Annotated in this window: 50 protein-coding genes, 2 pseudogenes and 1 riboswitch; of the genes and pseudogenes, 21 read left to right on the top strand and 31 right to left on the bottom strand. The window is 65.6% G+C overall.

The features are described 5' to 3' along the window. Nucleotides 1-29: 29 nt before the first annotated feature. Both NP3_RS18485 and NP3_RS18480 read right to left on the bottom strand, forming a co-directional pair. Complete coding sequence (locus tag NP3_RS18485; protein WP_063042841.1) at nucleotides 30-4,091, bottom strand: Pls/PosA family non-ribosomal peptide synthetase; 4,062 nt, start codon at nucleotides 4,089-4,091, stop codon at nucleotides 30-32. Between the two features lie 117 nt (nucleotides 4,092-4,208). Beyond that, a complete protein-coding gene (locus tag NP3_RS18480; protein WP_063042840.1) occupies nucleotides 4,209-4,631 on the bottom strand; it encodes a MarR family winged helix-turn-helix transcriptional regulator in 423 nt (140 codons plus the stop codon). An 81-nt stretch (nucleotides 4,632-4,712) separates the two neighbouring features. Between NP3_RS18480 and NP3_RS18475 the strand changes: the two genes are divergently transcribed. Further along, nucleotides 4,713-6,140 (top strand): DHA2 family efflux MFS transporter permease subunit, encoded by a 1,428-nt coding sequence (locus NP3_RS18475; protein ID WP_084508673.1) that lies wholly within the window; start codon nucleotides 4,713-4,715, stop codon nucleotides 6,138-6,140. Nucleotides 6,141-6,184: 44 nt separating this feature from the next. On the opposite strand, the gene NP3_RS18470 is transcribed toward NP3_RS18475, so the two are convergent. Continuing rightward, complete coding sequence (locus tag NP3_RS18470; protein ID WP_063042839.1) at nucleotides 6,185-6,820, bottom strand: LysE family translocator; 636 nt, start codon at nucleotides 6,818-6,820, stop codon at nucleotides 6,185-6,187. Between the two features lie 113 nt (nucleotides 6,821-6,933). Next, nucleotides 6,934-7,047: riboswitch (SAM riboswitch) on the top strand. A 46-nt stretch (nucleotides 7,048-7,093) separates the two neighbouring features. Here NP3_RS18470 and NP3_RS18465 point away from each other — a divergent pair. From NP3_RS18465 to NP3_RS18450, 4 genes are all read left to right on the top strand, one after another. Next, complete coding sequence (locus NP3_RS18465; protein WP_084508672.1) at nucleotides 7,094-8,449, top strand: aminotransferase class V-fold PLP-dependent enzyme; 1,356 nt, start codon at nucleotides 7,094-7,096, stop codon at nucleotides 8,447-8,449. A 263-nt stretch (nucleotides 8,450-8,712) separates the two neighbouring features. Beyond that, the gene (locus NP3_RS18460; protein WP_063042838.1) at nucleotides 8,713-9,225 is read left to right on the top strand and encodes a YbaB/EbfC family nucleoid-associated protein; all 513 of its coding nucleotides are present in this window, start codon (nucleotides 8,713-8,715) and stop codon (nucleotides 9,223-9,225) included. A gap of 3 nt (nucleotides 9,226-9,228) precedes the next feature. Continuing rightward, entirely contained in the window at nucleotides 9,229-9,573 is a 345-nt protein-coding gene (locus tag NP3_RS18455) for a hypothetical protein (protein WP_063042837.1), read from the top strand. Nucleotides 9,574-9,577: 4 nt separating this feature from the next. Then, nucleotides 9,578-10,768: a WXG100-like domain-containing protein gene (locus NP3_RS18450; RefSeq protein ID WP_063042836.1), complete on the top strand. Its 1,191-nt coding sequence runs from the start codon at nucleotides 9,578-9,580 to the stop codon at nucleotides 10,766-10,768. Between the two features lie 33 nt (nucleotides 10,769-10,801). On the opposite strand, the gene NP3_RS18445 is transcribed toward NP3_RS18450, so the two are convergent. Beyond that, nucleotides 10,802-11,353 (bottom strand): flavin reductase family protein, encoded by a 552-nt coding sequence (locus NP3_RS18445; RefSeq protein WP_063042835.1) that lies wholly within the window; start codon nucleotides 11,351-11,353, stop codon nucleotides 10,802-10,804. 33 nt (nucleotides 11,354-11,386) lie between these two features. Further along, complete coding sequence (locus NP3_RS18440; RefSeq protein ID WP_040686103.1) at nucleotides 11,387-11,860, bottom strand: YbaK/EbsC family protein; 474 nt, start codon at nucleotides 11,858-11,860, stop codon at nucleotides 11,387-11,389. Nucleotides 11,861-12,022: 162 nt separating this feature from the next. Here NP3_RS18440 and NP3_RS18435 point away from each other — a divergent pair, with 162 nt between their 5' ends. The 3 genes from NP3_RS18435 to NP3_RS18425 all read left to right on the top strand — a co-directional run bounded on the left by NP3_RS18435 (nucleotide 12,023) and on the right by NP3_RS18425 (nucleotide 15,242). Further along, entirely contained in the window at nucleotides 12,023-12,844 is an 822-nt protein-coding gene (locus tag NP3_RS18435; RefSeq protein ID WP_063042834.1) for a crotonase/enoyl-CoA hydratase family protein, read from the top strand. Between the two features lie 89 nt (nucleotides 12,845-12,933). After that, the gene (locus NP3_RS18430; protein ID WP_063042833.1) at nucleotides 12,934-13,440 is read left to right on the top strand and encodes a MarR family winged helix-turn-helix transcriptional regulator; all 507 of its coding nucleotides are present in this window, start codon (nucleotides 12,934-12,936) and stop codon (nucleotides 13,438-13,440) included. A gap of 59 nt (nucleotides 13,441-13,499) precedes the next feature. Then, nucleotides 13,500-15,242 carry an MDR family MFS transporter gene (locus tag NP3_RS18425; protein WP_084508677.1) on the top strand — a complete coding sequence of 581 codons (1,743 nt, stop codon included), beginning with the start codon at nucleotides 13,500-13,502 and terminating at the stop codon, nucleotides 15,240-15,242. A gap of 110 nt (nucleotides 15,243-15,352) precedes the next feature. Here NP3_RS18425 and NP3_RS18420 read toward each other — a convergent pair whose 3' ends face one another. Further along, a complete protein-coding gene (locus NP3_RS18420) occupies nucleotides 15,353-18,049 on the bottom strand; it encodes a DUF4132 domain-containing protein (RefSeq protein WP_063042832.1) in 2,697 nt (898 codons plus the stop codon). Nucleotides 18,050-18,266: 217 nt separating this feature from the next. Between NP3_RS18420 and NP3_RS18415 the strand changes: the two genes are divergently transcribed. Further along, on the top strand, nucleotides 18,267-18,467 hold the full coding sequence (locus NP3_RS18415) for a hypothetical protein (RefSeq protein WP_063042831.1): 201 nt from the start codon (nucleotides 18,267-18,269) through the stop codon (nucleotides 18,465-18,467). 399 nt (nucleotides 18,468-18,866) lie between these two features. Next, the gene (locus NP3_RS18410) at nucleotides 18,867-19,085 is read left to right on the top strand and encodes a hypothetical protein (RefSeq protein WP_063042830.1); all 219 of its coding nucleotides are present in this window, start codon (nucleotides 18,867-18,869) and stop codon (nucleotides 19,083-19,085) included. 199 nt (nucleotides 19,086-19,284) lie between these two features. Here the strand turns inward: NP3_RS18410 and NP3_RS18405 are convergent, their stop codons facing one another. The 6 genes from NP3_RS18405 to NP3_RS18385 form a co-directional block, all read right to left on the bottom strand. Further along, entirely contained in the window at nucleotides 19,285-20,100 is an 816-nt protein-coding gene (locus NP3_RS18405; protein ID WP_063042829.1) for an ESX secretion-associated protein EspG, read from the bottom strand. Nucleotides 20,101-20,577: 477 nt separating this feature from the next. Then, on the bottom strand, nucleotides 20,578-21,846 hold the full coding sequence (locus NP3_RS18400; protein WP_063042828.1) for a hypothetical protein: 1,269 nt from the start codon (nucleotides 21,844-21,846) through the stop codon (nucleotides 20,578-20,580). Continuing rightward, the gene (locus NP3_RS18395) at nucleotides 21,843-22,220 is read right to left on the bottom strand and encodes a hypothetical protein (protein WP_063042827.1); all 378 of its coding nucleotides are present in this window, start codon (nucleotides 22,218-22,220) and stop codon (nucleotides 21,843-21,845) included. The genes NP3_RS18400 and NP3_RS18395 overlap by 4 nt, the downstream gene beginning before the upstream one ends. A 10-nt stretch (nucleotides 22,221-22,230) precedes the next feature. Continuing rightward, complete coding sequence (locus NP3_RS46795) at nucleotides 22,231-22,824, bottom strand: DUF3558 domain-containing protein (protein ID WP_084508671.1); 594 nt, start codon at nucleotides 22,822-22,824, stop codon at nucleotides 22,231-22,233. Nucleotides 22,825-22,989: 165 nt separating this feature from the next. Next, the gene (locus NP3_RS18390; protein ID WP_063042826.1) at nucleotides 22,990-23,208 is read right to left on the bottom strand and encodes a DUF397 domain-containing protein; all 219 of its coding nucleotides are present in this window, start codon (nucleotides 23,206-23,208) and stop codon (nucleotides 22,990-22,992) included. Beyond that, nucleotides 23,205-24,086, bottom strand: a complete 882-nt coding sequence (locus NP3_RS18385; RefSeq protein WP_063042825.1) for a helix-turn-helix domain-containing protein — start codon at nucleotides 24,084-24,086, stop codon at nucleotides 23,205-23,207. Before NP3_RS18385 ends, NP3_RS18390 begins: the two co-directional genes overlap by 4 nt. A 500-nt stretch (nucleotides 24,087-24,586) precedes the next feature. On the opposite strand from NP3_RS18385, the gene NP3_RS18380 reads away from it, so the two are divergent. Beyond that, nucleotides 24,587-25,012, top strand: a complete 426-nt coding sequence (locus NP3_RS18380; RefSeq protein ID WP_063042824.1) for a DUF4254 domain-containing protein — start codon at nucleotides 24,587-24,589, stop codon at nucleotides 25,010-25,012. A gap of 373 nt (nucleotides 25,013-25,385) precedes the next feature. Here the strand turns inward: NP3_RS18380 and NP3_RS51835 are convergent, their stop codons facing one another. The 6 genes and pseudogenes from NP3_RS51835 to NP3_RS49185 all read right to left on the bottom strand — a co-directional run bounded on the left by NP3_RS51835 (nucleotide 25,386) and on the right by NP3_RS49185 (nucleotide 31,289). Beyond that, on the bottom strand, nucleotides 25,386-25,514 hold the full coding sequence (locus NP3_RS51835; protein WP_444980792.1) for a zinc ribbon domain-containing protein: 129 nt from the start codon (nucleotides 25,512-25,514) through the stop codon (nucleotides 25,386-25,388). Between the two features lie 293 nt (nucleotides 25,515-25,807). Then, complete coding sequence (locus NP3_RS18375; RefSeq protein WP_063042823.1) at nucleotides 25,808-26,071, bottom strand: hypothetical protein; 264 nt, start codon at nucleotides 26,069-26,071, stop codon at nucleotides 25,808-25,810. Between the two features lie 340 nt (nucleotides 26,072-26,411). Beyond that, nucleotides 26,412-26,552 (bottom strand): hypothetical protein, encoded by a 141-nt coding sequence (locus tag NP3_RS48005; RefSeq protein WP_157124379.1) that lies wholly within the window; start codon nucleotides 26,550-26,552, stop codon nucleotides 26,412-26,414. A gap of 44 nt (nucleotides 26,553-26,596) precedes the next feature. Beyond that, nucleotides 26,597-27,244, bottom strand: coding sequence for a hypothetical protein (locus NP3_RS18365; protein WP_063042821.1), 648 nt, complete (start codon nucleotides 27,242-27,244; stop codon nucleotides 26,597-26,599). Between the two features lie 230 nt (nucleotides 27,245-27,474). Beyond that, nucleotides 27,475-30,072 (bottom strand): annotated as a pseudogene (locus tag NP3_RS46785) (ADP-ribosyltransferase); the annotation flags it as partial. Between the two features lie 986 nt (nucleotides 30,073-31,058). Continuing rightward, nucleotides 31,059-31,289, bottom strand: coding sequence for a hypothetical protein (locus NP3_RS49185; protein ID WP_063042817.1), 231 nt, complete (start codon nucleotides 31,287-31,289; stop codon nucleotides 31,059-31,061). Between the two features lie 332 nt (nucleotides 31,290-31,621). Between NP3_RS49185 and NP3_RS49180 the strand changes: the two genes are divergently transcribed. Then, nucleotides 31,622-31,807 (top strand): hypothetical protein, encoded by a 186-nt coding sequence (locus NP3_RS49180; RefSeq protein WP_063042816.1) that lies wholly within the window; start codon nucleotides 31,622-31,624, stop codon nucleotides 31,805-31,807. 1,496 nt (nucleotides 31,808-33,303) lie between these two features. Here the strand turns inward: NP3_RS49180 and NP3_RS51830 are convergent. The 3 genes and pseudogenes from NP3_RS51830 to NP3_RS18320 form a co-directional block, all read right to left on the bottom strand. After that, a pseudogene (locus NP3_RS51830) lies at nucleotides 33,304-33,615 on the bottom strand (WXG100-like domain-containing protein); the annotation flags it as partial. Between the two features lie 88 nt (nucleotides 33,616-33,703). Next, entirely contained in the window at nucleotides 33,704-34,024 is a 321-nt protein-coding gene (locus NP3_RS18325; protein ID WP_063042813.1) for a WXG100 family type VII secretion target, read from the bottom strand. Continuing rightward, nucleotides 34,024-34,527 (bottom strand): YbaB/EbfC family nucleoid-associated protein, encoded by a 504-nt coding sequence (locus NP3_RS18320; RefSeq protein WP_063042812.1) that lies wholly within the window; start codon nucleotides 34,525-34,527, stop codon nucleotides 34,024-34,026. Before NP3_RS18320 ends, NP3_RS18325 begins: the two co-directional genes overlap by 1 nt. Before the next feature lie 188 nt (nucleotides 34,528-34,715). On the opposite strand from NP3_RS18320, the gene NP3_RS18315 reads away from it, so the two are divergent. After that, nucleotides 34,716-34,907: a hypothetical protein gene (locus NP3_RS18315; RefSeq protein WP_063042811.1), complete on the top strand. Its 192-nt coding sequence runs from the start codon at nucleotides 34,716-34,718 to the stop codon at nucleotides 34,905-34,907. 126 nt (nucleotides 34,908-35,033) lie between these two features. Next, nucleotides 35,034-35,297: a hypothetical protein gene (locus NP3_RS18310; protein WP_063042810.1), complete on the top strand. Its 264-nt coding sequence runs from the start codon at nucleotides 35,034-35,036 to the stop codon at nucleotides 35,295-35,297. A gap of 189 nt (nucleotides 35,298-35,486) precedes the next feature. Here the strand turns inward: NP3_RS18310 and NP3_RS18305 are convergent, their stop codons facing one another. Next, nucleotides 35,487-35,978, bottom strand: coding sequence for an inorganic diphosphatase (locus NP3_RS18305; protein ID WP_063042809.1), 492 nt, complete (start codon nucleotides 35,976-35,978; stop codon nucleotides 35,487-35,489). Between the two features lie 213 nt (nucleotides 35,979-36,191). On the opposite strand from NP3_RS18305, the gene dacB reads away from it, so the two are divergent. Then, nucleotides 36,192-37,631 (top strand): D-alanyl-D-alanine carboxypeptidase/D-alanyl-D-alanine endopeptidase, encoded by a 1,440-nt coding sequence (dacB, locus tag NP3_RS18300; RefSeq protein WP_063042845.1) that lies wholly within the window; start codon nucleotides 36,192-36,194, stop codon nucleotides 37,629-37,631. Nucleotides 37,632-37,644: 13 nt separating this feature from the next. Continuing rightward, nucleotides 37,645-38,760 carry an Rv3626c family coenzyme F420 biosynthesis-associated protein gene (locus NP3_RS18295; RefSeq protein ID WP_084508675.1) on the top strand — a complete coding sequence of 372 codons (1,116 nt, stop codon included), beginning with the start codon at nucleotides 37,645-37,647 and terminating at the stop codon, nucleotides 38,758-38,760. Here the strand turns inward: NP3_RS18295 and NP3_RS51510 are convergent. Continuing rightward, nucleotides 38,672-39,364 carry a cytochrome P450 gene (locus NP3_RS51510; protein WP_444980791.1) on the bottom strand — a complete coding sequence of 231 codons (693 nt, stop codon included), beginning with the start codon at nucleotides 39,362-39,364 and terminating at the stop codon, nucleotides 38,672-38,674. The two genes, NP3_RS18295 and NP3_RS51510, sit on opposite strands and share 89 nt — an antisense overlap. Between NP3_RS51510 and NP3_RS49830 the strand changes: the two genes are divergently transcribed. Next, nucleotides 39,356-39,667: a hypothetical protein gene (locus NP3_RS49830; RefSeq protein WP_218024873.1), complete on the top strand. Its 312-nt coding sequence runs from the start codon at nucleotides 39,356-39,358 to the stop codon at nucleotides 39,665-39,667. The genes NP3_RS51510 and NP3_RS49830 overlap by 9 nt on opposite strands. Here the strand turns inward: NP3_RS49830 and NP3_RS49825 are convergent. Beyond that, complete coding sequence (locus NP3_RS49825; RefSeq protein ID WP_218024872.1) at nucleotides 39,664-39,942, bottom strand: cytochrome P450 family protein; 279 nt, start codon at nucleotides 39,940-39,942, stop codon at nucleotides 39,664-39,666. The genes NP3_RS49830 and NP3_RS49825 overlap by 4 nt on opposite strands. Nucleotides 39,943-40,498: 556 nt before the next feature. On the opposite strand from NP3_RS49825, the gene tilS reads away from it, so the two are divergent. Then, nucleotides 40,499-41,515 (top strand): tRNA lysidine(34) synthetase TilS, encoded by a 1,017-nt coding sequence (tilS, locus tag NP3_RS18280; protein WP_063042807.1) that lies wholly within the window; start codon nucleotides 40,499-40,501, stop codon nucleotides 41,513-41,515. Nucleotides 41,516-41,564: 49 nt separating this feature from the next. After that, nucleotides 41,565-42,122: a hypoxanthine phosphoribosyltransferase gene (gene hpt / locus NP3_RS18275; RefSeq protein ID WP_063042806.1), complete on the top strand. Its 558-nt coding sequence runs from the start codon at nucleotides 41,565-41,567 to the stop codon at nucleotides 42,120-42,122. Between the two features lie 70 nt (nucleotides 42,123-42,192). Here the strand turns inward: hpt and NP3_RS18270 are convergent, their stop codons facing one another. Genes NP3_RS18270 through NP3_RS18260 form a run of 3 tightly spaced genes read right to left on the bottom strand, consistent with a single transcriptional unit; the run spans nucleotide 42,193 to nucleotide 47,788 of the window. Next, complete coding sequence (locus NP3_RS18270) at nucleotides 42,193-42,915, bottom strand: cyclase family protein (RefSeq protein WP_063042805.1); 723 nt, start codon at nucleotides 42,913-42,915, stop codon at nucleotides 42,193-42,195. After that, nucleotides 42,912-45,152 carry a serine/threonine-protein kinase gene (locus NP3_RS18265; protein WP_063042804.1) on the bottom strand — a complete coding sequence of 747 codons (2,241 nt, stop codon included), beginning with the start codon at nucleotides 45,150-45,152 and terminating at the stop codon, nucleotides 42,912-42,914. Before NP3_RS18265 ends, NP3_RS18270 begins: the two co-directional genes overlap by 4 nt. Next, on the bottom strand, nucleotides 45,149-47,788 hold the full coding sequence (locus tag NP3_RS18260; RefSeq protein ID WP_084508669.1) for a serine/threonine-protein kinase: 2,640 nt from the start codon (nucleotides 47,786-47,788) through the stop codon (nucleotides 45,149-45,151). The genes NP3_RS18265 and NP3_RS18260 overlap by 4 nt, the downstream gene beginning before the upstream one ends. A 410-nt stretch (nucleotides 47,789-48,198) precedes the next feature. Between NP3_RS18260 and NP3_RS18255 the strand changes: the two genes are divergently transcribed. Then, nucleotides 48,199-49,575, top strand: coding sequence for an amidase (locus NP3_RS18255; protein WP_444980790.1), 1,377 nt, complete (start codon nucleotides 48,199-48,201; stop codon nucleotides 49,573-49,575). A gap of 81 nt (nucleotides 49,576-49,656) precedes the next feature. Here NP3_RS18255 and NP3_RS18250 read toward each other — a convergent pair whose 3' ends face one another. The 3 genes from NP3_RS18250 to NP3_RS18240 all read right to left on the bottom strand — a co-directional run bounded on the left by NP3_RS18250 (nucleotide 49,657) and on the right by NP3_RS18240 (nucleotide 53,461). After that, a complete protein-coding gene (locus tag NP3_RS18250; protein ID WP_063042803.1) occupies nucleotides 49,657-50,547 on the bottom strand; it encodes a LysR family transcriptional regulator in 891 nt (296 codons plus the stop codon). Nucleotides 50,548-50,984: 437 nt separating this feature from the next. Next, nucleotides 50,985-51,857, bottom strand: a complete 873-nt coding sequence (locus tag NP3_RS18245; RefSeq protein ID WP_063042802.1) for an SDR family oxidoreductase — start codon at nucleotides 51,855-51,857, stop codon at nucleotides 50,985-50,987. A 65-nt stretch (nucleotides 51,858-51,922) separates the two neighbouring features. Then, entirely contained in the window at nucleotides 51,923-53,461 is a 1,539-nt protein-coding gene (locus NP3_RS18240; RefSeq protein WP_245720996.1) for an aldehyde dehydrogenase family protein, read from the bottom strand. A 284-nt stretch (nucleotides 53,462-53,745) separates the two neighbouring features. On the opposite strand from NP3_RS18240, the gene NP3_RS18235 reads away from it, so the two are divergent. Further along, a complete protein-coding gene (locus NP3_RS18235) occupies nucleotides 53,746-55,038 on the top strand; it encodes a PucR family transcriptional regulator (RefSeq protein ID WP_063042801.1) in 1,293 nt (430 codons plus the stop codon). A gap of 11 nt (nucleotides 55,039-55,049) precedes the next feature. Here NP3_RS18235 and NP3_RS18230 read toward each other — a convergent pair whose 3' ends face one another. Continuing rightward, nucleotides 55,050-55,301, bottom strand: a complete 252-nt coding sequence (locus NP3_RS18230; protein ID WP_063042800.1) for a DUF2277 domain-containing protein — start codon at nucleotides 55,299-55,301, stop codon at nucleotides 55,050-55,052. Nucleotides 55,302-55,552 lie beyond the last annotated feature (251 nt).

Below are 55,552 nucleotides of genomic sequence, written 5' to 3'. Positions count from 1 at the left end.
GACGGGCTCTTCGTAGTACTTACCCGCCATCAGGAGGTCGCTCCCGCCTCGCTGAGGCTCGGCGCCGCACTCGACCACGGCGCGATCGGATTGCCCCACCAGCGGGTGGACGGCGGCACGGTGTCACCGCGCATGACCAGCGAAGCCGGACCGACGGTCGCGCCCGCTCCGATACCGGCGGCGGGCAGGGCGACGCAGTGCGGTCCGAGGGTGGCGCCCGCGTCGAGGGTCACGGTGTCCATGGCCATGATTCGATCGTGGAAGAGGTGGGTCTGCACCACACAGCCGCGTTCCACGGTCGCGCCGTCGCCGAGTGTCACCAGGTCCGCCTCCGGTAGCCAATAGGACTCGCACCATACCCCGCGTCCGATCTTCGCGCCGAGTCCACGAAGCCACAGATTCAGTACGGGGGTACCGGTCGCGGCGCGCGCGAACCACGGCGCGGCGACGGTTTCGACGAAGGTGTCGGCGACCTCGTTGCGCCACACGAACGAACTCCACAGCGGATGCTCCTCGGCGCGGATTCGCCCGACCAGTAACCACTTCGCGGTGACCGCACTGGCCCCCGCGATGGCACCGGCGGCCATCAGGACAAAACCGCAGAGCAGTCCGGCGATCAGGTATCCGGCCGATTCCGCGATCCAGGCCAGGGTGAACAGCACGCCGAGGCCGATGGCGAAGCTCACGAGCACCGGGACGAGGCGGCAGGTCTCGACTATGCCGCGGAACACCTTCAGCCGCAGCGGCGGATCGAAGGTGCGTTCGGTATCGCCGCTTTCGGAGGCGCGCCGCAGGCGCACCGGTGGGCTGCCGAGCCAGGACGAACCCGCCTTGGCCTTGGACGGTGCGGCCGAAAGCACGGCGACCAGCCCGTTTTTCGGCACCCGTCGACCGGGTGCGGTCATACCGGAGTTGCCGAGGAAGGCGCGCTTGCCGACCTTCGCGTCGCCGATGTGCAGCCAGCCGCCACCGAGTTCGTAGCTGGCGATCATGGTGTCGTCGGCGAGGAACGCGCCGTCGGCGACGGTGGTGAATTTCGGCAGCAACAGCACCGTGGACGCCTCGACGCTCTTACCTACCTTCGCGCCGAGCAGGCGCAGCCACAGCGGAGTCAGCAGGCTTGCGTAGAGCGGGAACAGGAAGGTGCGCGCCGAATCCAGCAGCCGCTCGGTGGCCCAGGCCTGCCAGCCGACCCGGCTGCGCACAGGATGATGGCCCTCGGTGAGTCCGATGCTGAGCAGCCGGACCGCGATGACCGTGGCCACCGCGTACACGGCCAGGCTCAGCAGTGTTGCGGCAGGCAGGATGGCGAAACCCTTGCCGAGCGCACCCGCGAGTGTGCGGGCGTCGCGGATGAACCAGGCGATGAACGCGCCGCCGGTGGCCAGACCGAGAATGGGCATGGCCGCCAATGCCATCGAGGTCACGCCGAAAATCGCGACCCAGTGCGCGGCCCGCGCCGGGGTATGCGACGGCCAGCGATGCTGGGCCTTACCGACTTTCGTGGCAGGCGAGCCTGCCCACTCCTGTTCGGCCTTCACCCTGCCCGATACCGAGGATCCGGCCGCGACCTCGGCATTCTTACCGATTTTGCTGCCGGGCAACAGGATCGAGCGCGCGCCGATCACCGCGCCCGTACCGATGGTGATCGGTCCGATGTGCACCACATCGCCGTCGATCCAATAGCCGGACAGGTCGACCTCGGGCTCCACACTGCAGCCGTCGCCGAGTTCGAGCATGCCGGTGACCGGCGGCAGGGTGTGCAGATCGACGCCCGTGCCGATCTTCGCGCCGAGCGCCCGTGCGAACGGCACCATCCACGGTGCGCCGGACAGACTCTCGGCGCCGCTGGCCTCCGAGAGCCGCACCGCGGCCCACAATCGCAGGTGCTCCGATCCGCCGCGCGCATAACTGCCGGGTCGCACCCCGCGCAACAGAATCCGGGCGCCGGTCGCGCAGATCACCATGCGACCGGGCGGTGAGATGAACAGCAGGAACGCGGCCAGCGTCCACCACCAGGACAGATGCGGCAACCACGGCAGCGAGCCGGACCAGCCCGCGATATTGCCGACAATGGCCAACCAGGTGAGCCACTGCAGTCCGGTGAGGGTCGTCAGCGGGATGGTGGCCAGCACCTGGGTCCACTGGGCGCGCGGCGGCGTCGGGCGCACGATGCGTTCCTCGACGGCTGCGCTCGGCGCGGTTTCGTCGAGCAGTTCGGCCAGTGCGCCGAGGCGAGGATGGTCGTAGAGATCGGCGACGGTGATCCGCGGATAACGTTCGCGCAGTGCGGTGACCAGTTGCGCCGCCGATAGCGAGCCACCGCCGAGGTCGAAGAAGTCGGTATCCGGACCGGTGACCTCGGCGCCGAGAATCGAATCCCATAGTCCGGCAATCCATTGCTCGGTTTCGGTGAGATCGCCGGTCGCGGTGTCGGGTTCGGCGGTGTTCGGCAGCGGCCACGGCAGAGCGTCGCGATCGACCTTGCCCGAGGTGCGGGTGGGCAGGTCGGGGACGATGGCGAGCCGGGGGACCAGCGGGGCCGGAAGTTGTTCGGCGAGCTGGGCTCTGGCGGCCTTGAGGTCGAAATCGGGTGCGGTGCCGGTCAGGTAGCCGACCAGGATCTTATTGCCCGCCTTGGTGGTTCGGATCGCGGCCGCGGCACCGGTGACACCGGGTAGGTGCTGCAGGGCGTTGTCGAGTTCGCCGAGTTCGATGCGGCGGCCGCCGAGTTTGATCTGATCGTCGGCGCGGCCGAGGAAGACCAGACCCGCGCTGTCCTTGCGAACCAGATCGCCGCTGCGGTAGGCGCGCTCCCAGCCGAGTGACGGTAGCGGAGCGTACTTTTCGGCGTCCTTGACCGGATCGAGGTAGCGGGCCAGGCCGACGCCGCCGATCACGAGTTCACCGGATTCGCCCTCGTCCACCGGATTTCCGGCGGCATCGACGACGGCGAGATCCCAGCCGTCCAGCGGTAGTCCGATGCGGACCGGGAAGCCGCCGTCGAGCAGCGCCGCACAGGCGACCACCGTTGCTTCGGTGGGGCCGTAGGTATTCCAGACCTCGCGTTCCGAATCTGTGTCCGATTTGCGGTGTTCTCGGGGCCCTGCGTGCGCGCGTATTCCTTGCCGGGCGCCGCTCTGACGGCCCTCACCGGGTTCCTCCGGGCCCGTCGCTCGCGCCGCGGGTTTTCCGGCAAGGCGTTCGGCGAGTTCGGGCGGCACCGCCTCACCGCCGAAGATCAGCAGCCGGACCGGGTCGAGCGCCTCGGCGGGCCAGGTCGCGGCGAGGGTGGGAACCGTCGAGACGATGCTGATTTCGCGGCGGACCAGCCAGGGACCGAGATCCGCGCCGGTGCGGACCAGGGCGCGCGGCGCGGGCACCAGGCATGCGCCGTTGCGCCAGGCCAGCCACATTTCCTCGCAGGAGGCGTCGAAGGCGACCGAGAGTCCGGCGAGAACCCGGTCGTCCGGACCGATCGGGGCATCCGGCAGGAACAGGCGCGCCTCCGCGTCGACGAAGGCGGCGGCATTGCGGTGGGTCACCGCGACGCCCTTCGGGGTTCCGGTGGATCCGGAGGTGAAGATGATCCACGCGTCGTCGCTGGGGGTGGGGCGAACGGTCGAGGCGTCAGCGGCCTCGGGCCGTTCGACGGCCGTCGGCTCGATGCCTGCCGCGGTCACGATCGCGGTGACGCGTGCCTCACCGAAGACGAGCCGGGCGCGCTCGTCCGGATCGTCGGCGTCCACCGGGACGTACGCCGCACCGGCAAAAAGAATCGCCAGAATAGTGACGTAAAGCTCATGCGTGCCCGACGGCATGCGCACGCCGACGCGGTCGCCGGGGCGCACGCCCGCGGCGGTCAAGCGCACGACTCCGGCGTCGATTTCGGCCAGCAATTCGGTGTAGCTGAGCACCACGCGACCGTCATCGATCGCGGGCGCCTCAGGATGGGCTTGCGCGGTGCTGTTGAGGATGTCGACAAGGGTCCTGGCCTGCGGCGCGAGTGCGGCGCGTAGCAAGGGTTCGGGCGTGCGGAGCCCGTCGGTCGGGTCTGTGCCCGCCGCGGTATCGACCTGCGGCCGCAGCATCACGTCCTGCCCACCTCTCATAGACCTGCCTTGCGCTTCCTCGTTGTTGTTTCACAGCAGGGTTACCAGTGGGCAAACGCCACGGTGACCAACTGTCTACGGTACCTGCGGTATCGGTCAGAGTTCTTCGCCAAGTGCCTTCAGCGCAAGGCGGTGCAGGGTCTGCCGCTCGTCTTCGTCGAGGCGGTGCAGCACCCGCTCGGCGGCCTCTTCGATGAGTTCATCGGTCTTGCGGCGCTCGGCGCGTCCGGTCTGGGTGATGGACAGCCGGTATTTGCGCCGGTCCGTCGAATCGCGGGTGCGGATGACGAAACCGGACTCCTCCAAGCCGTCGATCAGCCGGACCACCTCGCTGCGGTCGATGCCGAGCGCGGTGGAGACCTGCTGCTGGGACAGGTCGTCGAATTCCTCCAGGCAGACCAGCACCCAGTGTTCACGCAATGACGTGCCCATCTCGGCATGTACGGCCTTGTGCAGCTTGCCGAGCGCGTACGTCGGGAAGCGGAGCAGGCCGCGGGGGTGAATGTGGTCAGCGGGCATTCGGTAATTGTATCTATTGTTGAGGAGCTAGATTGTTGATAATCTCCGCAATCTAGGTTGTCTACAAATAGCGGAGGATCCATGTCGGATACTCGAACGGCAGTCGCCGCCACCGCGCCCGCACTCGAACCAATTCCCGCGCGGGTCTGGCGGGTGGCCGGTGTGGTGGTCTTCGGTGCCGTCATGAGCATGTTGGACACGTCGCTGGTGAATATCGGGCTGAACTCCATCGCGACGGATCTCGGTGCGGCACTGGACAGTGCTCAGTGGATCGCGAGCGGGTATCTGCTCGCACTCGCCGTCACGCTGCCGCTGTGCGGTTGGCTCGGACGGCAATTCGGAATGGACCGGGTCTGGTTGACCGCGCTCGCCGGATTCACGGTGACCTCCGGACTTTGTGCGCTGGCACCGAATATCGGCTGGCTCATCGGTTTTCGGATCGCGCAGGGTCTTGCCGCGGGATTATTGGTGCCCGCCGGGCAGACGCTGCTCGGGCAGGTCGCGGGTCCGCAGCGGTTGGGGCGGGTGATGAGTGTCGTCGGCATCGCGGTGGTCGCGGCGCCCGCGGTCGGGCCGACCATCGGCGGCGTCATGCTGGCGAATCTGGACTGGGAGTGGTTGTTCCTGATCAATATCCCGTTCGGGCTGGTGGCCTTCGTCCTGGGGCGCCGGTTGTTACCGCGGGCGCAGGCGTCGGGCAACGGCGGCCGATTCGATGCCACCGGATTCGCATTGATCGCGGTCGGGCTGTCGGCGCTGGTCTACGGGCTGGGCGAATTCGGCAGTCGCGGTAGCGTTTCCGCGCCGACGGTGTGGGTGTCGGTGGTGGCCGCGGTGCTGGCGCTCGGCCTGTTCGTGGTGCGGTCGGTGCGCGGTTGGGGCGGGAGCCTGCTCGATGTCGGACTGTTCCGGCATCCGGTATTCGCGACGGCGAATGTGGCGAACTTCTTCGCCGGTGCGTCGCTGTTCGGGGCAATGCTGTTGCTGCCGTTGTACTTTCAAGTGCTGCACCGCGACGGTCTCATCGCGACGGGCTTGCTGCTCATGTCCTTCGGGATCGGTGGCATCATCGCGTTGCCCATCGGCGGCCGGTTGACCGATCGGTACGGCGGTGGCGTGGTCGCGGTGGTCGGCAGTGCGGTGACTGCCGCGGTCACCGTGCCGTTCGCGCTCGGCGATGCTTCGATGAATCCCGTTGTCGTGCAGGCGCTTCTATTGATCCGCGGCGTGGCGACCGGATTGACCGGGGTGCCGATCATCGCTGCGGCCTACGCCGCGGCACGGCCCGAGCAGCTGCCGGATGCGGCATCGTTGGTGAATATTCTGCAGCGGGTCGGTGGGTCGATCGGAGCGGCATTGCTCGCGGTGGTGCTGTATCGTGCGGCCGCTGCGGGATTGTCGGTGGATGGCGGGTTCCGGCAAGCGTTCTGGTGGCTCACGGCAGCGTCGGTCATCTCTTTGATAGCGTCACTATTGCTGTGGCGCAAGGAGATTCAGCCGAACCGGTAACATCGTGCGCCTGGTCGGTGGCGACCGGCCAGGCGCATGACGGATCACGCGGCGGAAGCGGCCGTGCCGATGCCGAGTGCGGCGAGAACGGCCGCGCTGATCTGTTCGAGCCGATCGCGAACCTGTGGGCGGCGCAACATCGCAACCGCTCGTGACGCCAGCACGGCGAGCAGGATCATCTCGACGGCGGCGATGGAGCATTCGATGGCCCCGAGCGCGAGAGTGTTCGAAAACGTGACATCGGTGAGGAATTGCGGCAGTACCGCCAGGTAGAACAGCCCGACCTTCGGGTTGAACATGCACGAAACCAGGCCTGCGGCGAATGCCGAGCGGATCGAGGCGGGAGCCTCCGCAACCGACCGCCCGGACGCTGCGGCGGTGCCCGCCCTGCGCTGCTTGCGGTGATCGATCAGCGCGCGAATGCCCAAGTACACCAAGTAGATTCCGCCGATCACCTTGAGCATCCGGTAGGCGGTCGCGGACTGTTCCAGCAGGGCGGCGACGCCCGCCGCGACCACCACCGCCCACACGATCCCGCCCAATGCCGAGCCGATCGCCGCGGCAATGCCGGGGCGCGCGTCCACGATCGAGAATCGCAGCACCAGGAACGAATCCGGGCCGGGCGTGATCGACAGCAGAATGCACAGGCCGACGAAGCTGAGCAGCAGGGAAAGTGTCACCTGTCGATCAGATCGCACCTCTCCCAGCATTGCAAGGTTATTTATTCAGCTGCATGTATATGCAGCATTCCGGCGGTTGACAGGGCGGTGCGGCATCTGCCAATCTCGGTTCAGGTCATGAGTACCAGCGTCAAGCCCCGGCTAGCTGGTCGGCAACCCTCCTCCGCGGTGGGGTGCTCCGGGTGACGACCGGGCCGCAGCCCGACCGGGTGCGGCAAGCGCGGACTCGGATGATCGCCTGATTTCGGGTCCCACAGCCGATGGGATTTTGTGATGACCGCTGTAGTTGAGCAGAGCTGTGTTTACCCACCCCACCAACTGCCGTCCCCCTGTGCCGCCCTCGCCCGGGTTTCCGGCGACGACCTCCAGGTGCCGCTCGTGCAGGGCGGAACGACCACCTACGCGAACTTCGACTACGCCGCTAGCGCACCGGCATTGGCGCAGGTCACCGACCGCGTGCAGCAGCTGCTGCCGTTCTACGCGAGCGTGCACCGCGGCGCCGGTTACGCGTCGCGGATCTCCACCGAGTGCTATGAGGCCGCGCGCGGTTCGGTCACCCGCTTCCTCGACGCCGCCGACGACCAGGTCGTGGTTTTCACCCGCAACACCACCGATTCGCTGAATCTGCTCGCCGCCTGTGTGCCCGGCGACACCGTGGTGCTGGATATCGAACATCATGCGAACTTCCTGCCCTGGACCCGGCGCGGTCGCCGCGTCGTCAAGGCCGCGGCGACCGTCGAGGAGACGATCCGTCAGCTGATCGCCGAATTGTGCAGTAAGCCCGCGGCATTGCTCGCGGTCACCGGTGCATCGAATGTGACCGGTGAGGTACTGCCGCTCGAGCGCCTGGCCACCATCGCGCACCAGTGCGGTGCGCGGATACTGGTCGATGCCGCGCAACTGGCACCGCATCGTCGAATCAGCCTGCGCGCCACCGGAATCGACTACCTCGCCTTTTCCGGTCACAAGCTCTACGCACCGTTCGGCGCGGGAGTGCTTGTCGGACGCCGGGATTGGCTGGATGCCGCCGAACCGTATCTGGCGGGCGGCGGGGCGGTCCGCGAGGTCACCACGACCGGCGCGGAATGGGCATCGGCACCGCAGCGTCACGAGGCCGGTTCGCCGAATGTCCTCGGCGCGGCCGCACTCGCCGCCGCATGTGACGCGCTGTGCGCGATCGATCCGGAAACCCTTGCCGCGCATGAGCGACGGCTCGCCGATCGCCTGCGCGCCGGGCTGTCCGCGATTCCGGGTGTCAGCCTGCTGCGCATCTGGGACGACAGCCCCGACACCGTCGGCATCGTCGCCTTCACTCTGGACGGATTCGTCCCCGGACATGTCGCGGCCTATCTCTCCGCCGAACACGGCATCGGCATTCGCGACGGCCGTTTCTGCGCGCACCCGCTGCTCGAGCGGCTCGGCCTGGACGGTGCGCTGCGTGCCAGCATCGGCCTCGGCACCAGCTCCGGCGATGTGGATCGGCTGGTCGATGCCATCGCCACCCTGGTCGACGAGGGGGCGTCGTGGAAATACGCCAGTACTGAAGGACTTTGGAATCCGACACCCGAGACCCGTCCCTTTGCGCGCCCCGACACCAACGACGGTGCCGCGCCCTGCTCGATCGGCTGATCGGAGCCGCCCCCGCAGTCGTAGCCGCCGCGCGGTATTGGGCCGACGCGGTCCGAGGATCGGCTGAATCGATGAGCAGCGGATGAACATGCGCGGGACCTCGCCAGCGGATTCGGCCAGGCTGGCGTGACCCCTCGCGCGGGCTTCGCTCTGAAGAATTCACCAAACAATTTGCGGTACCACGGAACCGCCGCTCCAGCCCTTGCGTCTAGAAAGGTGATGGCACTCGTCCGGCCGGGGCGGGGGAACGGAAAGGCGGCTGAATGAATTCGGCAGAGCGGGACGCGCTCCAGTCCTGGACGGACGGGATGCGCGGCCGAGTCGACCAGATGACCGATGTCTATGAGCGGCAGCTAGAGCAGTTCGGCGCGGCGAAATCCGAGCTGGCCAACCTGACGGTGCAGGGCTGGTCCCAGGATCAGCTGGTTCGGGTGACGGCGAATTCGGCGGGCATTCCGCTGGATGTATGGGTGGCGCCGGAGGCGTTCAAGCGCTCGAATCCGGAGCGGCTCGGTGCGGCGATGACCGAGGCGGCGCAGGCCGCGGCCCGGGCGGCCAAGGAGCAGCTCGACGCGCGCCTGGCGCCGGTGCTGGCGGCGGTATCGGAGGTCGGGCTGCCCGAGGATCCGTTCGGCGAACTGCCGACGATCGCCCGGCCCGACGGGAATATCCTGCCGCCGCCTCCGCCGGAGCCCGAAACGGAACCGCAGATCGAATTCCCCCGGCGGCTGGACGAGGATCCGGACGACGAGGGCCCGCACTGGAAGGGCTGGTAGGTCATGGGCAACAGCAACTTCCGGCTCGATCCGGAGCAGTTCCGTTCGATCGCGACCGAAATCGGTTCGCTGGGTACCGAATTCGCCACCGAGGTAGCGGAATTCACCAGCGCGCTGAGCGAGGACGGCGACGGCATCGGCGATGACGAATTCGGACAGGCCTTCCTGCAGAACTTCCTGGGCCCTGTCGAGGATGCGACCGAGATGCTCGACGGTGTGGTCAGCCTGCTCGGATCGCTCCAAAAGCGTTTCACCGCCGTCGCGGACGCCGTGACTACGACCGATAGGGACTTCGAGTCGGCCGTCGAGAAGATCACCGGTCTGCTCGACGAGAACGGCAAGGGGTAGCCGCATGGGATTGCAGATACCAGTGGCGCTGGAGCCGGTGGCGGCGGTCGTCGTCTATCGCTGGCCGAAGGCGGATGAGACCAAGCTGTTCAGTTTGGGCAACAAGGCCGAGGCGATGGCGAATACGCTGGAGAAGTACTCCGGCAAGATCGATACCAAATTCCAAGAGGCACTCGGCCATATCGAGGGCGAGACCCACGACGCGATCGAACGCTATCGGCAGAAGACGATGCAGGCGGTCGAGACGCTCACCGATCTGCTCCGCGATATCGCCCTGGCACTGCGGATCTACGCATCGCTGATTCTGGCCATCAAGCTGTACATCATCTCGATGCTGATCTACACCGCCATTCAGTTGGCCGCGGCCGCCGCGGCGGCGGTGCCGACCCTCGGTGCGAGTACGGCCGAGGCGGCGGCGATGCAGGTCGCGATCCGCACCGCCATCACGCAGGCGCTGCGCAAGCTGATCCAGCAGATCCTCACCCAGACGGTGATCAAGGCGGCCACCGGCGCATTGACAAGTACCGCAATGGAATTCCTGCGACAGACCATCGGGATCGAGATGGGTACGCGCGAGGGGTACGACGTCGATCGGCTGGTCAAATCGGGTGAGCGTGGAGCACTGGATGGGGCGATCCAGGGGGCGCTGAACAAGCTCGGGTTCAATTCCACCGATACGAAGAAGTTGGCGGAGCAGCTCACCACCACGGCGTTCGGACCGGCGCGCAATTACAAGGCGCTGCACGATGGTTCGCAACAGACCGACACGTCGGACACGACAAACCCGCAGCACGCGCCCTATGTGAGCCCGTCACCCGGGGGTACGACTTTCACCGCCGGTACATCGGGCGACGACTCATCGACGCCGCAGCACGCGCCGTATGTGAGTCCGTCGCCCGGGGGCACCACTTTTACCGCCGGTACGCCGACCGATGATTCTTCGCCGCAGCACGCGCCGTATGTGGCACCGTCCACGACGCCGACTTCGATCCACGACACGACCGTGCCGACGTCGACGCACGGTCCGTTTACCACGAGCACCCCGCCCGTGAGTCCACCCGAGCCGACCACTGATCCACCACCGAAGGAACCCAGCCAAGACGAGCTGACCCCGACCTCACCCTCATCACTGGATATGGGCGCGGGTGACACCTTCCACATCGAGGTGCGCACCGGCTCATCGCTCGATCTATAGCGTTGCCGCGCAGGCGAATCCGCCCGGTAGCGGTCAGTCTTCGAGCGAGGTCGGGCGGTAGTAGCGGCCGCGGTAGTAGAGCAGGGGAGCGGCACTCGGCTGTTCGTCGGTGTTGTCGTGGACCCGGGTGACCAGGCCGACGACGAGGGTGTGGTCACCGATTGGGATCAACTGCTGGATGGTGGCGCGGATCCAGATGGGCGTGCCGTGCAGCACGGGCTCACCGGTGTCCAGCGTGGTCCACAGGGATCGGTCGCTGAAGCGTTGATCGGCGGTGCGGGCGAAGCGCTTGGCCAGATCGTGCTGGTGTTCGCCGAGGAAATGAACCACCACGGAGTCGGCCGCCCGCAATGCCGTCAGGCTCGACGAGGTGTGGGCGATATTGAACGAGACCAGCGGGGGTTCCAGGGACAGCGATGCGAAGGAGGTCGCGGTAAAGCCGACCGGGCCGTTCGCGGAGCCCAGGGTGACGACGGTGACGCCCGCCGGATAGTGCCGCATGGATGCGCGATACAGCTCGGCGGTGATACCGCTCAGATCATCGGGAATCTGGATGTCCGTGGCGGGGGGTTGAGCTTCAGTCACATGACGAAACTACGCCGAGCGTCTACGTGGCACTCAGTCCACGTCGATCGGAAGCCCGGCGGTGATGCGTACCAGTTCGCGAAACGAGGTGCGGAACACGGTGTTCGGATGGCCGCCAGCGGCCCAGACCTCCCGGTGCGTGGACAGCACGTTGTCCACCCAGGTCGGCAGGTTGGTGGGATGGCCGACCGGTGCGATGCCGCCGATGGGCTGACCGGTCACTTCCTGCACCATCGCGGCGGGGGCGCGGGTGAGTTTGCCTTCCAGCCGTTCGCCGGTGCGCCCGAGGTCGACCTGGTGTGCACCGGAAACCAGCAGCAGCACCGGATCATCATCCAGGAGGAACACCAGTGATTTCGTGATGGCGCCCACATCGACGCCGAGTGCCCGTGCGGCATCGGCGGCGGTGGGCGTGGGGGCGGGCTGAGTGACGATGACACCATGGTGGCCGCGCGCGATCAGGGTATCCGCGACCCGGCATGCGACTGGTGGAAGCGACCTGCGCATGGAACCAGAGTAGAGCGATTGCGGGCAGTGTGCCGGTCGAGTTTTCGGTCAGTGGTCGAGATGTGCGACGGAGAACCAGTGCGGCGCACCGACTTTGCACAGCATTTGCGGGCAGCACGGACTGGTCGGCTGGCTCGGCCGCATCTGCTTTACGCTATACGAATGACTGATTGGCAGGCTTTCACCGTTGAAACCAAGGACCATATCGCGCAGGTCACGCTGACCGGCCCCGGCAAGGGCAATGCCATGGGTCCGGACTTCTGGCGGGAGCTGCCGGAGATTTTCCGTGAGCTGGACGCCGATCCCGAGGTTCGCGCCATTGTGCTCACCGGTTCCGGAAAACATTTCTCATACGGACTCGACCTGCCCGCCATGGCCGGTACGTTCGGTCCGCTGATGGCGGATAAGGCGCTGGCCGCGCCGCGCACCGACTTCCTCTACGAGGTGCGCAATATGCAGGCCTCGGTGACCGCGGTGGCCGATTGCCGCAAGCCCGTCATCGCCGCGGTTTCCGGCTGGTGCATCGGCGGCGGGCTGGATCTGATCGCCGCCGCCGATATTCGCTACGCGAGCGCGGACGCGAAGTTCAGCCTGCGTGAGGCGAAGGTCGCGATCGTCGCCGATATCGGGTCACTGCACCGGCTGCCCGGCATCATCGGCGAGGGACATCTGCGCGAACTCGCCTACACCGGTAAGGACATCGACGCGGCGCGTGCCGAGAAGATCGGCCTGGTCAACGATATATTCGCCGATCAGGAGGCGGTACTGGCCGCGGCGCACGCCATCGCGCGCGAGATCGCCGCGAATCCGCCGCTGGTGGTGCAGGGTGCGAAGGATGTGCTCGAGCAGCGCACCAAGGATCAGGTGGCCGCCGGGTTGCGCTATGTCTCCGCGTGGAACGCCGCATTCCTGCCGTCCGAGGATCTGACCGAGGCGATCCAGTCGGTGTTCGAGAAGCGACCGCCGGAGTTCAAGGGCCGGTAAAGGCCGCATATTCGCTTGCCCTAGCCGTTGGCTCGCACACATACTTGTATCACGCAACTAATTGATTGACGCAAGTAAAGGGGAGTCGAGTGGATGAGGACGGGCTGTCGGTCGAGGTGATCGCGATTCAGCTCACCCGGCTGCAGCGAATGCGCGATCGGACCGCGGCGCAGTTGCGCAGCCGGGACGGCGTGGATCCCGCGGCCTTCGCGATTCTGTTCCGGTTGCTCTGCGACGGGCCGATGCGCTCGGGCGCACTCGCCGACGCGGTGCATTCGGATGCGTCGACGGTCAGTCGGCACATCGCCCATCTGGTCGAACGGAAGCTGGTCGAGCGGCAGGCCGATCGCAATGACGGTCGCGCCACCGTGCTGGTCGTCACCGAGCGCGGCCGGGAAGTCGCCGAGCGGATCCGCAGGCGTCGACACGAAAATCTGACCCGGGTGATGGCGGCTTGGACGCCGCAGGACCGGGCCACCTTCGCCGGGCTGCTGCGGAAGTTCGTCGACGACTACGAGCAGGCCAAGCCCGCCATGATCGCGGCCATCCGCCAAGACCACAACCTTTACGACCTTCGGACGGAGAACGATTCGTGACCGCACCGGCCACCGTGGCGGAGCCCACCGGTTTCACCCACAGACAGATCCTGACCATCATGAGCGGTCTGCTGCTCGGCATGCTGCTCGCGGCGCTGGACCAGACAATCGTCTCCACCGCGATCCGCACCATCGCCGACGATCTCGACGGCTACTCGATGCAGGCATGGGCGACCACTGCCTACCTGATCACCGCGACGCTCGCGACGCCGCTGTACGGCAAGTTGTCCGATATGTTCGGCCGCAAGCCCTTTTTCATGGCGGCGATCTCGATCTTCGTGGTCGGTTCGCTGCTGTGCACGATGGCGCAGTCGATGTACGAGCTCGCGGCATTCCGCGCATTCCAGGGACTCGGTGCGGGCGGCCTGATGTCGCTGGCGCTGACCATCCTCGGCGATATCGTCAGCCCGCGTGAACGCGCCAAGTACCAGGGCTACTTCCTCGCGGTATTCGGCACCTCCAGCGTGATCGGCCCGGTGCTCGGCGGTGTGCTGGCCGGGCAGGACAGCATCCTCGGGATCAGCGGCTGGCGCTGGGTCTTCCTCGTCAACGTGCCGATCGGCCTGGTCGCGCTCGGCGTCGTCTCCAGGGTGCTCGAGCTGCCGAAGCGGCCGCATTCCACCGACCGGGTCGACTGGTGGGGTGTGCTCGTGCTGGCGATCGGACTGGTGCCGCTGCTCATCGTTGCCGAGCAGGGGCGCGAATGGGGTTGGGGCAGTGGACGATCCATCCTCTGTTATGTGATCGGTGTGCTCGGCGTCATCGGATTCGTGCTGGTCGAGAAGGCGATGAAGGATAAGGCGCTGATTCCGCTGCGGATGTTCGCCAATAAGACCTTCGCGCTCGGCGTGGTGATCTCGGTCGTGGTCGGTTCGGCGATGTTCGGCGGTATTTCGCTGCTGCCGCAGTACCTGCAGGTGGTGCGGGGATCCAGTCCGACGCTGGCGGGTCTGCAGATGCTGCCGATGGTGCTCGGGATGATGACCGGCTCGGTCGTGTCCGGCCAGCTGATCTCGCGTACCGGTCGTTACCGGATCTTCCCGCTCATCGGCGCGACCATGTTGACGCTGGGCCTGTTCCTGCTGCACTTCGTGAACGCCGACAGTCCACTGTGGGTCGCGATGATCTTCATGGCCGCCACCGGCTTCGGACTCGGCAATCTCATGCAGCCGCTCACCATAGCGGTACAGAATGCGTTGCCGCCCAAGGATATGGGCGTCTCCACCGCCGCCGCGACCTTCTTCCGGCAGATCGGCGGCACAATGGGTGTCGCGGTATTCCTTTCGATCCTCTTCGCGCAGTTGACGCCGAATATCTCCACCGAGATGAAGTCCGCGGCCACCGATCCGGCCTTCCAGCATGCGGTGGTCGAGGCAGCGCAGAGCAGCAATCCCGCCGACGCGGCGCTCGCGAAAGGTCTACTCGCGCAGGATACTTCGGCTGCCGGTGGGGTGCTGAAGGACAGCTCGATTGTGCAGCAGCTCAGCCCGGAACTGGCGCGGCCGTTCAAGGTCGGTTTCGCGGAATCGATGTCGACGGTGCTCCTGTCGGTGACCGGCATGGCACTGCTCGGGCTGATCCTGGTGCTGTTCTGGAAGGAAGTGCCGCTGCGTACGGTCGGCGGTATCGAGGCGGCCAAGGGGGATACCGCGGCCGACGGTGCCGGGCCGGATGTGCTCGAGCGCACCGGGCTGTTGACCGCGGGCGGCGAAACCTCGAGTCCGTCCGAGGACACGGTGGATGCCCTGGCTTCGACCAATGGTTCGGGACCGAAGTCGACGGGCGCCGCTGGTTCGGTGTGAGTCCGGCGGACGCGCCCGGTGCCGCTCGGTGCCGGGCGCAGTCGTCGTGCTCGCCGTCTGTTCACAGGTGGGCTGCCACCTTTCGAGGTGAGGCAAGCGCGATTCCTGGCTCAGTTGAACCCGTCGGTCAGCTCCGCAAGGTCCGCGAGCACCTCTGAGGCGATGATCGGATCGAGTGCGCCCATCCGGAGCGGGTACTCCCTGCTCGGCCAGTGGTCGCCTGGCGCCTTGTCCAGCCATACCGTCTCGAGCGTCTGATCCCCGAGTTCATTCACCATGCCGACAGCGATACCCGGGGCCAACGCGATTACGAGGTGGGCGTCGGGTGCGACCTGACGGGAGATCCAGCGCTCAACCCCGTTGTCCAGGGGCGCGCCACGGTCCCAGCCCCGTCGTGTGAGCCCCAATACTCTCCCGACGGGGACCGTGACACCTTCGAAACGGGGCAGTCGCGACCCACCCGCCTCAGCTGCTGTGGGCGCGTACACTTCTCGGCCCAATTGCGCAAACGGCTGCAGGATCTGATAGTCGGCGAACAACTCTGACCATCGCCGCATCTCGATGTCGCCGACCGTGACCGGATGCGCGATGCGGATCTGTGCTACGTCAGGCATGATCCAGCTGTCGTCGTCGACGTCGGTGAACGTCCCGTCTTCGGCAGTTCGAAAGGCGGTGACGACGCTTTCGATCTCGCATGTCCACACCAGTCGTTCGGTCAGATGCTTGATCAGGGGATGCCGCAGGAAAAGATCCTGGAACTCCCTTCGCGTCCACGACCGTTGCGTGACCATCGCCGATTCGAGCCTTCGGATCTCGTAGGACGCAACGGTTCGAACCGACTTCTTCAGATCCGCGAACCGCTTGCGCTCGGCCGCGGCGAGTGCCGTGTCGTCGCGGGCACCAGGTGCCGGTAAATCCTTGCGACGCTTGCCGTCCTGGTCGACGACGAACGGACGGAGCTGCTCGTCGAACCCGACGGTGAAGCGGCGAGCCCCGTAATCGATGACCGTCCGGCCCTGCGCGTCGAGGCCGAAGTCAGGCACCAGCCGATCGGACAGCTGTTCTCCGGTAAGGCCCAGGCCTGCGGCAACCTCGGCGATTTTCTCGCCAGCGCGGGTTTTCAGTGCTTTGAACTTCACCCGCTGTGCTGTTTCGTGCAGGTGCATCAGTGCAGTCTCGGTACCGATCCCGGCCAGCACATCGAGACCTGCGACTGCGCGATGGTGGCCGCCTTCGCCCGGCCACGCTCGGATGATCGGCGTCAGTCTGCGCACCGTCTCGTCGTCGCCGATCCAGGCGAGCACGGCCAGTGCCCAGTTGTCCGCAGCAGGCGAACCAGCCAGTCGCCAACGCTCGAACAGTGCCCACCCGAACTCGGCCAGTGACGCGCGGTCGCACTCCACCTTGACGGCCACAACTGTCTCGTGCAACGCGGTCTTCGACAACGACAGTGCCCTGACCAGATTGGTCACCTCGGTGACCGGAAGCGCCCGATCTCGCTCGGCCAGCAGGATCTGTGGCAGCGCGGACGGATCGACCCAGACGCCGACTTTGGGCTGGCTCTTCCACACCGGGTCGGTCAACGCGTTCGGGAGCAATTCGACTGGAGCGTCGGCTATTCGGACATGCTGCTGAGCAATCGCACCGACACGCTCGCGGGCCGCCTCGCTCAACATCGGCGATACCATCTCGAGCAGATCGCGGTTCGCCATGACGTGACTTGTCAACAGCTGACTGGTCGCCGCCGCCTGGCACGATGAGTCCACCGGCTCGGCCAGTAACCGCAACGCCCGCAACGGATACCGGCGCATCGCCTCGAGTAGCGCGGCCGGTACGTGCGGCTGGTCCAGCCGTGCGAGCATGGCGCCGAACGCTTCGTCCGATGGAAGCTCCACCAAGGCATTGAGCATGAGTTTCCGAGTGGACGCGTCGGCCCAACCGTCCAGAGCCTCGGCAAAGAAGCACGCGGCTGAGGTGCCGACACCGTCGACGACGGTGGCAACGAACTCGATCCGCGTCCTGTACCACCAGAACGACCCTACGGACCGCCGGGCGGCGTCGAGTTGCTCCGCGGACCCAACGGAGCAATACAACATCGACTGCATGGTGAGGTCGTCACGAGCACTGGCACCAGGGTCGGCGCAGCACTCATCGACCCACGCACTTTCCGTCGGCACCAGGTAAGACGCGGCTACCCGCTGCCTCGGACTATGCCGATGCGATGCCAGCGCCGCGACAATCTCCCGGTAGCGTTCGGCCTCGCAGCGCGCCACCATGCTCCGCAGATGATCGGCAGCGGGGCGTAAGGAACTCGACCAACCGGCGGCGTCGCCGTCACCCAGCACCGCAACGCTGCGGATCACGGTCTGGCGCGAAATATCCCAGCCCATGGTGAGATCGAACAGTTCCACGAGTGCCGCCGCAGCGAACGGGAGGCCGTGGGTGACAACCCAGTAGTCGACGACCGGGATCAGTGCCGAGTCCCAGACCCCCGCCTTGTTGATGGCCACTCTCGCGAGCACCGCGGCGCCCAGCGGAGAACTCTCCCCACCCAGTGCGGCACGAGCCGCCGCAACCAGGCGCGCGTCACTGTCGCTGTGCGCGACTACTTCCGCTATCCAGCCTTCCGCGGCGGTCCGCCAACTGTCGACCCGTGCCACGGCAGTGGGATCGACCTCGATCCGCGGCCCCGTGACTCCACCATTCCGAGGATGGACGCGCGTGCGCCACGCCTTCGGCCATACGAAACACTCCTCGGCCTGCACCATCGCATCGGCCTGCGCGTCAGCCCTCTTGATACTGTGCATGGCCCCTCCGACCGATCGTTGTTCGCAAGTGGCGCAATGGTATCGGCGACCACCGACAGACCGGACGAAGAAACTGCGCCCGCCGTTGTGCTCGAGCGCACCGGGTTGTCGACCGCGGGCAGCGAGGCGCTCAGTCCCGCCAGCGGAGTTCGACCAACGCTCATCGAATCGAAGCTGTGCAGTCGAATTCGGCGGTGGAAACCGTTGGGCCGCAGCGATGATCGCCGACCGGGCCACCGAATTCCTGGAATTCCAGCAGGTTCCCGATATCCGTCGGTCACGCGAGATGGATGAGACCGACCGATGGCTGCGAGCCGATGCGCGATCGGTGATCGACAATATCGACTGGGTTGCGGACATTGACAGCTGGACAATTGTCCGACCCGGCGACACGATCGCCATCGGCGACAGCCGGTGAACCGGCATTGCTGACGGTTCACCGTACGGCCGTGGAACTGTTGCTCCTGTCGCTGAGCCGGATCCCGGCCGACAGCCCACGGTTGCAGATTTCCGGGGATTTGTCCGTGCTCACGACCTGGCTGGAACGCATCGAATTCTGAACTTTCGGCAGTGTCGGTTTCCGTTCGCACCTATCTTGCGCAGCCGAATGCTCTTACGGCACTGGGCTTTTCCATGCGCGCGTCGATGGCGGCATCCTGGTCCCGGCGGCGGCGTACCGAACCCGTCCGGACACAGGGTGGAGTAGGTGGAATTGCCCCAGGGGGCGGTTGTCCGAGCCCTAGGGTTGGCTGTGCTGGAGATTAGCTGTCCCTACCGTAGGTGAGGTAATCAATCAACCTCGCTTCAGGAGTGTGGAATGCGAATCAAGTCCATCATCGCGGCCGGTCTTCTCTCCGCCGCCGCCGTCGCCGGGGTGTCGACGGCAGCGACCGCGTCGGCAGCCACCGGCTACTACTACGGCACCTACGCCACCTCCAAGGCGTGTGCCGCGGACGGCGCCTCGCCCAGAACCGGCGGCAACTACTGGAAGTGCGTCCAGACCTACAACGGCTGGGAGCTCTACATCTACTACTGAGTCGAATGAGATCGAGAAGCGGGACGTCCGAACGCACCGGATTTCCCGTTTTTCGTTGTGCTGTAGTGGCCGCCGTTCTCCTGCAGCCGCTCGAGCGTGGCTTCCACCTCCGCCTCGGGGCGACCGACCCACTACGAGCCCTTGACGTACTTGCTGGGCCCCGGATCCTACGGTCTCAGCCATGGCGGCGTGGGCCGGTTCAGTGGCGGGTGCGGAGGTATTCGTCGTGTTCGCGGTCTTCGTGGTGGTAGCGCTGGGTGAGGGTGGTGAGGCGGTGGATTTCGGTGGACATGGCGTGGGGGGCTATGGGTTTGGCGATGATCGGGTCGCCGGGTTTCACGTAGTAGCGGCCGTCGGGGTAGTCCATCCACCAGAAACCGCGGGCCGGGGTAGGGCGTGCGTCGAGGGCTGGGCCGGGGCAGATGGTTATTTCGCCGAAGGCGGAACGGGGGCGCTGGAAGATGCGGTCGAGCTGGTCGATTGGGCTGAGGTCGTGGGCGCGGCGGATGTGGCGGTCGCGCTCGGCGATGATTTCCGCGCGGCGGATCTCCAACGGCGGGTGGGTGCCGGGTCCGCACGCGGGTAACGCGGCCACTGCGTAGCGGGCGACTTGCTCTGCGGTGCAATAGGTTACGAGAACATCGCCGCCGGTGTCCGGATTCGGGCCGGGGAATTGGTGCAGGGCGGCACCGGCATGAGCACGGATCGCGCCGTGGAACCGGTAGGTGTGCGACAGATCGGCACCCCCGAATCCCTTCGACTCGACACGGACATCCGGCTCTAGTAACACCTCGATGGCGCGTTCGAGTTCGGGTGAGTACTTGGCGAGCAGGGAACTGACGGCGGCCTCCCGGTGGCGCTTCAGCTCATCGAAGTCGGCGATGTCGGTGCGATAGTGCAGTGGATAGGGCAGGCGGTCGCGACCGTATGCGGCGCAAAGGATTTCGAACTCCAGTCCGGTGAGCCTGTGCCTACCCACCCCATCGCCACTGCCGACCGCCGTCCTGCTGTCCATGCCCACTCCGCCGCCTTCGCCCGTTGCCATTCCCTGCGCTTATCTCAGTCCGTCAGCTCCGCCGCCCGGCCTCGCTCGCGCTGCTGTCGCGCATCGATCCGCGCGCCTCCTACGTTGTCTCGCTGATGCTGCCACCGCGTGCTGATTCGTTTGCCGCGCAACTGGTTTCGCTGAAACTGTTGTCGCGCACAGATTCCTGTACAGCGCCGATACCGACCGGCGCTGCGTCCAGCTAGCTTCTGAGGTATCGAGATCCGTCGAGCGCAGTCGTATGGCGGTGTCGCTGGGCGTTTCATGCCGCGTTTCGACTGCGCTCGACGAGCGAGCCGGACCGGATAGTGCGGCAGCTTATCTGGACGGAGCAGTTTGCACGGCGTGCATGTTATTGGCCCGCGAATTCGTGCGTGGCGTGCGAATTGGTGTGCGGGAGTCTGGTATCGGGCGCGTTGGTGGTGGGGCAACCGAGTGGGCACGGCACTAGTAGCGGGATTCACTGTCGTGGTCTGCGCCGATCACTGGGGGAACGGTTTTGGGCGGGGAGTCCAGGCCCGTTAGTTCTTGGCCGTGTTCGGTGGTGATGAGGTAGTCGGGGATGCCCTTTTTGCGGTCTTCGTCGTTGGACTTGCTCTGGCCGGGGGCGCCGATGCCGGACATGCCGGAGCGGCCTGTTGTCGCGGTGCTCTGGCGGGTGGTTGCGGCGGCTGTGGTCGTCGCGGTCGCTGGTGTGCCGGTGAGGCTGCGGCCGGGGCTGCCCTGGGTGGTGCCTGGGGTGCCGGTTGGGCGGCCGGTGGTGGTTCCGATGCCGGGCGTGTTGAGGCCCGGGGTGGGCGTGCTCGGGGTCGCGGTCGTTGGATGGGCGGATTGCGTTGTCGCAGTTGCGCTTTGGGGCGTGGTGCTGGCGGCGGTGGTGGCGTCCGGTGATGTCGTCGACGGGGTTGTGGATTCGTCGGCGCCCGTCGGCTGGACCGAATCCTGGCCCTGGTTGCCCGAGCCCTCCGAGCCGTCGCCACCGGAACCCGAGGAACCGTCATCGGAACCTGAAAGTCCCTGTGAGCCACCGGGATCACGGCCCGGGGTGGCCGGGCCGGGGCCATCGGTGATCGTCGGCGCGGTGGGCATGTAGGGGACACCGACATCTGTCTGGCCCGCGACCTGGCCGTAAACCGTGCGCAGGATTCTGCGCCCCTCTTGCTCGGCCTCGGTGCTGGTGTATTCGCCGGTCTTCATGACGCCGTCTTTGGGTAGCGTCTTTCCCGCGATATCCGGGCGCTCGGTCAGGCCCGGCATCAAGGTCTGGGTCTGCTCCAGGCCGGTCTTCATTTCCGAGAGCTTGAGACTGGTCAGTGTGGCTGCCTGCGCCAGCGGGGCGGACTTGTCGTAGTAGTTGTTCACCGCGGTGGTGGCTGCCTGTGCTGCGGCACCGGTCCATCCGGTGTGACCGTTCTGGCCGGTGATGGTGCGACTGAATTCGCGCTTGAAGACCTCGAAGGTGCCGGTCAGGTCCGCGCCGATATTCGCCCACATGGTGACCGCGTCATCGACGAGTTTCGGTTTCATCGCCGAGACGGCGGTCTGCATTTGCTCGAGGGTGAGATGGTCGTAGCTGTCCGGAGTGGTGATGTGCGGCGGTTGCGTCTCGCCGTCGAAACCGTTGTAGCCCGATTCTGTTTTGTAGATCCAGTCGCGGTCCTGGTTCCACTGCTCTTGGGCCTCGATGACGCGGCGCTGGTAGTCCTCGTAGGTCATTCCGGTGTCACCTGCGCAAACTGGGAGGCGCGGTCTTGGTCTTGGGCGACGAAGTTCGCGATCGCCTGTGCGACAACCTGTTTCACGGTTTCGACAGTCTCGATGTGCTGATTGATCACAGTGTCCAGCGACCGGTTGGTCCCGGCAGCGGTCTCGGAGAACTTCTTCTCGAGGATCTTGCCGGAGTTGAAATCACCGAATCCCGTTATGAGGCTTATGTTGCCGATCTTGTCCAATACCGAGTTCAACCGGTCGATTTGGTCGTCGCAGACCTTGTCCAAGTCCTTCCCGACTTCGGGGTCTAGTGAGAGCTCACCGGTATTGGCCTGGTCGAGTAGGTGCTTCCATTCCCCCGGATCGATACCGTTGATCATTCCCCCTCCTTCAACGTTCAGGCAGATACTGCGCCAAGGCTTCCGTGAGGCGACGCACTTCAGCGCATGGCTCACCAGCGCTGGCACCGACAGTTCCAGACCGGTTCATTACCTTGAAGTCGACTATCCCATGCGGCACCTCAACGGCGAGCCAGCAAGTCTGGTCATGTGTTGCGCCGCGTGGGCGAAACTGGAGTGCCGTGCGGGAACCAACCGTCGTCGACACATAGTCCACGTAGTCGGTCCTCTGCCTGCTCTCCTCCAGCGTGTGTTCCGACGACAAGACTCCGAAGTTGTACGTTTTCGCCGCGGATAGCCAACCGCAGACCTTCCAGCCGGTAGGGTCGACTCCAGCGACAGTGGTGTCCTTGCTGGCGGTGTTCAGTCCGAGTGCGGATATTGCGGAATCAGGTATGTCGCAAGGATTCCAGATCGCAGCTTCGGGATCTTTCGACGTAGTGGCCGTTACTGTCGTGCTTGTTGATGCTTTCGTGCTGCTCGGCGTCGGAGCGCTATCCGCTGAGTTGTCATTGCATCCGGCAAGCGCCAGCGCCGCGCCGAGGATCAGGGCCGCAGCGTGCGGCGTTTTCGCTGTACCGGCCATCTGCGAGCCCCTTCGCTGCCACCCGTTCCGAGGGGCCACACGCAATCCCCCATTGCCCCGCAACCCTACCGTCTGGCGCGGGAGACCGGCAATGAGACGAGCCAAATGATCGGACACCCAAAGCCTCCCGCAATCACATCGTGCGGGAGGGCTTCGAATCGATCCTCAGGACCGGTTGAACTTCCCATCGGCGACGGCGGTGGTGAAGGCGTCCCACTCACCGCCGCCGAACACCAGCGCCGGTCCGTCCGGATTCTTGGAATCGCGCACGCCAACGGTGCCGCTGGAGAGGAATGCCACCTCGACGCAGTCTTTTGCGGCTGAGCTGCGGGTGCTCTTGAACCAGTACGCTTTTGACAGGTCGGTGTCGTGCTTGTCGGTCACGTGGCGTACTCCCTCGCTAGCTGCCGAAGAAAGCTTCGGCTCGCTGTCTCATCCAGCGCTGCGCGCCGGATCGCTTCATGAGCTACATCGTAGCGCCCGACGTGATCCTGCTGCTCCAGATACAAATCGCCAGTGAGGTTTTCGAGATATACAACCGATGGCTCGATTGGTTGCCTCGTCTTATCCACCCCGAACTCGATGATGGTGAACAGCCCAACCGGGTCACCCAGCGGGATCCCAGCTGAGAACGGCAGAACCTGAAGTGTGATGTTCGGCAGCGTTGACATATCGGCAAGGTGTCGCATCTGCGCCGCCATGACTCTACGATTGCCGACCACGCGGCGGAGTGCGCATTCGAGCAGCACGATTCTCAACTCGGTTGGTTGGCGTTTACGAGTGAGGATCCGCTGGCGGCGCTGCTTCAGCTCGACGCGCCGCTCGATTTCTTCGGTCGAAGCGTTTGGGAAACCCCGTCGCAGCATTGCGCGCGAGTAGTCCGGTGCTTGCAGCAACCCCAACACCACATCCGGCGCATATGAAGTCAGCCGCCGTGCCGCCGCCTCCAACCCGACGTACACATCGAAGTCCTCAGGAATCAACTTCCCATACTCATGCCACCAACACTTCCCCGACGCCTGCTGCGCCAACCCCAGCAGCCCCGCCGTAACCACCTCTTCCGCGTCATACACCGCGCACAGCTCTCGAATATCGAGCAGCCGTATGCGATTGGCCTGCCCAGTCTCCAACCGTTGCAAGGTCGTTGTGCCGCGTTCGATCAGCTGCGCTGCCTCGGGCATGCTTATCCCGGCCTGTAGGCGCAGGTCACGCAGATGGCGGCCGAGTTGTCGTCGCGGCACTGTACTTCCGGAATCTGTCATGGCCCCCTACCTCAGTTTTTCGGAAACGAGTGTGATGTGGCCGCGGACGTACCGATCCGCGGACACGGAACTTGTCCTCGCCTTTCGGCGCGATTCGAATGCAGACCCCATGTAGACGCTGACTCCTCCGCTTGTCGCATGCTGTGCTGTTGCCGCGCCCGGTCGGAGAGCCGTAGGAAACTCGAGAAACCTATTGGATCACAACGGATTGCCGCTTATCCGCAGTTTCGGCCGGGCGCACCGAATTTCATCGACATGAATCGAGGCAATCCGATGTATCACCGGAGATGGCCGCGCATCCCGAGGTTCGGTCGGGCGCGTCCGTACGCACTGAGGCGGATCGGGATTTCCGTGGGCGGCAGCGCGCTCGGTGATGTGGTCCGGCCGCGTATGTCGAGGTTCGGTTGGGCGTGTCCGTACGCACTGAGGCGGATCGGGAATCCCGTGGACCATAGCGCGACCGCCGACGCGATCCGGCCACGTGCGCACCGAGGACGTCCTTGCTGATCGAACCGCTGCCGACCAGGGGCGAGGTACTGCGCGCCTGTCGCGGCGTCGAGTACGCAGAACACCCGCTACTACACGCCGCCTATGAACTCACCTGCCTGCACGAGAGTCGACTCGCCAACGGCGGACGCGTCGATGACATCGATTGCGGGAGAGTGAAATTGGTGCGCGAGATCAATCATTGGGTCCGTGCGCAGCTGCCGCCCGCGCACGGTAGTGCCTCGGTGCACACCGAAACGCTCGGCGCGGTGATCGACCGATTCGCCCAATACACAGCCACCGCCTACGCCGCCCTGGCGAGCGCCACGGACTACGACCTCGGCGACGCCTGGGAGGCGCTGGCCGAATTGGCCATCGGCTACGAGGACTTGACGCACGAACTCGCCGAGGGCCGTCGCCGACTCCCCGGCGGCCCGTGAACCCGCCCCGCCACTTCCGAACACGAGGGCCGAGAGGTTGCGGCATCGCCGAAGCCCGCGCGGAGACGCGGAATTACAACTCGGGCGGACGCGTCGCCGGGCGGCCGGTGCCCGTACCCTGATGGGTCCGGCTGTCGAAGGGCGCGCGCCGGATCGGCAGCGAGTCGATTGTGCCCGATTCGCGCTACGTCGGTTCTCGGTGTTCCGATTTCAGATTCAGGAGCAGTGAAATGCGATTGGCGTCCTCCTTACGGCTGGAGCCGGGGGATTCCAACGTTGATGGTTGGGGGTTCCTGCTTCACGGACCGCCCAACGGCGAGGTCTCCACAGGCTGTCACCGCCAGCCCGGCGGCGAGGATGTTCTTCGCCGCGTTCACGTCCGCGTTCTCACAGTGCCCGCAGCTGGACACCGGAACCGCGCTTGGCTCTCACGCGATTTCGGGTCCACATGTAGGCAGCGAGAACACGCCTGTGACGTGTACGCAGCCGGTACCTTGACGATCTACGTGCCTGTGTAGCGGGCGGCGTTGCGCAACGCCAGTTCCAGCTGATGCCACCCGTTGCACCATGATCTGCTTCGGGTCCGGGAACCGGAACGACGGCGACCAACGCCTCGAAGACCGCCACCGCACCGCGAAGGTGCCCCGTTCCCGGCCCGCCCGATCCAAGTCCATGAGGGTTTGCTGAAGACAATTGACGATGCGGTGCCGCTGTCGAGTGGGACGCAAGATCTGTCAACGGCTGAGCGCCGCGGATGCGGAGTGCTGCCCGGGCGCTCGTGACTACGTCGTCGGGCTACGAGTTCTCCCCTGGTTCCCTGGTGAGGGGGAATGGATTCATGTTGTCGTCGAATCCGGGAACATCACCCATCTTGTCACGAAGGCTGTCCGGTGCGTAGTTGCCGGAGTTGTCGAGACTGTCGAGATAGTCCCAGTCCAATTTGTCAAGTTCTGCTTGCAACTCTGGTGACCTCGCGGCGCGTTCGGCTTCGGATTCGGCCCGGATTCGTGCGAACACCTCGGGATCCCAACCCGCCGGGGTCTTCTCTGTACCACTCATTGTTATTCTCCCTCTTCCATAAGCTGTCATCACTGAGTGTCATCGAACCCCCTGCTGCGCAGCCATTTCAGCCGCTCGCCAATCATCCGCCCAATCCGAACCGGAGCCGATAACTCCATGCGGTCGCTGGTTTCCTTGAACCGGTACGCCGCCTCGGCCGGTTGTCGCGAGCGTGGCGTTGGTGGATGGTGTGCGCCACCGGCGGTCATGTCCGTTGCAGCAGTTCGGGATCGACCAGAACTTATCCAGTCATGACTGGGTTTTCCTCCCCTTCCAGCGTTATCGCCGACGGTAGCCGCCGAGCGGCGTCGAAGGCAATGTCGAACGTGGGTTGTCGAGGTCACTGCCCGGTTCGGTCGTGGTCGACGGCAAATGTGCGCAACTGCGCGACTGAGAACTGGTCGAGGGCAGCGTCCACGTCGAACCGCGCTGGATCGAGTGCCTCGACAATGGCGTCGACGACGTTGAAGATCTGCCGCACCAGTTATCCGACTAGTCTGCCGACTACGAATTCGGCCATCTGCGCTACTGGCCGGCGATATCGCGCAGGTCCGCGAGGCTCTCAGCATACTGCTCAGCCACACCTGGGCCTATGACGCCCGAGTATTCGTCGTACGGCAGGCTGGCACACCAGCGGATCGCCTCGAGTGCGGTACGTCCGGAGGCGTACGCGTCCTGTAGCCGTGCGATCCACAGTCCGCGGCCGCTGTAGCCGTCGGGTCCGAAGTTGTCTTGCGGCAGGTAATCGGCGGCCGGTTCGGCCGCTGCAGCCCACAGGTATCCGATCACGTCGCGGTTCCTGTAGACCGGGTAGTAGTGCACAGGTGTGGTGGTGTCGGTGGCGTAGCTCGGCACCTGCACGATGTGCGGCACCGACCAGCCTTTCGATCGGTCTAGTGGTGTGCCGCTGGGGAATTCGTCATCCTGCACCCAGGGGCCTTCGCCGAGTGGTTCATCGCCCGGGTTGAGCTGCGCCCACAGTTGCTGCATGCTGTCGGCGTCATGCTCGTGAGCATCTGCGGGGACCCCGCCCATATGGGGATCCTCGGGCACGCCGATCCACGCCCGGATCGCCTCCACTGGCGACAGGCCACGGCGGTACTGCTCGTCCAGCCGGTCGTTCCAGAAGCTGGGGCGGGTTATGTTGTCCGGGTCCGCAGCGATTCGTCGCATGTATCCTGCCGCTTTACTGCTCTTCGACGCATACAGGCAGCCGACCAGCTGCCCGCCTGAGGCAACCGGAAGGTAGGCGAGGGTTTTCCGCGTCCACCGATCGAAAGCCTCGGGAAACGTCGGTGGCGGCGCAGGGGGAAGGTCCGAACCCGGCAGCGCTGGGAAGTTCCAGTCCGGTTGCATTGCATGCCTTTCGTCGCGTTGGAAGTGTACTGCGCGTGGCGCGCTATCTACTGCTCACGTGGCAGTAGCCTGGCTCGAATCAACCATTTGACACCGTTGTAGCGGTCACCGACCGGATTCGGAATTACAGCGGTGATCTCATATCGGCTACCACGCGGGGTGATAAATTCGCGCTGGTCCGGATAATGGCTTCGGCCGCCCATCCACAACGCATGCGACCCAGCTGGTGCTTCGATCTCCATACGATAGTCATTGTCGAAGTGCGCAGGCGGCCGCGAACCGATGCTGGTTGAGGTATATCCCACTTCGGTTTGGATCGTGCCGACCAGTTGCCGAGGATCTGTGCGGGACCCAAGTGGGTGACCGTCGCGGCCAACCATGAACCCGACATCGCGGAGCCCGCGGACCACCTCAACCCGCTCTGGAATGGGGTGACTCACAGCAGCATCCATCATGGCGATGTGATACTGGATGAGCTGGACTGTAAGGGGAGCACCGAACGTCTGCGACATCATGTAGTACTTACTGGCATTATTCCAGATGTTCGAAATTTCGAATGCCGGGTCGCGGCTGCTGAGGATATCGTGGATTATCTGCCGCTGGTTCAGAGTCAAGTCCGGGCGATGCAAGTGCTGCGCCAGAAGCTCAGGTGTCGGTATACCCGTGCCCTGTAGCATATGAGCGAGTTCGTTATATCGGAAATATTCCTGGGTGATCCTGTGTACATGCCCAGGAATATCACCGATCCGGAGGAACTCGTTGACCCACGAGTTCACGGTATATTTGTACGCTTCCTGAAATTCAGGGGGAGGCAAACTGTCCCGTGTCGGCCCCAGGTTCGTCTCACCGTAGTGTTGGCCCTCGGCGTCGCTTGCGAATCTTCGTGGCTGTTCGACAGGGGCCGCGGCATGACTGCGGGGCGTCGGCACGCGGTCGTGAGCGGATGGCGCCGCTGTTGAGTGGGACGCCTCGACAGGGCCGTTCGGGCGCGCATACGGCACCGGGCGTGCCGGAGGCTCGGATCGTGCCGGAGGCTCGGATTCGGGTGCGCGCGTGAGATGTTCGTTAGCGGAGCGGTACGGCGCGGGGTTCGGGCGGCCGGGTTCATCGGGCCTGGCCTCGGGTGGGGTCTCAGTGGCTCTTGCTGGCGTGGATGTTTGGGAAGTATCGAGTTCGGGTGATCGGGGTGTGGTGTGCTCGCCTGCGCGGGGCCACCAGTCGGGGAGTCTGGCGGCGTTCAGGTGGTAGTTCGGGTCTTCATGTGCCCATCGCGGTGCCGCCTCCGGTTCTGTTGGGTGGTGCGGTGTTTCGGGGTGAGCGGTGCGGGTCGGTTGGTGCTCGGGTGCGCCCGCGGGGCCGTCCTGGGGGTGTGACGGTTGGTTTGGTCTGCCGGAGGTCTCCGGATTGTGCTCGCGGGTGCCGGGGTGTTCGGGTGTGAGTTCGCGGGTGCCGGGGTGTTCCGGTGTGGATTCGCGGCTCGCCGGATGTTCTTGTGGGCGTGCCGGGAGGAGGTACCCCTGATGATCTGCCATGTATTTGGCAAGTTCTGGTTGGTGCTCATCGAGCAGTCTCCAGGGTGTGCTCGCCGGGTCTGCGTCCAGCAGTCCTAGTTTGTCGAATCGGTGGGCGAATTCGGCACGGAGACTGGGGAGTTCGTGTTGCCGGGCGGGGTCGCGGTCGGCCAGCCCGATCTCTGTGGCGAGGGTTCGCAGTTCTTCGAAGCGGTATTTCAGGTGCTGTGTCAGGGATTCAGGGCGATCGGGATTGGGCTGATGCTCGATGTCATGCGCCGGGCTGTGCTGTTGCTCATCCGCGCGGAAGGGGACATGCTGATCGTCGGGCTTCCCATCAGGGCGTGAAGCGTGCCTGTCGGAGTTGGAGTCCTCGTTACGTTCGGACCCCTCCTGATGCACAGGCTCAGAGGGACGTTCGGACGTCGGCTCAGGATGTGGTTCGTCGGGAGCGAGCTCTTCGCGCGCACTCGGCTCGTGGCCAGGTGGCGACTCGGACCGATGCGGTTCGACCGTCGCTGCTGAATCCGAGAGGTCGAGCGAGAAGGCCACATTGCTGTCCGGAACGGATTCCCGCGGGAAAGGTTGATCTGGTTCCAGGTCACGCGGAGTTGAAGCACTGTCCGAATCGCTGCTGTCGGGTGACTGTGGTGAATCGGTGATCTCCTTCCACTTGATGTGCAGGGTTCCGTCGGAGTCGATGTCACGAGACAGCACGCGGAACTGTCGGCCGTCTGGAATGAGAACCTCTGCTTCACCGCGCTTGTCGGCAGGCCGCAGGAACGAAATGTCTTTCCCGGTAGCCGAAACGATTGTCAGCTTGACGTTCGGGTTCCATTTGAACTGGGTCTTCGACGTCGACACGAACCCGGGATCCTCGACGACCGCGCCGGGGCGGTTGTCGTACCAGAACTTCTCCAGGTGCTCCGGTGAGAGCATGATCGACCTCTTCACCGGGCCGGCATGGTCCGGGAGCTTGTCCAGACCACTGCGAATCAACTCGATGGTCTCGGGGGAGACCGTCTGAAGCTCCTCGCCGAACCGTAAATGGCGGTTGATCTCGTTGTATGCGTCGCCCGCGTAGTCCTCGACAGCCTCGCGTTCAGCTTGTGGTAGCTGATCACAGGCATCTTTGGCGGCTTGTTCCTCCGGCGTCAGACCCGGTTCAGGCTGAGACTCGGGAGTTTCCCGGTGCACCGGACCAGAGGGGAGTTCCTCGCGTGGAGACTCCGGTGATCGATCGTTCAGGCCTGGATTCCGCCTCCGCCCGGCCAGTTCGGATCGGTCCCCTTCCGCGCCAGTATTCGTGCGGCGACCTTCATCACCAGTGGGTCGGTCGTTGCGTCCACCGCTCTGACGGCCGAGCCGTCCTTCTCGATCACCAATTCCCGGTTCAGTTCTGTCTCGTTGCTCCCGAACCGGTAGGTCACCTCGGTCCCGGTTTCCGCCGTCTTCCGGTAGACCACGTACAGCGCCATCTTTGTTTCCCCAATCTCGGTAGTTCTCGCCGGTGCGCCCGGGGATATCGTTTTCCCAGTTGGCCTTCGTATTAGCGTGCGCATGGGCTTCGTGGTAGCTGGCATCCGGGTGATCCCGAAAGTATTCGGCCTCCGCGAGTTCATGTTCCAACAGCCTGATGTCGGCAGGGAGCGGCTCGCCGCGAGAAAGCCGCATCCAAGCCTCGGCGATATCGGGATCGGCGTCGAAGCGGCGGTTCTCGTAGCCTACGACGTTTCCATCGTCGTCGAACACGCTCAGCTTGTGATCGTCTTCGAACAGATGCTGCTTCACCTGTTCGATCTCATGCTCGCTGAAACCGATCGAACCATCGCCGCGCGTCACCGCCGACAGGTTCTCGGCCATGTCGTGCACATCGGTACCCGACGCGCGGATGGTTTCGTAGGCATCGCGTGCCCACTTATCTTGCGCGGCACAATCAAGCGGATTCCGTGGACGAATTGTCCCGCCGCTCTGCGACTGCTCCGGCACCGCGTGCTCACTGCTACCGTCGAGGGGCGGTTGATGATCGGTACCGTGCTCACCTTCACCAGGCGCTGCACCCCGAGATGGACTATCGACCGGTTCGGGGACCGATGTGTCGCGGCGCTCGCCGCCCTCGGTTAAGAGGCGATTACCCCGTTCTGGGGCCACGCTTTCTCGCGTTTCGCCCGGAGCGTGATCTGTCCCGCCGCGGACCGGAGAAGCACGTCCTCCGGTTGGTCCGTGCGGGCGGTGTTGTTCGTCGTGTCGATCGTCAGGACGCGGTCGAGATTGTCCCTCGTCTCCCCGAACTGGTATTCCACCTCGTTCGGGTCGTTCCTGATTCGGTTGTAGTAGATCAGTAGCGCCATCGTGTCGTCCCCATAGTGTGTCGTAGCGTTCGCCGCTGCGCGGTGCCGCAACCGGTGGCTCGTGCGGTGCGCGTGACGGGGTGTTGGTGTGGGTGGGGTTTCGGTCGGCACGGGGTGCGGCCGCGTCGGGGCGTGCTGGTGCTGTGCGTGCTGGATCGGGTGGCGTGGCACGAGGGATGTCGGGGGTGAGGTTTGTGCGGTCGGGGCGCGGCCGGGCGGTGTCGGCCCTGGCGGGTTCCGATCGTGGACTGGCATTGGGATGGCCTGGGGCAGTGGAGGTGCCAGTGCGCGATGGTGCGTGGGCGGTGTCGGTGGTCGGGGTGTAGTTGGGGATGCTGGAGCGGTGGCCCTCGGCGGCGTTGGAGCCCGCTCCGGCGTGGGTGCCGAGGCTGCCGCTCGTGGCGGGCATGCCGGTGGATGAACCCGTTGTGGTGGCGGTGTCGGCGGAACTTGCCTGTGTGGAGGCCGCAGTGCTGTCCGGTTGGTTGGACTGGTGCGTTGTGGTGGAAGTTGTTTGATCCGCGCCTCTGGGGGAAGCGGAGACGGTCGGCTCGGCGCCGGACGGATGTGGTTGGCCCGCCGCACTGCTCGTACTGTCGGTGTGCGAGGGCGTGGATGTGTGGCCAAGCGGTTGCGTCGTGGACGAATCATGTTGTGAGCCAGTGGTATTCGCGTTGACATCGTGCTGTGCTGAGCCAGTTGGCGAACTCTGGTGCGGGCTCGGGCCGGTGGTGTCGTGTTGTGTGGCAGCGCTGTCGTTGGCGACGGTTCCGGTGTCGTGGGGTGTAGTTGTCGGCGGTCTGTCGACCGGTGGTAGGTCGAGACTGGCGCCGGTCGGGCTGCCGTTGTCATGGTGAGCTGAGGACGGCTCGTGTGCGGTCGGCGAGGGCTGATGTGCGCCTTGGGTGTTGGCGCTGGAATCGTGTTGGACGGGGGCGCTGTCGTGAGCGGTCTGCGTCGGAGTGCTGTCGTGGGGGGTTTGTGTTGTGGCGCTGTCGTGAGTGGATGAGACCGGGTGCTCGGAGTGCGTGGGCGTACTGCCGACTTCCTGCCCACTGGTTGACGGATTATGTTGCGGAGCACCGACTTCCGAGCTCTGGGTGGCGGTCGGGCTGTTGTCGTCGTGTGTGGGAGCGGGTGCCTCGGTTGTGTGTGAGTTGGGCTGAGTGCTACCGCCGTTGTCCGAACTGGGGGAGGACGTATTCCCGGTGTCGTGTGAACCGGGCGTGTTGCCGGTGTCGTGCGAGCTGGGCGTGGTCGTGTTGCTGGTGTCGTGCGAACCGGGTGCGGTCGTATTCCCCGTGTCCTGTGAGGTGTGTTGTGTCCCTGTCGCACTGGTAGGTGAAGGTTCCGCAGCACCTGAATGTTGTTGTCCAGCTGAGGAAGTTCCCCTGGGGTTCTCGCTGCTGGACGGGCTCGTCGGTGCGCGATTACCGGTGTCGTGATCGGTATTTCCGGAATGGCCTGAGGCGGAGTCGTTTCCGGAGGTGCGCGCCTCGTGGATCGCGCCGCCGACGTGTTGACCGGCAGTGGCGCCGGCGGCGCCGGCCAATGACGAGGTGGCGACTGTGGTCGGGTCGAGTTCGAACTTGCCGCCGACCGGTACCGTGGCCGCGGTGCCGGCTACCACACCAACCGCGCCCGAAGCAGCGTCGGTCGCGGTCTGCGTCGCGAATTTGCCCACTTTGGATTCGACAGCGTCGACCGCGTGACTACCGACGCCACCGGAGCCGAGCGCCCCGCCGAGCGCGCCGCCAATGGCGCCTGTGAGCGTCTCGCGGCCAAGGTTTTTCGCCTCATCCAGGGTGAGACCGCCGCGCTTCCCCTCGGCCATCTGCAACACCGACGCGCCCAGATCGACGCCGGCGCCTTGCATGACGCCCCAGAAGGCGGCGTTGGCGGTGGCCCTGCTCATCAGCTTCTGAATCAGCTCTTTGATCACCATGCGGATCGTGAGCCGGGTGGCGACCTGGAAGGCGGCTTCTTCCGCGGCGGCGGCCGGGGCGCCGATGCCGGTGGCGGCGGTGGCGATCGCCTGAATCATCTGGATCGCGAAGACTACGAGCGCCCCGATGATCACGTATTTGGTGTGCTCGATATCGGCCGCGCCATCGTCGATTTGGTCCGACAGTTCCCGGGCACTTTCGATCAGTTGCGGCAGCAGGCCCTCCTGACCGCCGACCTGTTTCCAGAATGCGTCGAATGCGTCGTGGGTCTGGCCGGCTGACAATGCGCTCAGGGCGGCCTGTACGGCGTGGTCGGAGTCGGTTTCGACTTCTCCGAGAACGGTGGCAAGCTCGTCCCAGGCATGACCGATCCGCCGCATGGCGGTTTCGTCACCCTCGGGCCAATCTCCTGCGCCGACAACGTATTTGGCGACCCATTGCAGTTCGCCAGGGATCTCGATTCCCACCTCAGAGCTCGGACTGCTGTTGCGTCAGTGTGGCGGCCCGCGCCTGGTCCTGCTGCTGCAACTGGTCGGCGACGGTCTTGACGTTGTCGCCCAAGCCCGACAGCACTCCCGACAGATTGCCGACCTGTTCGAGGGTCTTCTTTGCCGGTTCGGCGTAGCCCTTGGCGAACTCCGTACCTGGCTTGTCCGAACCCCAGCATGGTCCCTCCGCGTCAATGACCCGTTGCAGATTCGCCGCGGCGGTCTTGACGCGTTCGGCGACATCACGGAATTTCGGCTGGGTGGCGCGCAGGGCGTCCGGGTCCGCCTTCAGGCTGCTCATCAGCGCTCGCGCAGGTAGGAGCGGCTGCGGTAATAGTCGTCTTCATCGTCGCTGTCCGGCGGCGATGCCGCGGGCTTTGAGGTGGATTCGGGCTGGGATGGTTGCAGCAGGTCCTTGATGCTGGGCGCGCCCGGGACCAGGTCTGGCAGGTCCGGTATGTCGCCGGCGAGGGCTTGGATGGGGGCGAACGCCTGTCGGGACTGTTCGGCGGCCGCGGCGGCCGCTGCCTGCGCGGCCTCGGTTATGGAGTGGCCCAGTTTTTCCGGCGTGGAGCGTTTGAAGGCCTCCGGGGCCAGATGTACTTCGAGCGGGATGCCGGAGATATTGGCGACCACCCGGACCAGGTTGTCGCTGGACCAGGCCTCGCCGGTGGTGGCGGCCAGGCGGGACTGCGCGTTGGCGAGCTCGCGGCGCTGCCGCTCGAAGATTTCCATCAGCGAATCGACCTGGTCGCGCAGCGCGTCGTTGCGCGCACGCAGTGCGTTCTGCTCGCTGCCGGCCACACGCCCACCCACTTCCCGGAAATCGGTCTGTCAATAGTTCCGACGCGGCGCAGTGGCTGTCGGTTCCATCGATCGGATGATTTCAACATCGGGCAGCTGTGAAGGGCAAAAGGTGCGGCATCGTCGTACCCGCCCCGAATCTCATACCGGTTCGGGCAGCGGGACCAGGGCGTCGAGCCAGAAATGCGGTGGCAGTATGGGTTACGGCCGCCGAGGCCGGTGCCGTCACCGTCGACACCATTGCCGAGCCGCTCGATCCGGCGCGGTTCGACGTGGACGCTGCCCTCGACCAGTTCTCAGTTGCGGGGTTGCGCACATTCGCCGTCGACCACGACCGAACCGGACTGACCTCGACAACCCGTGTTCGACATTGCCTTTGACGCCGCTCGGCGGCTACCGCCGGCGATAACGCTGGAATGGGAGGCAAACAGTTCAGTCAATCCTGAACTGATGCAGGGGGTTCGCTGACACTCGGTGAAAACGACTTATAGAAGAGGTGCATGACAATGAGTGGCACCGAGAAGACCCCGCCGGGTTGGGATCCCGAGGTGTTCGCACGAATCCGGGCCGAATCCGAAGCCGAACAGGCGGCGCTGTCACCCGAGGACCGAGAGAGATTTGCCAAATTGCGCTGGGACTATCTCGACAGCCTCGACAACTCCGGCAACTACGCACCGGACAGCCTTCGTGACAAGATGCGTGATGTTCCCGGATTCGACGACAACATGAATCCATTCCCCGTCACCAGGGAACCGGGGGAGAACTCGTAGCCCGACGACGTAGTCACGAGCGCCCCGGGCAGCACTCCGTAACCATGGTGCTCAGTCGTTGACGTTTGTCTCCATCCGCTTCGGGGCACCTGGATACCGTGCCGCGATGACAAGGAAAGCGGGTAGTCCGAACCCGCCGGACTACCCGCTTTTCGGTCAGGAGCGAATCATCCACCGCCCCAACAAGACTCAGTGCCCGCCGTTCTCCTGCAGCCGCTTGATCGAGGCCTCCACCTCGGCCTCGGCCTCGGCGCGACCGACCCACTCCGAGCCCTTGACGAACTTGCCCGGTTCCAGATCCTTGTAGCGCTCGAAGAAGTGCTTGATCGCGGCCAGTTCGAACTCCGGCACATCGGCCAGGTCCTGGATGTGATCCCAGCGCTTGTCGCCCGCGGGCACGCACAGGACTTTGTCGTCGCCGCCCTTCTCGTCGACCATCTTGTACATCGCGACCGGACGCACCTCGATCAGACAGCCCGGAAACACCGACTCCGGCAGCAGGACCAGCGCGTCCAGCGGGTCGCCGTCCTCGCCGAGGGTGTTCTCGATGTAGCCGTAGTCGGCCGGGTAGACCATGGACGTGTAGAGGAAGCGGTCGAGCCGGACCCGACCGGTCTCGTGATCGACCTCGTACTTGTTCCGAGAACCCTTGGGGATCTCGATGGTGACGTCGAACTCCACGCCATCTCCTTACTGATGCTTCTGAGGGACTGTCGCGTCGCGGTCGTCGGAACGCCGACTCGACAGGTGTTCGGGGGGAACGGTGCCGGAACGAGGATAGTGTGGTCCGCGGGCACTCGGGTGCGGTAGGTGGGTGGACCGGCGACGGTGCGACGGTGCAGCGATAAGAGACGGAGAGACGGCGGGCACGTGGTGGGTGGCAGCAATAGGAATATCGGTGGCTTGGCCACCAAGCGACGCCGCAAGATCTGGATCGGCGTCGCGTTCACGCTGGCCTTGCTGCTCGGCGTCGGGGCAGGCGTGGTGATCGCGGTCAAACCGTGGACCGAGGAATTCCGGCACGGCGGGCTCACCATCGCCGCGCCGCCCGACCCGGTCAAACCGTTTCCGCAGGTCGCGCCCGCCCCCTCGAATGCGCCCGCGCCGACTCCGTCCGGTGTCGCCGCCGCGCTCGCGCAGGTGGTCGCCAATCCGGACCTCGGTGCATTCGCCGGTGAGGTCACCGATGCCGACTCCGCGACCGTGCTGTGGAGCGCCGAATCCGACAAGCCGATGATTCCGTCGTCCACCGCCAAGATCCTCACCACCGCGGCCGCCCTGCTCACCCTGCCCGCGGATCATCGGGTGACCACCCGCGTCGTCGCCGGATCCGCGCCCAATGAACTCGTGCTCGTCGGTGGCGGCGATCCGACGCTGACCGCGCAGCCCGACGGCAACGGGTATTACCCGAACGGGCCGCGGCTGTCGGATCTGGTGTCACAGATCAAGGCCTCCGGCCATCCCGTCGACACCATCGTGGTCGACACCTCCGCGTATTCCGGCCCGCCCATGGCGCCCGGCTGGGATCCGGTCGATATCGGCGAGGGTTCGATCGCACCGATGGATCCGGTCATGCTCGACGGCGGCCGCCTCGACCCGCTGGTGGAGTACTCGCCGCGCACCCCGACTCCGGCCCTGGCCACCGGACAGCGATTGGCAACCGAACTCGGACTCGATCCCGCCAAGGTGCGGATCGGCAATGCCGACGCCGGTGCGACCGAGGTGGCGAGCGTGCAATCCGCGCCGCTGCGGGACCGGCTGCGCGACACCATGGTCCATTCCGACAATGTGCTCGCCGAGGCCATCGGCCGCGAGGTCGCGGTCGCGTCCGGTAACGAAGCATCGTTCACCGGGGCCGTCACCGCTCTCGAAACCGCGCTCGGCAAGGGCGGATTCGATCTCAACGGACTTTCGATGCGCGATAGCAGCGGCCTGTCGACCGAGGACCGGGTGCCTGCCCGGCTGCTCGACAAGATCATCTCGACCGCGGCGAAGCCGAGCGGGGCCAATGCCGTGCAACCGAGCAATACCAAGGCCAGGCCGGAAAACGATCGGATCGCGACCACCCTGGCGCCGCTGCTCGACGATCTGCCCGTCGCGGGTGCGACGGGGTCGCTGAGCATCCGTTATGTCACGCAGAACCGGGGCGGCGCGGGCTGGGTGCGGGCCAAGACCGGAACTCTGTCGGTGGCGAGCACGTTGGTCGGGTATGTGCTGGACAGCGATGGGCGGGTATTGACCTTCGCATTGATGTCGAACGATCGGCCACCGGAGCTGAGTCGGCCCGCATTGGACGCCATCGCTGGCACGCTGCGTAACTGTGGATGCTCGTGACGGGTGGTTGACCATGTTCGAAGGCACTGACAAATCGGGCGCCGCGCCCGCCGTGAATTCGGGTGCGGACGGTCCGGCCGAGCGCAGACGCTCCGGATTTTCCGGTGCCGTCGATTGGCGCCTTGCCGCGCGCACCGGCGCCGCGCTGGTGCCGTCCGGCCCGCGGACCTCGCGATACTCGGCCGAACAGGTAGTGAGCGAGCTGGCCGAGGCATCGGTGCGAGCGGAGAGGCCGGTTCGTGAGGTGAGCGGTCTGCTCGACGATCAGCCGGTGCCCTCGGCCCTGATCGTCGACCGGCCTGGCTGGATCAATGCGGCCGCCGATTCCATGGCCCAGCTGACCGGCACCGGGCAGGTATCGGACAAGGGCCTGCTCGCAGGCAAACCCGCCGGTGTGCAAGCGGGCGCGATGCTTGCCTTTCTGTCCACCGCGATCCTCGGTCAGTACGACCCGTTCACCGGACCCGATGGGACGCTGCTGCTCGTCGCGCCGAACATCATGGCCGTCGAGCGCGCACTCGGCGTCTCGCCGACCGACTTCCGCTTCTGGGTCTGCCTGCACGAGGTGACCCACCGGGTGCAGTTCTCCTCCGCGCCGTGGCTGAGCGACTACATGCGCGCCAATGTCGACATCCTCGGCGAAGTCGGCGACGAACCGCTCGCCGAAATGCTCGGTCGCCTCGTCGAAGAGGTGCGCGACCGTCGTCGCGGCACCGGCACCGAGGACCCGAATTCCCGCGGCGTCGTCGGCCTGCTCCGCGCGACCCAGGCCCCACCGCAACGTGAAGCCCTGGACCGCCTGCTGATGCTCGGCACCCTCCTGGAAGGCCACGCCGACCACGTCATGGATGCCGTCGGTCCCGCCGTCATCCCCACCGTCGAACAAATCCGCGCCGCCTTCGACAAGCGCCGCAAACGCCCCACCAACCCGGTCCAACGCCTCCTGCGTGCCCTGCTCGGCGTGGACGCCAAGGTCGCTCAATACGTCCGCGGCAAGAAATTCGTCGACGCGGTGGTGGCGCAAGTCGGCATGGCCCAGTTCAACACCGTCTGGACCAACCCCGAAACCCTTCCGCTCGCAACGGAAATCGAGGTCCCCGAGCGCTGGGTCGCCCGCGTCCTCGGGTAGTTCGCGGCGCTGCGGAGTGTGGCTGTTGTCGGCCGACGTCGAGGTGGGTCAACACCGGCAGGGTTTGCAGCCCGTAGACGATCGACTGTTCGCGGAAGGCAAGATCATGTGGCGCCACCGCGAGGCGCAGGTTCGGGAAACGGCTGATCAGCGCGGGAAACGCGGTGCGTAACTCCATCCGGGCGAGTTCGGCGCCCACGCACCGGTGGATGCCGTATCCGAAGGCGATGTGCGGCGCGGGCGAGCGCGCCGGGTCGAAACAGTCCATGTCGGCGCCGAGGACGGGATCACGGTTGGCCGCTGACAGTGAGACCAAAACAATATCGCCCGCGGTGATGGACGTGCCCGCGATCTGCATATCCTCAGTCGCGATCCGCGGAAACGCCACCTGGCCCACGCTCGGATAGCGCAACAGGTCCTCGACAAATCTCTCAGTGGCGTCGTTGTCGGTGCCGACCGCCTCGAATGCGCCCCACCGCTCATCAGCACAAGCGCACCGAGAGCAAGCATGCTGGCGGTGGTCTCGATGCCGCCGGTGAGCACACCATCGGCCAGCCCCGCCAGTGTGCGGTCGTCGAGTTCGGTCCCGTGCTGCTTGATCAATCTGCCCAGAATTCCGTCTCCAGGATTCGCCCGTTCCCTGCCGACGATCTCGAGCAGATGCGACAGCGCCTGGTCAACGACACCCCACAGCGGCGCCGAAACCGTCGGCCAGATCGAATCGCGGCGCGGTCAGGTGCTCGAGACCGGCACGGTCCGCCTCGGCGATTCCAAGCAATTCGCAGATCGTCAAGAATGGAACAGGCAATGCGAAAGCCTCATACAGATCAATCGGTCCCGCACCCACCCCGAGTACATCGAGCCGCTCGGCAACGATCTGCTCGATCCGAGGATTAAGACGACCTAGTCGCCGCTTGGTGAACTCCGAGCAAGCAACCGCCGCAGCCGCGTATGCAGCGGTGGATCCGTGAAGGCGAGCCCGCCGGGGTGCTCAATGGTGGCCCGCATGATCTTGGTGAGTCTGGTCGAGTCGGTCGAGAATCCGGCGGTTGCGCCGAGAACGGCCCGCGCCTGCGGATATCCCGTCACCAGCCACACATTCATCGCGAAGGGAACTGTCAGCCGGGCGATCGGACTGCGGCCGCGCAGTCTGCCCAGCGCATCGACGGGATCCAGTCCCACCCGCCGCAGCGGCACCAGCGCCGAATCGGGCAGCAGGCCGACCTTGCCGAGAGCAAGACCGCAGCGGCCGAAGCGACGGAGCCAACCAGGGCATGACCTCCGCGCTGTAGGCCTTCATCCACCTCGCCGGACCCATTGTCGCCTGCACCCTTCCTGAACGAAATCGGAGCACGATTATCGGGAAAAGCCTGGTCACAGCGTCGAGCAGCGCATCATTCTGGCACGGCCCCGATTGCCATGCAATTCTTCGGCGTTTCGGTGAGTTCGGTGCCCGAGGCAAACGCCGGGTAGCCGAATCGGCGGTCACACGGGTGCGCCGGGCCTGGCAGCGGGTCGATGTCGTTTGCGCGCATCGCCTCGCCGCAGTGGGCGCAGCGCAGGTCGACATTGCTGATCTCGCCGCATGCGTGGTGGCGGTAATGCACCGGCGTCGCCTGCGAGTCGCGGTCACCGAACCCGAGCGGCAGACGGTAGGCGTCTCATGAGCGGCGGCGAAGGGCTCATCGTGGAGCTTGCCGAGCGAATCGAGGGCACTGATCCTCGGTAGTCTCCGGATATGAGCCGTAGGGCGGGAGCGCCAGGGAATTCGCCGCGGCTGCCCGAGACCGAGGCGGTGCTCGAGGTGCGCCGGGCGGTGCGGGGGTGGCTGGCCGATTATGCGACGGGTGAGGTGGCGGTCGCGTTGTCCGGTGGTGCGGATTCGCTGGCGTTGACGGCGGCTGCGGTGGTGGAGGCAGGGCAGGTCGACGCGCTGGTCGTGGATCATCAGTTGCAGTCGGAATCGGACCGGGTGGCGGCTGAGGCGGCGGCCGCGGCGTTGGCGCTGGGGTGTCGGTCGGCACATGTGCTGGCGGTCGAGGTCGGTGCGGACGGGGGAATGGAGGCGGCGGCGCGGGCGGCCCGGTATGCGGCGCTCGACGGGGCGCGGGGTGGGTTGCCGGTGCTGCTCGGGCACACGCTCGATGATCAGGCCGAGACTGTGTTACTGGGGTTGGGGCGGGGATCGGGTGGGCGGTCGATTCAGGGAATGGCGGCATTCGTTGATCCGTGGGGTCGGCCGCTGTTGAGGGTACGACGGGCGGTGACCAGGCAGTTGTGCGTCGATATAGGACTGACGCCGTTCGAGGATCCGCACAATTCGGCGGCGGAGTTCACCAGGGTGCGGTTGCGGAACGAGGTTCTGCCGCTGCTGGAGGAGGTGCTCGGAGGTGGGGTCGCGGGGGCGCTGGCGCGGACGGCCGAGCAGTTGCGCGATGACGGTGCGGTATTGGATGCGCTGGCCGATGAGTTGCTGCGAACCGCGAGCGCCGGTCCGGCGAGTGATGACCCGACCCTCTCGATAGAGACCCTCGCCACTGCCCCCGCGGCCTTGCGCCGACGCGCTATCCGTGCCTGGTTGCTGGCCGGTGGCGCTAAAGCCCTGACCAACAAGCATTTACAGGCGGTTGACGAATTGATTACCGCATGGCGCGGGCAGGGCGGCGTCGCGGTGGGCGGCGGGCAGCCGGGACGCAGGTTGGTCGCGGCGCGCGAACATGGCAGGCTGACTTTGCGTCTGCAAGGGAGCCGATGACACATAATGGGTCGGCCGGGGAGACACCAGGGAAGGGAAACCAACTGACGTGTACGAGGGCGATATCGCGTCGGTGCTGATCACCGAGGAACAGATCGCGGCCAAGACCCAGGAGCTGGCCGAGCTGATTGCCAAGCGTTATCCGGCCGATGCCCCCGAGGGGGATCTGCTGCTGGTCGGCGTGCTCAAGGGCGCCATCTTCTTCATGACCGATCTCGCCAAGGCGCTGCCGATTCCCACCCAGATGGAATTCATGGCCGTCTCGTCCTACGGCTCGTCGACCTCGTCCTCCGGTGTCGTGCGCATCATGAAGGACCTGGACAAGGACATTGCGGGCCGCAACGTGCTGATCGTCGAGGACATCATCGACTCCGGTCTCACGCTGTCCTGGCTCAAGCGCAATCTGTCCACCCGCAATCCGGCCTCGCTCGAGGTCGTCACCCTGCTACGCAAGCCGGACGCGCTACGCACCCACGTGGAAGTCGCGCACGTCGGCTTCGATATTCCGAACGAATTCGTCGTCGGCTACGGCCTCGACTATGCCGAGCGCTACCGCGACCTGCCGTATATCGGCACCCTCGACCCGAAGGTCTACGGCGGCGCGTAATCAGGGCATGAGCGAACGCAGTGAGTGAACAAAAAACACAGCCGCCCTGCGGTTATGGCGGAGCCGAGCGCTAGCGAGGCGCAGGCATAACCGCGAATATTGTTGCGGGCGAACCGGAACCACCGCTGTACAGCGCACCACCGACCAATACCCAGGCGCCGGTGACGGGTAGTTCGGCGAGATTCGCCAGACATTCCAAGCTGATCCGATGTTCGCGATACAGCAGCTTCGACACCTCATAGGTGTCGTCGGTCCCCAGATCGGGTCCGAACGTATCGATGCCGAGCGCGCCACGTCGCCCCAGCCGCCCGGTCCGCAATAACCATTTCACCGTCTCCACCGCGAATCCCGGTTGGTGGTCGGCACTTTCGCCGGTTCCGATGAATTCCGGCGTGCCCCATTTCTCGTCCCACCCGGTCCAGGCCACCAATGCCGAGCCGTCGGGTATCCGCCCGTGCCGACCCTCCCACTCCCGCAGATCAGCGATGTCGATCGCGTAATCCCGATCGTTCGCACATTGGTCCCGCACGTCGATTTTCACCGCGGGCAACAACAGATCGTCGAGATCCAATTCGTCGGCGGCCAGTCCGTCGGCATGGAAGTGGATCGGTGCGCCCCAATGGGTTCCGGTGTGTTCGCCCTGCTGGATATAGCGCAGGTAATAGCCGTCGTTCGCGACCGTCGCGACAATATCGGTCCGGAATTCGGGATCACCGGGAAACAGCGGCGCCGTCGCGGGATCGTGGACATGGGAAAGGCTGACCAGCCGTCCGAACGGCCGCGGGCCGGTCATCGCTTCCGCTGCGGAATCGCACGTGCCAAGGCCAGCAGATCGGCCTCGAGCATCCGGAACAACCGATAGGTGAGCACGAACGCCAGGATGCCACCCACGCTGAGCACCCGCACCGGAACGATCACCAAATCCAAATCGGCGGCCTCGACGAAGGTCGCGCTGGCCACGCCGAGCAGCGGCACCGATGCGGCGACGCCCAGATAGAAGTTTCCGCGCTTGGCGAGTTTGCGCAGCTGCTCCTCGTCCTCGGCGCCGATACCGCCGCGCACAAGCAGCTGTGGATAAATCGAACGCACCGCGTAAACCATGATCGGGAAGAACGGATACGCCAGCGCGATCGCGGCGCACACCACCTGCGCGGCGAAGAAGTGCAAAAAGGTCGCGCGCGGTAGCTCGACCCCGAAGAAGACCGGCGCCAAAGGCCACACCAGCCCGGCGAGCAGCCAGAACCCGAACGGCACCCAGACCGCCCAGTCACCCATCTGCAGGGTGTCGCGCCGGGCGGCGGCCAGCGTGCGCGGGGAGTATTCGCGACCGCGAGCTAGCCGGAATCCGATGGTCAGCGGGCGGCGGGTGAGGAAAAGCAGCAGCAATCCGGCCATCGGAAAGGCGATGAGATTGGTGATCAGGCCGCCCGCGGCGAACCGTTGCTGGTCGGCCGCCGTCATCCGATCGATGATCAGTGAGTTGTTCAGGTTGATGTTGTAGACGCTGGCGAGGAAATTCGGCACGCCGACGCACAGCGTGAGGATCGGTATGAGCCAGCCACGCGACCGGTACGCAAAACTGGTCGGTGCCGGATCGACCAGTTCCCTGGCGCGCTCGTCGAGGCACAGATCCAGTTGCGCGGCTAGTTCGGCGCCATTGCGCCAGCGGCGCTGCGGATCGATCCGGAGACATTCCAGCAGCACCCGCCGCAGCGCATTCGGGGTGTCCGCGGGCAGTTGCTCCAGCGTCTCCGCGGTGACGCCGCGCCCGCGTAGGGCGACCATCGTCGCGATGGTTTCGGCGCGCGCGTCCGGATCGGCTGGTATCGGCGGATCGTCGAACGGCATCGCGCCGGTGAGCATTTCCCACAGCAGCACGCCGAGGGAGTAGATATCGCTGCTCGAGCCGGGCGGTGGTGCGGCCGGATCGAGGAGTTCGGCGAGTTGTTCGGGGGAGCGGTACGGCAGCGAATCCGGTTCGGCGGCCAGCGGATTCGCCGCCGTGCGAGGTGCCGCCGTGCGCGCGGCGAAATCGGCGAACTTGGGAATGCCCTCCGCGGTGAACAGCACATTCGCCGGTTTGACATCGCGATGCAGTACGCCGTGCTGCTCGGCGTAGTTGAGCGCATCGGCCAGTCGTCGGCCGATCCAGGCCACCGTCTCCGGCCAGCTGAGTGCGGCGATTTCGGCGCGCACACTCGAATCCGACGGCCGGATCTCGCCTCTGGCCTCCATGGCGGCATCGATGGCGCGCAGCAGCAGGGCGCCGCCCTCGGATTCCGGGCCGCGCCGCCGCTCGGCGAGCACTCCGGCCGCCGTACCGCCGGGCAGGTACTGCATGTAGACCAGCCGGGTCGATGCGGGGGCCTCCGGTGTCGAGGCAGTGACCAGGCGCTGATCGAAAACGCGCACCAGATGTGGATGATCCAGTTGCGCCATGCTGTGCCCGCCGGCCGCGCGGCCCGCCGAAAGCCGCACGGCGACAAGACGTTGCATGGAACGCTGCCTGGCGAGGAAGACCCGGCCGAGAGTGCCGGTGCCCAGATCGGTGAGCAGATCGAAGTCATCGATCCGATGACCCGGCGTCAGACCGGCGACCAGCGCGGCGGCTCGCTCGGTATCGGCCGCGGCGGCGTCGTCGGCGGCGTAAACGGCCAGCCGCGCGCGCACATCCTGCGCCAGCTCCGGATATTCGGCGAGGAAATCCGCCAGTTCCAGCGAGCCGTACCGGCGTCGGGCCAGGAACTCCTCGCAGAGCAGATCGACCAATTCCGCGCTGTGCTCGACCTCGGGAAATTCCTTGCGGTACTCGGCGATGCGTTTGCCGAGGCCCTCCCGATCCCAGCGGTGGCGCAGATCGATGCGGACCAGATCGGTGAGTACCGCCAGCCGCACCTGGGTGCCGTCGGGGACATACTCCGCGATCGGAGGTGGTTCGGTCCGCTCGCCACGCAGGCAGTGCTGCCAATCTTCGGTGAATCTGGATATGGGGTCGGTCTCGCCTCGATCCGCGAAATCGGCAGCTGTCACGATCGCGGCTCCGGCACGGCCGGCCTGCCGCGCTCCCGGTCCGCCGAAACATGATCGCGGTCAAGGGAGTCCGCTGGCGCGACGACCCGCTCCAGCGCACGCAGATCGGCCTCCAGCGCCCGGAAGAGCAGGTAGGAGCCGATGAACGCGATGATGCCGCCCACACAGAGCACGCGCACCGCGGCGATCACCATCGGAATATCGCCGGGCGGCAAGAAGGTCACGCCCGCCACCGCGAGCAGCGGCACCGAGGCCGCGACCGCCAGATATCCGTTGGCGCGGCGATCCAGGCCGCGCAGCCACACCGCGTCCTCGGTACTGATCTCCCCGTGCCGCAGGAAGATCGGATAGATGCAGCGGACCATGAAGAAGCACACCAGGAAGAACGGGTAGGCCATCGCGATCGCGCCGCACACCACGATCGAGGTGAGGAAGTGCACCACCGCGCGGGCGGGCACGTCCCCGGCCGCCAATTGCAGCGCGATCGGGAAGGTGAACCCGGCCAGCACCCACAGCGAGAAGACCACCCACACCGCTCGGTCGCCGAACAGCAGGGAATCCGCTCTGGCCAGGCGCAGCGTCTCGGCATCGTAGCGGCGGTGGCGGCGCAGCCCGTGCGGCACCGTGAGCATTCTTCGGGACATGTAGAGGATCAGCGCCGCCCCGAGCGGGAAGAAGATTCCGTTCACCACGGTGGTGATGATCATGAAGGTGCGCCCGGCATCCTCGGGGAGCCGGTCCACGATCAGATGCTGGTTGTGCTGGATGTTGTATGCCGAGGCGAGGATATTCGGGATGCCGATGGCCAGCGACACGATCACCAGCCGCCATGCGCGCAACTTCAGTCGCCAACTGCCTGGCGGCGGGTCGACAAGATCCCGGGCCCTCGGGTCCATGCACAGGTCGAACTGCTTGGCAAGCACCCCGCCATTGGCCCAGCGCCGTGTCCGATCCGATTCCAGACAGGTCAGCAGTACCCGCTGCAGCGCCGCTGGGCAATTCGCCGGAACTCGTTGCAGCGCCGTGTCTTCCACCCCGGCGGTGCGGCGTTCCAGCATACCCTCGAGCGCCGTATCGTCGCCGTGGTCGGTCGCAGTGGAATCGTCGAACGGTTTCGCGCCGGTGAGCAATTCCCACAGCACCACGCCGAGGGAGTAGATATCGGAACGGGTATCCAGATCCTCGGCTGTGCGCTCGCGGCCGGGATGGCAGGCCTCCAGCTGTTCGGGCGACATGTACGCCAGTGAGCCGCCGAAATAGGCCACCGGACTGGTGCCTGCCACATTGCGGCTGAAGCTGATATTGAAATCGGCCAGCTTCGGCACCGCCTCCGCGGTGAGCAGGATATTGGCCGGTTTCACATCGCGGTGCAGTACGCCGTGCGCCGAGGCGTAGTCCAGCGCCTCGGCCAGTCTGCGGCCGAGCCAGGCCACAGTTTCCGGCCAGCTCAGCCCGGCGATCTCGGCGCGCACGCTGGAATCGGTCGGGCGGATTTCGCCCTTCTCCTCCATGGCCGCGTCGACCGCGTCGAGCAGCAGTTGTCCGCTGCGTTCGGCGGGTGAGGTCGCGCGTACCCAGCGCAGCACGCCGAGCAGGGTGCCGCCGGGCAGGAACTGCATGTACAGCAGCCGGAGTCGGCGCATGGCCGGATCGCGGGCGTCATCGGTGCCGAGCAGCCGCTGATCGAAGACGCGCACGATGTAGTCGTGGTCGAGCTGGGCCAGGGTCTGCGGTTCGGTGCCGTGGTCGGCGGAGATCTTCACAGCGACCAAGCGCTGCAATGATCGCTGCCTGGCCAGGAATACCCGGGCGAAGGCGCCGCTGCCGAGTCCAGTGAGCAGGTCGAAGTCGTCGATGGATTGGCCGATCTCGATCCGGTCGAGGGCGTTGAATTTCCCCGGACCGGTTCCGATCGTGGTCGGAATGGCGGTCGCCGTCTCGGTCGGACCGACGGTCGTGCGCGTCACGTCAGTATTACGAACGGACTGCTGGGTTTGGTTCAGTCCGACGGTTTGATCGGCTTGCACGGTCCGGCTCAGTTCGGCCGCCGCGCGGGTATTGGCGAACTCGGTCAGCACCGAATCCTCCAGCGCCGCCCGGCGGGTGCTCTGGTCGATGTCGTCGACATTGAGCAGCGCGTGCAATTCAGCCGCTTGTTCCGGATATTCCCGCAGATAATCCTTCGGATCGACACGTTCACCGCTGTGTCTACGGATGACGAACTCTTCGTACACCAAACCGGCCGGAATGCCGCCCGGTTCGAGTTCCGGAAACTCGGCGCAGTAGTCGAAAAGCCGTTTACGCGGCGTCGGCGCAGTATTGGATTGGCGGCGCTCGCGGGGCTCTCCGTGGTCACGCTCCGCTACCGCCTCCGCGCCCGTCGCTCCCGCCGCGGTGGGGACCCGGATCCAGCGATGTCGCAGGTCGACGCGGATCAATTCGATCAGGGCGGCCCGGCGCAGGGATTCGGCATCGGGCAGAAAGTCGGCGATCTCCGGTGGCCGGCGCGCCGATTCCCATGCGGTCGAGAAGGCCTCGACCACGTCGTTCTCGGTATGCGACGGCGACTCGCCCCAGTCTCTGGCCGGCTCGGTGTCGAGATCGGTTCGGTGCGTATTTTCGGGATCAGCACTCATTTTCGGACCTACTTGCTGAGCGGATGTCGAGTATCCGCAGTGGCCGTTCGGTGGATGTGCCGCTGAATTTCCGCCACACCCGACGACATCGTCCCCCGAGCAGTAATCGAAATGATAACTTGCGCCACAACAGTGGATCACCCGATTTCGACAACGATGCGACGGGGAAGAACCAGCACATGAACAACACTGCGGCGCGAGCGACGGGCGCGGAGGCGGTAGCGGAGCGTGACCACGGAAAAACCCGGGAACAGCGCCGTAAATCGAATACCGTGACGGCCGCGGCGGGTGGCGTCGCGGCGGCGGATCCGACAGCGACGGATTCGACCGCTCCGGAGGCTGCGGAAGCCCCGGAGGTGCAGGCCGCCCGTGGGGTCGCGGTGGGCGGGACCGACGCCGTACATGCTTCGATGGATTCCAGCATGCCACGCGAAACCGGCCTGTCACGAGGTCCGGCGGCGGCAATCGCGGCGAGTGTGCGTGACGGCTCGCTGACGCCGACCGAAACCGTCGATACCGCCCTGGATCTGATCGCCGCCGAGAACCGGAAGACGAATGCGTTCACGGTCGTTCGCTCGGCTAAAGCACGGGCCGAGGCACTCGCGCTGGAACAGCGTTCCGATCTGGATCTACTGCCGCTGGCGGGTGTGCCCATCGCGATAAAACACAACATCGCGGTCGAGGGTGAATCGGTTCTCGCCGGTTCCACCGCGACCGATACCCGCCCGGCGACCGCCGACCACCCGGTGGTGTGCAGGCTACGGGCCGCGGGCGCGGTGGTGGTCGGGCTGACCGCGGTCCCCGAACTCGGCCTGTGGGCTACGACCGAGAGCGAGGGCCGCATCGGTCGGAACCCGTGGAATTCCGCCCGCAGCTCCGGTGGCTCGTCCGGTGGTTCGGCCGCGGCCGTGGCGGCCGGGTTGGTGCCGGTGGCGCACGGCAACGACGGGCTGGGTTCGGTGCGCATTCCCGCGGCCTGCTGCGGGGTGTTCGGGCTCAAGCCGGGGCGGCACACCGTACCGGCCGAGGTAGGCGTCGATTCCTGGTCCGGGATGGTCGAAAACGGCGTGCTCGCAACGACAGTCGGCGATGCCGCGCTCATGCTGTCCGTGCTGGCCGCGCGTCCGGACCTAGCCGAGTTGGAACCGCCGGGCCGACTACGCATCGGGCTGGCCGTGGCGCCACCGTCCCGGATGTTCCGGGTCGATCGGCACTGGACCGCGGCGGCCCGCACCGCTGCTTCGGCCGCCGCCGCGGCCGGGCACCTGGTGGAATCGGTGACACTGCCCTACGGCGAATCGCTCGTTTCGGTCGGCCTGCGCTGGTTGGCATTCGGCGCGCGGGAGGCCGCGAATCTGATCCGCCCCGAACGTCTGCAGCGGCGCACCCGCCGCCACATCGCACTCGGTCGGCTCGTCCAGCGGCTGCGGCTCGTGCGCCCGGCGCAGGTGGACCGGGTCGAGGCGCAACTGCTGGATTTCTTCGAGCGCTACCACGTGGTGATCACCCCTACGCTCGCCGCGCCGCCACCGCGGGCCAGGGCCTGGCACACTCTCGGTTGGCTCGCGAATGTTGTTGTCAGCGCTCGGTATTCACCGTTCACACCGCTGTGGAATCTGGTCGGCTGGCCCGCCGCGTCGATACCGATGGGAATGCATCCGAGATCCAAAACGCCGGTCGCCGCCCAACTCACGGCACCGCCCGGCAGTGAATCGATCCTGCTGCGCCTCGCGGCTCAACTCGAGTCGATCCACCCCTGGAAGCGAACGGTGAACGACTGTGTCTGATTTGCCGCGCCTGCGGCACCGCGAACATCGCTCGTAAGACTCGCTCCGTCGGGGTTGGGATGAGCTTGAACGGATGAGCGATCAGCCCGCGATCGCAGGCTGATGCTGCACCGCGAAACCACCGTCCACCGCGCGTGCGGCGAATTCGAGGATGGTGGGCCGGTTGTCGTCGGCGCGCCAGGCCACCGCAAGTTCGCACGGGGCGAGTCCGGCGAGCGGGCGAGCGGTCAGACCCGGCCAGCGGTACATCGGCACATTGTTCTCGGCCAGCAGGCAGACGCCGAGGCCGAGGCTCACGGCCTCCAGCTTGTCCTCGGGGGTTGCCGCTTCGGCGCCGATCTTGGGCTGACGGCCGTTGCGGGCATCGTTGCCGAGCCAGAAGTCGCGCACCGCACCGGCCTCGGTGGGCAGTGCGATGAACGGTTCGTCCAGCAGGTCGGCGAAGTCGATGGTGTCGTTCTCGGCCAGCGGATGGTTCTCCGGCAGCAGCACCCAGCGCGGCTCGGTGCGCAGCACCTGCCAGCGGTATCGGTTCGGATCGGGGAGCGGAAGCCAGACCAGAGCGAGGTCGGCCTGTCGACCGGCCAGCCCACTGGACGGGTCGGTCCAGGAGGCGGCGTGCAGTGCCAGGCGGTGCCCGCTCGCGCTCTCCAGATCGTTGAGCAGCCCGCGGCCGAGCGCGGATTGGATGCCGACGCGCAGCACCTCACCCGCCTCCTGCAGGGAGACATTGGTGACCTCCCACAGCTCCAGGATCTTGCGGGCGCCTTCGAGCAACTCCTTACCCGCGACGGTCAGCGCGACGCTGCGCTGGTTGCGGTCGAACAGGACCACGTCGAGCTGGCGTTCCAGCTGACGAATCTGACGCGACAGGGTGGGTTGAGCGATGTGCAGCCGCTGAGCGGCGTTGGTGAAGTGCAGTTCCTCAGCGACGGCGACGAAATACCGCAGGTCGCGCAAATGCGGGTCCATAGCCCCTTGCTATCAGAATCGGTCCTGAATTTCCAGCCTATTAAGGCCGGAAAGTCTGGATATGGCAGCCGAAACAGTCGGCAGGTTTGTTAGACACAGCATATGGCTTGTCATGGTCATTTGCATCATCGACTCCGCGAATCTCCAGCACCCGGGACCCGCTCTGCCGTGCGCAAGTTAATTGGGCATATGACCAGCAGCGATGCGACGACGAGTGGGTCTGCGGACCGCGCCGGGTAGGCGCTGAAGTGTGGCCGGTCACTGCCGGGAAACCGGCCCGCAACGAGGGTGATGCCATTACGGGTGGGTGGAGTGATGTTAGTCACAATTGTGTTTGCTGTCTCGTTCGGACGGTCCGGGGACGGCAGTCCCGGGGGTGTTCGGACGCGCGAAGACGCCGTGGTCGATGACCCGACCACGGCGCCTTCGCCGACCGTTCAGAGGCTGCGTGCCCGATCCTCGTAGGCCTTGCGCTTGGCCACGTCCACATCGTCGAGGAAGGCATTGCTCGAACCCAGCGCCCTGGCCAGTCCATCGGCCACCGGCTCGGGCAGCAGATTCACCAGCTGCGACAGGAATCCGGCCACCGCGGTGACCCGGACCTTGGACTTCGGCTCGGCGATCAGCGCGACGATCGCATCGGCGATCTCCTCCGGTTCGGCCGGGCGCAGCAGCTTCGGGCCGCTCACGCCGGAGCCGAGTTCGGTATTCGTCAGTGTCGGCAGCACCGAGGAGAACGCGACACCCGAACCCCGGTACTCCTCGCGCAGGGTGTCGGTGAAGCCGAGCACCGCATGCTTGCTGGCGTTATACGTCGCCAGGCCCGGGATATGCGTCTCCCCGGCGAGCGAGGCGATATTGATGATGTGTCCGCGCTTGCGCGCCAGCATGCGGACCAGGCCCAGCTTGGAGCCGAGGATCACGCCGTAGACATTGATATCCAGAATCCGGCGGGTGATCTGATCCGGCTCATCGGCGAATCTGCCGGTCGGCATGATGCCCGCATTGTTGATCAGCACGTCGATCGGGCCGACGGTGCGCTCTACCTCGTCGAGGAAGCTCTCGAACGAGCTGGGATCGGTGACGTCGAGCCGCCCGTACAACTCGAAATCGCGGGCGGTGCCGGATTCCTTGACCGTGGTCTCGTCGATATCGCCGATCGCGATCTTCGCGCCGAGCGCCTGCAGTGCGGTCGCCGTGGCCAGTCCGATGCCGCGCGCGCCACCGGTGATGACGACGACCTTGCCGCGAACCTTCGCCCCGTCTGTGTTGGATTTGCGGAGTTCCTGGTGCCCTCCGTGCGCGCGCACTCCTTGCGGGGCGCCGCTCTGACGGCCCCCACCTTGTGTCTCCGGGCCCTTCGCTCGCTCCGCGGTCACTTGTTGTCTCCCGCGAGTTTCAGAATTGCGGCAATGTCGATGCGACGCAGTCCGCGAGCTCCTGCGGCACGCATCGCGCCGAGCCCGAACAGCACCTTCGGCATCTGGTACGGGAACCAGAGCAGTTCCTTCTGCTGGGTCGGCAGGATCGGCGTGGTAATCGCCTTCTGCCTGCAGTATTTGCGAACCCCGTTCGGACCGCCCCAGCGTGCGCCGACGCCGGACTGCCCCCAGCCACCCATCGGCAGCGCGAAGCTGAACAGGTTGACGAAGACGTCGTTGATATTCACCGCTCCGGCTTCGAGGGCGCGGGCCACACGCTCGCCGCGATCCTTATCGCCGGTCCAGACCGAGGCCGAGAGGCCGTAGATCGAATCATTGGCCAGCCGAACGGCTTCCGCCTCGTCGGAGACCTTGATTACCGGCAGGGTCGGGCCGAAGGTCTCCTCGGTAATGCAGGACATGGTGTGGTCGACATCGACGAGCACGGTCGGTTCGAACAGGGTGCCGACACCGGTGCGCTTGCCGCCGGTGGTCACCTTGGCGCCCGCTGCGACGGCCTCGTCGACATGCCGCTGCACGATCTGGACCTGGTTCTCGTTGGCCAGCGCACCCACGTCGTATTTGGACTCGCGACCGTCCAGACCTTGACGCAGATTCTCGACCGCATCGGTGAGCTTGGTGACGAATTCGTCGTAGACCGGAGCCTCGACATACACCCGCTCCACCGAAATGCAGACCTGGCCCGAGTTGAACATGCCGCCGAAGGCGATGCCGTGCGCGGCCCGATCGAGATCGGCGTCGGCCAGCACAATCGCCGGATCCTTACCGCCCAATTCCAGGCTGTAGGGAATCAACCGCTCGACACAGGCGGCGGCGATCTTGCGCCCGGTCGCGGTCGAACCGGTGAACTGGATGTAGTCGGCATTCTCGACCACCGCGGCACCGGTCGCACCCGCACCGGTGACCACGGCGAAAACCGGCGGTGCACCGATTTCGGCCCAGCCCCTTGCCAATTCGATCGCCGAAAGCGGAGTCACCTCGGACGGCTTGAGGATCACCGCGGCACCGGCAGCCAGCGCCGGGATCACATCGATGACCGGCATGGCCAGCGGGAAGTTCCACGGCGTGATCACGCCGACCACGGGATACGGCTTGTACACCGTGGTCAGCTTCTTGACCCGGGCCAGCGGGCTGTGCGGCGAGGGATGGTCATCGGCGAGGAATTTCCCGGCCCGCCGCGCGTAGTAGCCGATGAGATCGGTCGAGAAGGCCGGGTCGATCAGCGCGTCCACGCGGGGCTTGCCCGCCTCGGCCTGCAGCACATCGGCCAGATGCTCGGTGTTGTCGATGATCCAGTCCTGCAGCTTCAGCAGCCATTCCTTGCGCCCGTCGGGGCCGATGGCCTCCCATTCCGGCTGGTACAGGCGCAATTCGCGGATCTTGGCCGCGACCGCGTCGGCACTCTCGTCCGGTACGGACCCCACCACCGCCCCGGTGCCCGGATTGCGTACCTCGATCAGTGCCGGAGCGATGTCCGATTCGCGGCGCTCCCGGGGCGCTCCGTGGTCACGCTCCGCGACCGCATCCACGCCCGTCGCTCCCGCCGCGTCTACTTTCGCCGTTGTCTTACGCGCAGTTTTCTTCTCGGCCGCGCCGGGCACCGTATCGGTCACGCTGTTCTCCCACTGAGGTTGTGCTGATCGCTGTGAATCAGTTCACTGACCTATGATCGTGGCACAAGGTTCTCGGACTTTCTTGGCCCGATTTGTCAACGAATGAGGCTGTTTTTGTTCTCTAGATACAATCCGGAGGTTTGATGACCACCGGCCGCCCGGCGGCGATCAGCCCGAATAGCGCGGTGGTCCGCGATTGGCTGGCCGAATACGTCTACGAGACCATGCGCACCCGGGCGCTCGAACAGGTCGTCGATCGCCTCGACAACGCGATCATCGCGCATATCCCGGAACTCGCCGATCGCGATATGCGCCGCGACCTGGCCGCGAGCACCCGCGCACACGCGCGGGTGGTGCTGGCCAATCTCACCAGCGACACCATCGAATTCGCCCTGCCGGAGGAGGCGCACGCCTTCGCCCGAACCCTCGCCCGACGCGGTTACGACCTGCGGCTGCTGCTGCGGACCTATCACGTCGGGCAGGAGGCGGTACTCGACTACATGACCGACGCCGTCGACGAACGGCAGCCCCCGCCCGAGATCGAGCGGGCGGTAATGCTGCGACTGTTCGAGCGTTCCACCAGATGGGTCAGCATTTCGGTGGAGACGCTCACCGATACCTACATGGAGGAACGCGAGCGGGTCATGCGCGCCGCGCTCAACCGGCGCACCGAAATCGTGCGTGCCCTGCTCGCCGGTGACGAACTCGATATCGACCAGGCCTCGGTCCGGCTCGGCTATCGACTTGCCAAGCAGCACTTGGCATTTGTGCTGTGGACCGATGAGACCACCGGTGAGCAGGACAGCGAGGCGAGCGGGCTGCTGGATCGGGTCGCGACGCGATTGGGCACGGCGCTCGGCAGTGGCCACGTGCTCACCGTGGCGTCCGGCGCGAGCGGCATGTGGGCCTGGGCGGGTTTGGACGATGACGCACACGCCGCTGAATTGGCGGTGCCCGGGGAGATCGAGCGAATCGTGCACGGTCAGGTCGAGCCGCCGGTGCGGGCCGCGTTCGGGGTGCCCGCGCCACAGGCCGCCGGGTTCCGGCAGAGCCATCACGAGGCCGTCGCGGCCAGGCACGTCGCCGAGCGCGGTCCGGCGGATCGAGCGCGGGTCACCGCATATCGCGAGGTGGAGATCGCCTATCTGGCGGGCGCCGACAACGCGGCCATGCGCGGTCTGATCGGGCGCGAATTACGCGCACTGGCGGGCCGTGATGTCAATGCCACACGACTGCGCGAAACACTGCACGCATATCTGAAAAGCCATCGCAGCCCGGAGGCCACGGCGAAATTACTCGGTGTGCACAAGAACACGGTCCGCTATCGGATCCAGCGGATCGAGGAACTGCTCGGCCATCCGATCGAAGCGCGCAGCCTGCCGCTGGAGATCGCACTGGCCTGCGTCGCCACCTACGGCGCAGACGCCCTACCTTGAAACGCTACGAACTACTCCGCCTCCGCGACCTGGCGTAGTGGCGGTTCGGTGACCGGTGCGACCCGCACATCCGGTAAATCCGCGAGCAATTGCGTGGTTGCCGCCGCGATGGCGTTCACCGCCTTGTCGACGGCTGCCTTGGTTGTGGTGCTCAGGCCGGACACGCCACCGACCGTACGCACATACTGCAGTGCGGCAGCATAGATTTCCTGCTCGGTAGGCGCAGGATCCAGGCCACGAAGGAGGGTGATGTTGCTACTCATGGGAGCACACTACTGCCCACAGTCGGGGTAAGGCAGGCCAAGAAACAGATCCGACAAAGCCGAGCGATTACACAGGTCCATCCAAGATCGATGGTGAACAATCGGGGGTATGCCTGCCCGCGGTGTACCCACCTTGACAACATTCCCCTACGACGACCTCGACAAGCGGGAAGAGGACCACTGGTCCGGCGCGGCGGTATCGGATGACGAATTGCGTGCGCTCGCACTCGGCGGCTTCTATTCGGCGCGCT

This window comes from Nocardia pseudovaccinii NBRC 100343 (genome assembly GCF_001613225.1).
In the GTDB taxonomy this organism is placed as follows: domain Bacteria; phylum Actinomycetota; class Actinomycetes; order Mycobacteriales; family Mycobacteriaceae; genus Nocardia; species Nocardia pseudovaccinii.
Note: the sequence above shows the minus strand (reverse complement) of the source record. Positions and strands in the feature narration are given on the sequence as shown.

Excerpts from the sequence above, each read along its gene's own strand:
- NP3_RS18400 (WP_063042828.1), bottom strand. The coding sequence starts at position 21,846 with ATGACCTACGAGGACTACCAGCGCCGCGTCATCGAGGCCCAAGAGCAG.
- NP3_RS18270 (WP_063042805.1), bottom strand. The coding sequence starts at position 42,915 with ATGACCGGCCCGCGGCCGTTCGGACGGCTGGTCAGCCTTTCCCATGTC.
- NP3_RS18465 (WP_084508672.1), top strand. The coding sequence starts at position 7,094 with ATGACCGCTGTAGTTGAGCAGAGCTGTGTTTACCCACCCCACCAACTG.
- NP3_RS18450 (WP_063042836.1), top strand. The coding sequence starts at position 9,578 with ATGGGATTGCAGATACCAGTGGCGCTGGAGCCGGTGGCGGCGGTCGTC.
- tilS (WP_063042807.1), top strand. The coding sequence starts at position 40,499 with ATGAGCCGTAGGGCGGGAGCGCCAGGGAATTCGCCGCGGCTGCCCGAG.
- NP3_RS18455 (WP_063042837.1), top strand. The coding sequence starts at position 9,229 with ATGGGCAACAGCAACTTCCGGCTCGATCCGGAGCAGTTCCGTTCGATC.
- NP3_RS18480 (WP_063042840.1), bottom strand. The coding sequence starts at position 4,631 with ATGCCCGCTGACCACATTCACCCCCGCGGCCTGCTCCGCTTCCCGACG.
- NP3_RS18295 (WP_084508675.1), top strand. The coding sequence starts at position 37,645 with ATGTTCGAAGGCACTGACAAATCGGGCGCCGCGCCCGCCGTGAATTCG.
- NP3_RS49185 (WP_063042817.1), bottom strand. The coding sequence starts at position 31,289 with ATGGCGCTACTGATCTACTACAACCGAATCAGGAACGACCCGAACGAG.
- NP3_RS18415 (WP_063042831.1), top strand. The coding sequence starts at position 18,267 with ATGATCGCCGACCGGGCCACCGAATTCCTGGAATTCCAGCAGGTTCCC.
- NP3_RS18235 (WP_063042801.1), top strand. The coding sequence starts at position 53,746 with ATGACCACCGGCCGCCCGGCGGCGATCAGCCCGAATAGCGCGGTGGTC.
- NP3_RS49180 (WP_063042816.1), top strand. The coding sequence starts at position 31,622 with ATGCTGGAGCGGTGGCCCTCGGCGGCGTTGGAGCCCGCTCCGGCGTGG.
- NP3_RS18440 (WP_040686103.1), bottom strand. The coding sequence starts at position 11,860 with ATGCGCAGGTCGCTTCCACCAGTCGCATGCCGGGTCGCGGATACCCTG.
- NP3_RS18365 (WP_063042821.1), bottom strand. The coding sequence starts at position 27,244 with ATGCGACGAATCGCTGCGGACCCGGACAACATAACCCGCCCCAGCTTC.
- NP3_RS18230 (WP_063042800.1), bottom strand. The coding sequence starts at position 55,301 with ATGAGTAGCAACATCACCCTCCTTCGTGGCCTGGATCCTGCGCCTACC.
- NP3_RS18255 (WP_444980790.1), top strand. The coding sequence starts at position 48,199 with ATGGATTCCAGCATGCCACGCGAAACCGGCCTGTCACGAGGTCCGGCG.
- NP3_RS18425 (WP_084508677.1), top strand. The coding sequence starts at position 13,500 with ATGAGCGGTCTGCTGCTCGGCATGCTGCTCGCGGCGCTGGACCAGACA.
- NP3_RS18405 (WP_063042829.1), bottom strand. The coding sequence starts at position 20,100 with ATGGACAGCAGGACGGCGGTCGGCAGTGGCGATGGGGTGGGTAGGCAC.
- NP3_RS18260 (WP_084508669.1), bottom strand. The coding sequence starts at position 47,788 with ATGAGTGCTGATCCCGAAAATACGCACCGAACCGATCTCGACACCGAG.
- NP3_RS18325 (WP_063042813.1), bottom strand. The coding sequence starts at position 34,024 with ATGAGCAGCCTGAAGGCGGACCCGGACGCCCTGCGCGCCACCCAGCCG.
- NP3_RS18385 (WP_063042825.1), bottom strand. The coding sequence starts at position 24,086 with ATGACAGATTCCGGAAGTACAGTGCCGCGACGACAACTCGGCCGCCAT.
- NP3_RS18410 (WP_063042830.1), top strand. The coding sequence starts at position 18,867 with ATGCGAATCAAGTCCATCATCGCGGCCGGTCTTCTCTCCGCCGCCGCC.
- NP3_RS18475 (WP_084508673.1), top strand. The coding sequence starts at position 4,713 with ATGTCGGATACTCGAACGGCAGTCGCCGCCACCGCGCCCGCACTCGAA.
- NP3_RS18375 (WP_063042823.1), bottom strand. The coding sequence starts at position 26,071 with ATGAGTGGTACAGAGAAGACCCCGGCGGGTTGGGATCCCGAGGTGTTC.
- NP3_RS18250 (WP_063042803.1), bottom strand. The coding sequence starts at position 50,547 with ATGGACCCGCATTTGCGCGACCTGCGGTATTTCGTCGCCGTCGCTGAG.
- NP3_RS18460 (WP_063042838.1), top strand. The coding sequence starts at position 8,713 with ATGAATTCGGCAGAGCGGGACGCGCTCCAGTCCTGGACGGACGGGATG.
- NP3_RS18395 (WP_063042827.1), bottom strand. The coding sequence starts at position 22,220 with ATGATCAACGGTATCGATCCGGGGGAATGGAAGCACCTACTCGACCAG.
- NP3_RS18435 (WP_063042834.1), top strand. The coding sequence starts at position 12,023 with ATGACTGATTGGCAGGCTTTCACCGTTGAAACCAAGGACCATATCGCG.
- NP3_RS18485 (WP_063042841.1), bottom strand. The coding sequence starts at position 4,091 with ATGCTGCGGCCGCAGGTCGATACCGCGGCGGGCACAGACCCGACCGAC.
- NP3_RS18310 (WP_063042810.1), top strand. The coding sequence starts at position 35,034 with ATGAGTGGCACCGAGAAGACCCCGCCGGGTTGGGATCCCGAGGTGTTC.
- NP3_RS18420 (WP_063042832.1), bottom strand. The coding sequence starts at position 18,049 with ATGCACAGTATCAAGAGGGCTGACGCGCAGGCCGATGCGATGGTGCAG.
- NP3_RS46795 (WP_084508671.1), bottom strand. The coding sequence starts at position 22,824 with ATGGCCGGTACAGCGAAAACGCCGCACGCTGCGGCCCTGATCCTCGGC.